Below are 57,671 nucleotides of genomic sequence, written 5' to 3'. Positions count from 1 at the left end.
CGGTGAAAACCTATCCCACTTGGTTGTGCGGACTCCTCATCATCCTTGGACTGGGCGTTCTCGTCTTCGGCTCTCACCTCTTTGTGGAAGGGGCGGTTTCCCTCGCCAGGCGATTCGGAGTCTCGGAGGCGATCATCGGCCTAACGATCGTCGCCGCTGGAACCAGTTTACCCGAACTGGCCACCAGCGTCCTCGCCGCTCTCAAAAAAGAATCCGATGTCGCAATTGGCAACATCATCGGATCCTGCATCTTCAATATCCTCTGTATCCTCGGACTAACGGCGAGCATCCTCCCCATCGAAGTCACGGATATCGGAAGACTCGACGTAGCCCTGATGCTCGGGCTCAGTATCGTCCTCCTCCCATTCGCCTTTAGCCAACGGAAGATCTCCCGACTCGAAGGCGCGTGCTTTCTCGCTGCGTACGGGATCTATCTCTATTGCCTCTGGCCGACCTCAGTGGGGTGATTGAATACTGCTTGGAGCCTGCTCCGTCGCGGGAAGAGAAACTAGCGAGAGCATCTTGCTCTCGATTTGCGTCAGAAAGGAGAGAGCTGGAAGCTCTCACTACTTTGGCTTGGTTGCCTGAGTAGACCTATTGCAGTGGGGAAGAGAAAGTAGCGAGAGCATCTTGCTCTCGATTCGCGTCGGAAGGGAGAGAGCTAGAAGCTCTCGCTACTTTGGCTGGGTTGCCTGGGTAGAACTCTTGCGGTGGGTGAAGAGAAAGTAGCGAGAGCATCTTGCTCTCGATTTGCGTCGGAAGGGAGAGAGCTGGAAGCTCTCACTACTTTGCTGGGTTGCCTGAGTAGGACTTTTGCGGTGGGAAGAGAAAGTAGCGAGAGCATCTTGCTCTCGATTCGCGTCGGAAGAGAGAGAGAGCTGGAAGCTCTCACTACTTTGGTGAGTCTGCCTGAGTAGGACTTTTGCGGTGGGTAAAGAGAAGGTAGCGAGAGCATCTTGCTCTCGATTTGCGTCAGAAAGGAGAGAGCTGGAAGCTCTCCCTACTTTGCTGCGCCGCTTTTTTTTAATTTTAGCTAGGGAAGCGGTCTTGCCCTTACGGCCTATTCTTTCTCCGGATTCGCTCCAAAAACTCCCACACCCAATTCGCCTGCGATGTAACGAATGGCCTTCATCGCTTTGACCGAATTTCCCGAAGCGTTGACCCGCGGGGAGAAGGCGGCGATTGACATCTCGCCGGGAACCACAGCCACGATTCCGCCTCCGACTCCCGTCTTGGCCGGAATTCCGGCCGTGTACATCCATTCTCCCGATTCATCGTAAAACCCGGCGATCGCCATCAGTGCCAAAAGTTCGGGGACATGGTCGGCATCAAGAACTTCCTCCTGCGTTGCCGGATTGGTTCCTCCATTGGCCAATGTCGCTCCCATCATTCCGAGATCCAGAGCGCTGACTCCGACCGAACATTCGCGGGTGTAGACCCGCAAAGCTTCTTCAGGTTCGCAGTAGAGACGACCATAGTTGAAAAGCAGATTGGCGATCGCCCGGTTACTCCAGCAATTCTCGTATTCAGATTGGTAAACCTCTTCGAGCACGGTGAGATCATCCCCCGCAAACGCTTCCAAGTTGTCCATGATCTTCTCCCACCGCTCGTCTTCGTTCTCGGCAGGCACCATACTGACCACGGCAATGGCTCCGGCGTTGACCATCGGGTTCACCGAGCGCTCTTCATGCACCTCGAGGGCCAGCTTCGAGTTAAAGGGAAGCCCGGTCGGCTCGACGCCGATGTCCTCCTGGACCTTCTCTGGGCCGTGCTCCTGCATCACCAGAGCCGCAGTGAAAGGCTTCGCCACCGACTGAATCGAAAACTGGTAATCGACATCCCCAACTGTGAAGACCTCTCCCTCTTTCGTGGTAATGACAATGCCAAATAGATCGCTCGGTACCGTCGCGAGAATAGGAATGTAGTCCGCATTCGCCCCCTCATCGAGGTCCTTATAGCGATCATACGCGGATTCGATGACGGATTGCAGTTTCTCGGCGCTCAGACCCTCGGCTTTCGATTCCGTGGACTCAACGGTTTCTGCCCATCCTTGGTGAGAAAATCCGAGGACCAGCAGCAAAGCTACCCCTGAAAATCTTGAGAAAGAAATGAAGTGAGAAAAGTTCAGTTTCGATCGCATCATAGACGAAGCGAATCAGGAGATCTTCCGAAGAGCAAAAAAGAATGACGCGTTCGTTACCGCGAAGACGGTTGATGTTGGGCAGAAACACCGATCCAAGTCGGTTCGACTCCCACCTCCTTCGATCGTCTGGATCACCATGATGAACCATTGCTTCTACGAATCGGTTGACTTTTGCTCGGAATCCAACTCCCTCAGAAATTCGCTCTCTTCTTCTCCTCTGCAGACTTTTTCGTATGCTGATTTCTCTCTTTCGCTCAGCTTTTCTCGCTCTCGGCGGGGCATCCCTATTGGTTTCTCCCCTCCTTTCTCAATCGGCAACCCCAGTAGCGGTGGCAGAGGTCAACCGATCCAGCATTTCTCCCTCCTATCGATTCACCGGGAGCATCACGGTTCGGCGACAAGCATTGCTTTCTCCCCGCATTCCCGGATTAGTCGAGACTGCCGACCTCGAAGCCGGCGACCGGGTCGAGGCGGGCGATATCGTCGTGGAACTCGACCCAACCCTGGCAGAAATCGAATTGGGACTGCGCGAATCCGATCTGTCGTTGTCGCAAGCCGAGCAGGCAGAGGCCCAACGTTTGGTCGATGAGGCGAATCGTCTGGGAGATTCCGGATTTCCCCGATCCGATCGCCTTGCCCGGGAGACCGACTTGGAACAATCGAAGTTGGCCGTAATTCGGGCGGAGGCCGAGGTGCAAGCGCAGGAGGAACGGATTCAGCGCCATCACGTGATCGCCCCATTTCCGGGCATCATCGCCCGCAAACTAACGGAGATCGGCGAATGGGTGGAAACCGGCACTCCGGTAGTTGAACTCGTCGGGGATAGAGATTTTCGACTCGAGGTGCGAGTGCCACAGGAACGCATCCGCGAAGCTTTGCAAACGGAGTCCGTTGAGATTCTTCTCCCCGGTCTCCCGGAAGCCGAGGTCTTCGGCCATGTGGAGGCACTCGGACCCCTGGTCGAACCGGGAACGCGGACGTTCCTGGTCCGCATCGTCGTCGATGATCCCCCATCAATCCTCAAGCCGGGAATGTCGGCTGTGGCCGTGTTCCGCCCGAGTTCGGACGATTCGGTCCTTCTCCTCCCCCGCGATGCGATCATCCGCACGGAAGAGGGCGAGACCCGTGTCTGGCAGATTCGAGAATCCGGAGAATCCATGACAGTGGAAGCGACAGTGGTCGAGCTCGGGGCTCCCCGAGGAAAGAACATGATCGTCGAATCTGGAATCGAATCGGGTGCCCGAGTCGTTGTCCGTGGCAACGAAGCATTGCGACAAGGGCAGAGCGTCAGAATTGTTGATGCCTCCGATTCCGACACCCATGAAGACTGATGTTTGACTGGTGCATCAAACACGGCGTACAAGTTGCCGTCTTCACGCTGCTGATCTGCGTTCTCGGGATCGCCGCCGCTTTGCGGATTCCCGTGCAGATGATACCGGATCTCGAGGTGCGCACGATCTCCGTCGTCACTGAGTGGCCGGGAGCGACGCCTCAGGATGTGGAGCAGGAGATCCTGATCCAGCAGGAAGACTATCTGAGCACCGTGACAGGCGTGAGTCGGATGATCTCGAACGCGTCGACCGGAGAAGCCTCGATTGAGTTGGAATTCCCCTCCTCCGTCGATGTCAACGACGCCCTCATACGAGTGATCAACGCGCTGAGCCAAGTTCCCTCCTATCCCGAGAACGTCGACGAACCGAGGGTCTATGCTTCCTCGTTTTCGGAAAATGCCTTCATGTATTACGGAGTTTATGACACCTCGGGCTCAAGAACGCCAGAGGAGGTCCTTCAACTTCGTGATTTTATCGATAATCGCGTTCGCCCCCGCATGGAAAGGGTTCCGGGCGTTTCCCAGGTTTCGGTGAGCGGAGCCCCCGAGCGTCAGATCCAGATCAGGATCGACCTCGCTCGACTTTCCTCGGCGGGTCTGACTTTGGAGGATGTCCGCTCGGCCCTTCGTGACCGGAACAACGACATCTCGGCTGGTGACATTGATGAGGGGAAACGGCGCTACCTGGTGCGAACGGTGGGTCGTTCGGAGGATCCAACCGATCTCGCGAAAACCGTTCTCAAGCGCGAAGGAGACGCCGTCACCACCTTGGGAGATGTCGCTACGATTCGACTGGGTCTCTACGAAGCACGCGGGCGGTCCTATCAGGATGGCCGCCCGACCATCCGACTCAGTGTTTCCCGCGAAGTGGGTTCCAATGTGATCGAGATCAAAGAGGCGATGACCGAGGCGGTAGAGAGTATCAATCAACAAGTCTTGGCCCCTGTAGATCTGGAGTTGATCAAAACGACCGACGATGTCCGATACGTCGAGGCGTCAGTCGCCAACGTCTGGCGAAACCTGATTGTCGGAGCGATCGCGGCAACCGTGGTTCTGTTTCTCTTCCTGCGCTCTTTCTCAGCCACCGCCATCTGCGTCATCGGGATTCCGGCTTGTACCATCGCTGCCTTCATCGGGCTTCTTGCCGCGGGGAGAACCATTAATGTCATTTCACTTGCCGGTGTCGCCTTCGCCATCGGAATGACTCTCGACAATGCGATTGTGGTGCTGGAGTCCATCGAAAAACAGAGGCGTGCCGGGCACAACCCTCTCGAATCTGCCCTCCGGGGAGTGCGGGAGGTATGGAGTTCCGTTCTCGCATCGACGATGACCACCGTGATTGTCTTCGCGCCGGTTTGGCTCATCGAGGAGGAAGCTGGGCAACTTTTCTCCGACATATCCATCGCAATTTCCGCCTCAATCATCGCTTCCATGCTGGTAGCGATCTCAGTGATTCCGACCGCAAGTGTGCATCTAAAGAAATTGGGGGTCGGCACCAAGAACAAGAACTCAAAGGGAGTCTACCGCTACTTTACCGTCATGGTTCGTCGGCTGAGTTACTCGCGAGGCTGGGCAGCCGGAGGAATCGGGATCGTGGCAATCGTCAGCGGCTCGATTCTCTATTGGCTGACTCCCCCTGCGGAGTATCTTCCCGAAGGGGAAGAGGCAAAAATCTTCGCCCGCGTCATCGCTCCACCTGGCTATAATCTGGAGACGATGGATGCCTTGGCTCAAGAGGTCCACGATCAGTTTCTTCCCTATTTGAAATCGAACTCGAATCCCGGCGACCGTCCGGATGAATCGATCCCCGAAATCGAATGGTTCCTTGTCAATGTCAGTGGTGAGTCTCTTTTCATCATTGGAGAGACGGTCGACCCGGCACGGATCGACGATCTGAGTGAGGCCCTATCCGATTTCTTTAAAGATTATCCCGGTATCCGGAATTTCAATTCGCGGGGATCAATCATCAGCAGCAACGACGGTGGATCACGAAGTGTAAATCTCGATATATCCGGTCCCGGATTGGCCGAAATCTACGCGGTCGCGGAAGCAGCCTATCGCAGAGCGCAAGAAATTTTTGAAGGCCCCGAAGTCAATTCGGAGCCCTCTGCCCTTACCCTTCAGCAGCCGATGGTTGAGGTCATTCCGGACTGGGAACACATCGCTGAGTTAGGTTTCTCCAATGAGGCTTTCGGATACTCCGTTGCCGCCCTCACTGATGGAGCGTTCGTCGATGAATTCATCCTCGATGGAGAACGGATCGATGTCTTCCTCTCGGGACAGGGGCGTGAGGCGGAGTCGCTCGATGAACTTAGCGGCATGCCGCTTTACGCTCCGGTCGGTGGAGTCACGACGGTCGGCGCAGTCGCCGATTTGGTTGAACGGGTCGATACCGCCTCGATCCGGCGGCTCAATGGCGATCGCACCGTTACGCTCAACATAATTCCTCCGCCCGATGTTGCACTCGAGACCGCAGTCAATCGCGTTCAGTCAGATCTCGTCGAGGCGCTACGCGAGGAAGGCATTGTGCCGGAAGGAGTCACCATCGACGTCACGGGGGCTGGAGACCAATTGCAGGAAACCCGTGAATCGTTGACCGGGAATTTTCTCATCGCGCTCATCCTTTCCTATCTTTTGCTAACCGCCGTATTCTCTCACTGGGGTTATCCCCTCATCATCCTCGCTACGGTCCCAATCGGGATCGCCGGAGGAATTGGAGGACTCTGGATCCTCAATTTGGCGGGAACTGGCTTGTCCTGGTTCGGATTCGGTTCGATATATCAGCCATTCGACATGATCACCATGCTCGGGTTCCTCATCCTTCTTGGGACCGTAGTGAATAATCCGATTCTTATCGTCACCCGTACCATTGATGCGCTGAAGGAAGGAGCGGATCTTTCCGCCGCCATTGAAGACGCCACCCTCTCGCGTTTGCGTCCAATCCTAATGTCGACGACGACCACGGTGGTCGGGATTCTCCCGTTGGTTCTCTTTCCCGGAGCCGGAACCGAGCTCTATCGGGGTGTAGGCGCAATTGTTCTCTTCGGATTGCTCTTCTCGACCGTGGTCACTCTCGTATTCCTCCCCTCCTTGCTACATCTTCTACTCACTTTGGTCCAGAAGATTACGGGACGGCCCGCTGGCGGATAAAGGTGTGCCCGGTCGTTCGGCGAGGAAATCCCGAGGAGAGCGATGAGCCTTCACGGGACAGGTGAACGGCTTCATGCGCGCTATCTCCACAATGAGCCTTTCGGAGGTGCCACAAGTCAAACGGCCAAGGGATTGAGGTTGTCCTAGCGAAGTTACTCCTTTTCGGGTGAGAACCATCACCGCGTTCCGGAAGGGGTCGAACGCGAATCGACTCCGTCAATTCGGTATAAAAGCCGCAATAAAGCGGAATTTAAAAAATGGGAAATTCAAATAATCGTTTGATTATTAAAATATAGTCCCTAGTACTTAGATCATGTCTCGCCTCCATCACCGCCAAACGGCTCAACTTTGTCAGGCTCTGGCCAGCCCGCCCCGTCTTCACCTCCTCAATCTCCTGGCGCAATGCCCTTGGACGGTGGGAGAACTCGCTTCCGAGACAGGCGGATCTATCGCCAGTGTCAGCGCTCACTTGAAGCCACTTCGGACATCAGGGCTGATCGAAAGCGAGAAAGTCGGGAGGGAGGTTTTTTGCCAAGTAAAAGCACCCGAGGTCTTCGAACTCCTCTCAACCGCATCGCGGGTGGCAGAAACTCTCGATCCCTCGCTCCGGGAAGCTGGCCGTATCGCCGATGAGGATCCCTACCTCTATCGCGAGACGGACATGGATCGATTGATTCGGGATGTCCGGGATGCACAAATCCACCTTCTCGATTTTCGAACCGAGAGAGAGTTCCACCATGGGCACGTGCCGGGAGCCCAGTCATTACCGTTTACCCAACTTTCCAAAAATTCCATCGACCGCTTTGACCCGCAAAGGCCGGCTGTCGGATACTGTCGGGGCCCTTGGTGCGCAAAGGCGCTAGAGAGCGTCGAAACCCTCAACGACTTCGGCCTACCGACGCAACGCCTGAGATTGGGCGTCCTGGAATGGCGGGCCAGCGTTGGTGATTTAACTCCGGGAGACTCGTACCCGGATCCTTCCCTTTCCTAAAACCTCACACCCGCTGACGCATCGGCAACAGTCGGATTCAATTCAACCCATCTCCTCTCATGAAAGAACGCATCGCTCAACCCACCTCGAAAAAGAAACGGCTTCCTCTGTTTCTTCTCGTCATCCTGCCAACGATTGCCGCTGCCACTTGGCTCATTGCCGATCGTATTCAATCTGAACATACAGCTGCCAACGACCCCGATCCCATTGCCTGGGAAACCGGTCTTGCCAGCGCTATCGAAAAAGCAAACTCCGAAGATCAGCGAGTTCTCGTACGCGTTTCGGCCGATTGGTGCCCACCCTGCAATCTCATGGACATCAAGGTCTGGCCCGACGATGAAGTAAAAGCGGTATTGCGGGAAAATTACATTCCCGTTGAACTCGACGTCGATGTTCCCGAAAACGGCCCGATTCTCGAAAGCTTCGGCATCCGTGGCATCCCCACCCTTATCGTCCTCGACGCCAACGGCCAAGAACTGAAAAGGGCTCACTACCTAAACCGGTCGCAAACCATCGACTTCCTCGAAACTTCGGAGAGCTGAGACGGTTCCAACGATTGACTGTCTCGTCGTAAATGCATCGAGCTCAGTCGTTGGCAGGAACCGAACTTTGAGAGGTTGTGGCATTATGCAACGTTTCGGGACTTAGTGGACGATTCATGCCGCGAAATCGCACGACTGCATTCGACGAGCTCATGCCAGAAAAGTCATGCGCTAACGGAAGACGGACGGTTACGATTCTTCTTCCGCGGCATGAACAAAAAGCAAAACAGGAGTCCTACGCCCGCATTGACCGCCAAACTAAATCCGACTTTCTCCTGATCGTAGACAAGAAATGCGGGGAGGAAGGTAAGACTGATTGCAAAAATCATCATTTGGGATCGCGGATAAATGATCGTGCGGATGGTCCGCCAGAAAACCTCAGCCCGCATTTCGCCGGGCGGTGGCAAGACGGGTCGCAGCGTTTCCAGCCAAATCGCAAAAATGGGGCTAATTCCCAAAACCCATTGCGTCCACTCTCGCAGAGACGCCCCAAAGGAATCATCCCCTTTCACTCCCCAGAACCATTGGGGCAGAGAGTTCACGACGAACACGAAGAGAAGTAGGAAGAAAAGCCAAGGACGTCCCAACTGCCGCTCTTTAAAGAGATAGGTGCCGAGAACGACCATCCCCGCCAACGAGGCGACAACAGCTGGAAGTCCCCACAGTATTCGTGTGGCAAGATTGATGAAGAACTGCAAATCCACAGGAAAGAGTCGTCTTCAGGGGGCTTCAGTTAGCGAGGCATGCCTCCTGAACCCGTCTAATCCGATTGAGGCATGATGCCGTAAGAGCGAATCTCGGCAATCTTCCCTTTGGCGATCGTGTACGAGTCGCAGTAGAAAACCCCATTTTCTTTCTGTTCGGATCCCTCCACCACGATTTGCGAAACACTCACGGTCGTATGGGTATTGTGAAATTCCGGGCACCCTGCTTCCGCCATTTCCTCGCAAAATTGAAGCAAATCCTCCAGCCCGGTGATGGTCTTCTCTCCAACGATGTTCCATTCAACCTCCGGCGAGATAAAATCGACCATGGTTTCAACATTTCCTTCGGAGAAGGATTCGCAGGCTCGAACGAGTTTCTTGTTCATAAAGGGGAAACTATAGCATGGAGAGGCTCCTCGGTGCCAATGCTCGATTTCTGTCGGGATTCTTGGAGTTGGACATCGAATAGACGGCTGAAGTCATCTCCGACCAAATCTTTCGAGGGTTGATCTTTCCGCGTGACAGTTGCTCCTTCTTTGGGCTGACTAGTGATCATGCTAGCAGTAGTTCAGTCTGGGGCGCTTTCGGGAATTGATGGGCTGCCCGTCCAAGTCGAGGTCAACACCGGCGAAGTTGGGGACCCGAAGCTCGTGCTAGTCGGCCTTCCGGATGCCGCCGTTAAAGAATCACAGGACCGGGTCACCTCCGCCCTGGCCAACAGCGGCTTCGACATTCCCCGGACCCGGACGACGATCAATCTGGCTCCGGGGCACCTCCGGAAAGAGGGGCCGATTTTCGATCTGCCCATCGCCCTGGGCATCCTTTCGGCGACCAGCCAATTGCGAACCGACATCATGGAGCGGTTTCTCATCGCCGGAGAGCTGAGGCTATCCGGACGGACCTGCCCGATTCGCGGAGGCCTATCTCTCGCCATTCTCGCGCGCAACGAGGGCAAAGACGGAATCCTTCTCCCACGCAAGACCGCCCAGGAAGCCGCTTTGGTCGCGGACATCCCGGTCTACCCCGTCGACTCTCTCGAGCAAGCTGCCTCCTTTCTCGACGGGCGGATCCAGATCGAGCCCGCCCGTCCCGAACAAAGTCCTTTTACACAGCGACGCCCCACAGGCGAGAGCGTTGATTTTTCAGAGATCAAGGGTCAGCAGGCGCTCCGACGAGCAGTTGAAATCGCGGTGGCAGGAGGACACAATCTTTTGATTATCGGCCCTCCAGGCTCCGGGAAGTCTATGATCGCCAAGCGGATTCCAACTATCATGCCGGAGCCGACACTCGAGGAATATTTGGAAATTCTCCGAATTCATTCGGCAGCGGGAATCACCCGCAACGAAAATTCCGGGCAGTGGTTCGAGCGGCCTTTCCGCTCTCCGCACCACACAATCAGTGACGTCGGGCTCCTTGGCGGAGGTTCTATTCCGGGACCTGGGGAGATCTCTCTCGCCCACAACGGTGTTCTCTTTCTCGACGAGTTACCCGAATTCCGCCGCTCGACGCTGGAGGTCCTGCGCCAACCTCTCGAGGACGGTCAGGTGACGATTTCCCGTAGCGCCGGAAAGATCACCCTGCCCTCCTCCATCATGCTGGTAGCGGCAATGAATCCCACGCCGGATGGATACACCGGAGCCGAAGGCCGTGAGTCCCGCAGCACCCCGGCTCAGATTCAACGCTATCGGTCCAAAATCAGCGGACCGCTCCTGGACCGAATCGATATCCACGTTGAAGCCCCGGCTCTCTCCATCGACGAACTGCGGACCGAAAAAGAAGGGGAAAAATCGGCAACCATCCGGGAGCGCATCGTCGAAGCACGAGGACTCCAACTGGATCGCTTCCAAGGCACCCGGGCGACAGCGAATGCTCTAATGTCTCATCGGCAGATTCGCGAATATTGCCGTCTCGACAAGAGCCTCGGTGACCTCCTGCAAAACGCCATGGAGGAGCTCTCGCTCTCGGCCCGCGCCTATGACCGAATTCTCAAAGTGTCGCGCACCATTGCCGATCTCGCAAAGTCGGAGAAAATCGAAGGAAATCATCTTCTCGAGGCGATCCAATACCGCAGTCTCGACCGGAATCTGTTCTATTGAATGGAGGCCATTGACGGATTGCTGGCCTTCGGCATCGACCTTCGAGAGGTCGTGACAACGCGGCAAATTTCCGGACCTCGGTTTCGATTCCATGCGCGGAAATCGCACGACTGAAGTCATGCGAGAACGAAAGCCGTTCCCGATTGACTTTAGTCATTCGGTCGAACTGGCCTTCGGCATCGACCTGCGAGAGGTCGTGACAACGCGGCAGATTTCCGGATCTCGGTTTCGATTCCATGCGCGGAAATCGCACGGCTAAAGTCATGCGAGAACGAAAGCCGTTCCCGATTGACTTTAGTCATTCGGCCGAACTGGCCATCGGCGTCGACCTTCGAGAGGTCGTGACAACGCGGCAGATTTCCAGACCTCGGTTTCGATTCCATGCGCGGAAATCGCACGACTGAAGTCATGCGAGAACGAAAGCCGTTCCCGATTGACTTTAGTCATTCGGTCGAACTGGCCTTCGGCATCGACCTGCGAGAGGTCGTGACAACGCGGCAGATTTCCGGACCTCGGATTTCGATTCAATGCACAGCAATCGCACGACTGCATTCGACAAGCTCATGCCGGAAAAGTCATGCGAGAACGGGATTTCCTCCAGATTTCGATGAATCCGGTATCGCCGACAGCCGGGGATTGATTTTGACTCACTTTCTTCATGGACCCGATTTACGTGATACTGCTCCTTCTCGTGATGGCCGGATTGGCGATCGCTCTCTTTTTTGTCGGAAAGTCTTCCTCCGCGAACGCGACGGATCCGGACTCCGAGGAGGAATTGGCCCGCTGGAAAGAAGAAGCGGTGCGCAAACAGACCCAACTGGAAGACCGGGAACAGCGGCTCGCCGAGCTGGAAAAACAGCGGGAGCGGGATCAGAGTCGAATCTTGGCCCTGAGTGAAAACCTTTCTTCCATGGAGGCTGATCTGGAAAATTCACGCTCCCGGCTCGATGAATACAAGGCCCAGCGGGAAGAGGAAGCGGTGAGGCTGACGAAGGAGTTTGAGAATCTCTCCAATCGAATCCTCGACCAAAATTCGAAAAAAGTCACCGCTCTCCAAGAGGAAAAGATCGGACTCATCCTCAAACCGGTTAGCGAGAAGCTGGTCGATTTCCAGAAGTCGGTCCTCGAACTCAAGGAGCAAGGCATCAGCCACCAGACCGAGTTCAAAACCCAGCTGGAAAACCTCCGCCAGACCAGTGTCAGCATGAGCGAGGAGGCTCGCAACCTGACCCGCGCCCTCCAGGGGCAGAAAACTCAGGGGATGTGGGGTGAATTTATTTTAGAGAAAGTGCTCGAAACCTCCGGCCTGCAAAAGGGGGAAGAATATCGCGTTCAGGAGAGTCATACTCAGGACGGCCGACGCCTACAACCGGATGTCATTGTCTATCTCCCCGAAGAGAAACACATCATCATTGATGCCAAGGTATCGTTGACCGCCTACCTTCGGGTGACCGAAGCGGCAACCGACGGCGAGCGGAAAGCTGCCCTCAAAGACCACCTCGCCTCCCTGCGATCGCACATTGATGGACTTTCGGGCAAACGCTACGACGCCATCGAAGGTCTGAGCTCACCGGAAATCGTCCTTCTTTTTATTCCGATCGAGCCAGCCTTTATCGAAGCTCTGCGGGAGGATTCCTCCCTCTTTGACTACGCATTTTCGAAAAAGGTGGTTCTCGTCACCCCAACAACCCTCCTCGCCACCTTGAAGACAGTCGCCTCTATCTGGCGCCAGGAAAAACAAAACCGCAACGCGCTGGAGATCGCCCGTCTCGGGGGAGAACTCTACGACAAGTTTGTCGGGTTCACCAACGATCTGGATGAAGTAGGCCAACGCCTCGACCAAGCTCGCAACGCCCATGAAAAGGCCGTGAACAAGTTGGTCTCCGGTCGTGGAAACGCCGTCCGCACCATCGAGCGTATGCGTGACCTTGGACTCAAAACCAAGAAGGAACTCGATTCAGATCGGATTGATAAGTCGCTGGAGTCCGAAGAGTAAGGTCTTCAGCAGAACAGCCGAAAACCAGTTACGGCCTCGCCGGGATGTTTCGGATCTCAGGGGAACGTTTCCCGCCGTAGGAGTCGCACTACTAAAGTCATGCGAGAACGAAAACCGTTCCCGATTGACTTCAGTCATTCGGCGAACCCGCCCTCGGCGACCGAGACTCGGGAGATTACCGCCATTCTTATTGCTTCGAGACGATTCACGAGGGTTCTTGTTGCATGGGGACCAGAGCTGACACCAACCAGAAGAGCAGGAACTTCACTGGCAATCGCAGCCATCTTGAGAGGACACCCCGGAGAGATTGAGTGAGCGCGGTGCTTTAGCCCGCGATTGCGATTTGCTATGGCGCATTTCTCGGACTGAGCCTACTGGGAAGACCTTCCGTGATCGCGAGACCGCGCCGCTAAAGCTGAGCGGCTACTTTTCGTAGGGGAGTAGCTTCAGCTGCCCCCATCGCGTCTGCTCGGTCGGAACCTTGGAGGGCCTTTCGTAAACGCGGGACCGCGCAGCTAAAGCTGAGCGGCTACTTTTCGTAGGGGAGTAGCTTCAGCTGCCCCATCACGTCTGTTCGGTCGGAACCCTGAAGGGCCTTTCGTAACCGCGGGACCGCACAGCTAAAGCTGAGCGGCTACTTTTCGTAGGGGAGTAGCTTCAGCTGCCCCATCACGTCTGTTCGGTCGGAACCTTGGAGGGCCTTTCGTAACCGCGGGACCGCACAGCTAAAGCTGAGCGGCTACTTTTCGTAGGGGAGTAGCTTCAGCTGCCCCCATCGCGTCTGTTCGGTCGGAACACTGAAGGGCCTTTCGTAACCGCTAGACCGCACAGCTAAAGCTGAGCGGCTACTTTTTGTTGGTCGAAGCTTTAAGCCTGCGTGCGTGCGCAGAAGAACGCTCCGAAAACGCAGACTGAAGCACTGCGCTCCGGGAAAGGCCGTGTAAAATGAGATCATTTCGTGACGAAACTTCTGCACTTGTCGTGCCTCTCGCTTGGAGACGCCCCCTCTACACAGAGATGCTGAGCTCAGTTACCTGCGATCCGGGGAGGTTGCGGCCTCGCCGCGATGTTTCGGATCTCTGGGGAACGTTTCCCGACGTGGGAGTCGCACGACTAAAGTCATCCGAGAACAAAAATCGTTCCCGATTGACTTTAGTCATTCGGCATACTTGCCCACGGCGACCGAGATCCGAGAGGTTGCGGCCTCGCAATAAGGTTTCGGTTCTCTAGGGAACGTTTCCTGCCCCAGGAGTCGCACGACTGAAGTCACGCGAGAACGCTCTATACACAAAAGCGCCCCACCAACGTGGTGGGGCGCTTGAGCACAAAACAAACTAAACTGAAACGATGAACAACTCGGTTAAAAGTTGGTTTCATAGGGTAAGACCCGTGGAGACGGGATTTCGTTCAAATAAACTCAGATTAATGAGGGGTATTCGGAATTTTTATGGGAAAACCTGGCGATTTTACTTTCTTCTAACGGATCAGCGGCCCGATTTCTTCATCCTCTCCCAATAAACGTCCCGAAAACGGGTGATTCTGGAAGATCGAGCGGTCTCCATTGCGAATTACTTCGAAATAAAGGGGTTCCGCGGACCCGTCCCGTCCAAATTGGACCGCAAAAAATGGTTCTCTGCGCAATTCCCCCAGTCCTCTTCCTAAGGACGCGCCCCCCACACGCCGGATACTCTCTACCCCGTTGAGGGAGGTTGTTTCGATCTGATTTCCAGTTTCGGCGTCCTCGAGGATCATGAGTTGCTCCTCCGGGTCGAACCGCAGGCGAATCCTTCGATTTTCGGTCTCGGCGAGAAAATGAGCCCGACGAAAGGACTCCTCCATCGACTGCTTCCAGCCGCGGCGCCCAAAGGAATCGGCAACATTTCCCCAATCCATGAGAAGGAATCCGCTCAAGAGACCGATGAGAGCGATCACGAGGAGAATCTCGATGAGGGTAAATCCTCCCTTTGCTGGATGCGGTTTCCTCTGCACAGTCCTCTTCTAGGTGAATTCCCCTGAAAAGGAAATCCCTTTCCGCGCTGATTTCGAGGCCGCAACCTCCTACGAAACGGCTTCAATTTTGGTGAATCCCACTTGCCAAACCGAGAGTTCGCCCCCACCCTCTAAAAGCGATGAGCGGATCGATTCAAGGCCGGCAGTTTGAGTTTCCGGCTTCCGCGTCGAGGGTGTCCTCGGAAGACCACCTCCTCATTCCGGATATCTGGCAACAGGACGCCATCCGGTTTTTACAATCGGGGTCGGATGTCGTCGTCGATGCTCCGACCGGTGCTGGCAAGACGTTTGTCTTTGAGCAATTGGTCCAGAAGGGCGCGATTCGGAAGGCGGTTTACACCGTTCCCACCCGGGCCTTGGCCAACGATAAGTTAATGGAGTGGCGGACGCGTGGGTGGAATGTCGGGATCGCCACAGGAGACCTCGCCGACAATCTCGCCGCCCCGGTGGTCGTAGCGACTCTCGAGACCCAGCGACACGCTTTGCTCCGTGGCGAAGGACCGGAGCTGCTGGTCATCGACGAATATCAAATGCTCAACGACCCTCTCCGAGGGCTTCACTACGAGTTGGCGATCGCCAGCGCTCCTCCCGAAACGCAGCTCCTCCTCCTGAGCGGAAGCACGTCGAACCCTGGTCTGATTGCCGATTGGCTCCGGCGCCTCGGCCGCAAGGTGGAGCTCGTACAGTGTGCCGAACGTCCCGTTCCTCAGGAGGAGGTAAATCTCGATGCCCTGCGGCAAAAAGTTCCCCAAGGGGTGCGTGGATACTGGCCCCGTCGCATCGCCAAGGCCCTCGCGGCTGGACTCGGCCCGATTCTCATTTTCGCCCCCCAGCGCCAAGTCGCGGAGGAAATCGCCAAACGTCTTGCCGTAACGCTTCCTCCTTGTGAACCCCTCGAGTTGACTTCCGAGCAAAATTCTCTGGTTCGGGGCCCTTTCCGCAAACTTCTCTCTCGGCGAATCGCTTACCACCACAGCGGTTTGGACTACGCGCTGAGGGCCGGAATCATCGAGCCACTGGCCAAGCTGGGGCAGCTCCGGGTGATTGTGGCGACCACTGGTCTCGCCGCCGGAATCAATTTTTCCATGCGCTCGGTGCTGGTCACTGAAACCCACTATCGCTTCGGGGAGGAAGTTCGACGTATTCGTTCGGATGAACTTCTGCAAATGTTTGGCCGCGCAGGCCGTCGGGGAATCGACCCAGTCGGCTATATTCTCACCGGCGCGGACAAACCCCGCCTGCGCGATGGCCGCAGCGTCGATCTCGCCCCCAATCGGAGGATCGATTGGCAGGCTTGCTTAACGACCCTGCAGGCCAGTTCCGCGATGGGGATCGACCCCCGCCGGGAATTGGAGGATTTGAACCGACGTTTTCTCAGCGCCGGTAAACTGAATCTCGGGCTCAGGGAAGAACTCCCTCTGCGCTTCGGCCATCCAAAGGAGCAACTTACCTCAGGAGGTGCCACTCGGCGGGTGGAAATGAAAAACCTGGACGGCGAATGGGAGCGGCTGGGCAAGAAACGCCAGATCGCTCTCGGAGAAGCGTATTTCTTCAACGGCCGCAAGTGGATCCCCGCCATTTCCTCTCCAGAGGTTCTCAAAGCCGTCCGCTTCGGCACCCTCTGTCGGATCCCTCAAAGCCAACCTTTGAAATACGGGCGGATGATGGTCGTGGCTCTGTTTCCCCGCGAAGAGGGACATCGTAATCTCGACTTGACCAAGAGCTTCCGGAAATTGTTGCAAAAGGATTGGGCAGAGCATCAGGACTATCCGAAACCGGCGTCACACTGCCCTCTCGATGTTCTGGAATCCACATACCTCCCCCGTATGGCGAGAATGACCAGTGGCGGAGTGCCAATCCGCTGGGAAGAGCATCGAGACGAGGTGCGCGTTTATCTCGACTATTCCGAAGCGGTAGCCTTCTGCCGGATCGATTCCTCTCAGCGCGCCCTGATCAATCCGCCGATGGAAGAAAAGCTAGTCGACGACCAGCCCGACATGAAGATGGCGCTCGGAGGGAAGATGGATGACAAGCCCCGGCGCCCCGCCCGGAACTGGCTCGATCTCGGCCTGATCGACTCCCGCTTCCGTCCGACTCGGCGAGGAGTCATTTTCAGCTTTTTCAGCCAAGGAGAGGGCCTCGCAATCGCCGCCGGGCTCGAGGATCCCTCCTTTGAAATTTCCGAGCTCATCTTCCAACTCGCGAACTTGCGGGCCGGACATCGGTTTGAAGAATTGCCTCATGCCAATGGGCGCCTGGGAGATCTGAGTCGACTGCTCTACGGGTGGCGCACGATTCCGGGATACCTCAAACGGGGGGTTCCCACCGAGTATGGTGAAGGGGCCGCGGAGGTGGTCGCCGCCATCGTTCTCGACCATCGCAAGGCCCATGAGTTTGAAACGGACCAAGTGCGGGCTGGGGACATGCAGCGGGCTGTTCTCGAGTGGAGGGCGATTCTGCGCCAAATTGTCCACTCTCCCGACTTTGCCTGGGATCGGTGGATTGAACTGAGGGACGAAGCCTGGCGACACCTGCAAAAGACCCCTCCCTCCACCAATCTCGACTCCCTACCCCCGATCCCGATCCACCAGATGCGTCGTTTGGAGTTTCGCTGAGGAAACTAAAACGAACTGCAGTAGGGCCCGATTGTCGAAAGAGTCCGTCTCGGAAAACATTGTCTGATCCGGAGAATTAGGGGCTGGGGCAAATTCGCGAGCGAATCGACGGTATATGGGTTGAAAACAAAGCCAAAAACCGCTTTGATAGAGTTTTTTACGATTTAAATATGAGAGTTCTCGTTACTGGAGGAGCCGGATTTCTCGGCAGTCATTTGTGTGAACGGCTGCTAGAGCGCGGCGATGAAGTAATCTGCTTGGATAACTATTTCACAGGCAGAAAGCGCAATATCGGTCACCTCCGGAGCCATCCTCTCTTCGAGATGGTGCGCCACGATGTTGTCGACCCGTTTAAGTTTGAGGTTGATCGGATTTTCAATCTCGCCTGTCCAGCCTCGCCGGTCCACTACCAGCACAACCCGATCAAGACCGTTAAAACATCGGTCATGGGAGCGATCAATTCGCTGGGTCTGGCCAAACGGGTCAATGCGCGGATTTTTCAGGCTTCGACCTCGGAAGTTTACGGCGACCCAACGGTCCATCCGCAACCGGAAAGCTATCGTGGGAACGTCAACCCGATCGGTCCCCGCGCCTGTTACGATGAGGGCAAGCGCTGCGCCGAGACCCTGTTCTTTGACTACCACCGTCAGAACGGCGTCGAAATCCGCGTCGTACGGATTTTCAACACCTACGGACCTCGGATGCTCCCGAACGACGGTCGGGTGGTCTCCAACTTCATTGTCCAAGCTCTACAGGGCCAAGACATCACCATTTACGGTGACGGACAACAGACTCGTTCTTTCTGCTACGTAGACGACCTGATCGAAGGATTCCTCCGCCTGATGGATCAGGACGAGATCACCGGGCCGGTCAACATCGGCAATCCCAATGAGTTTACCATTCGGGAACTGGCGGAACTGGTTATCGAATTGACCGGATGCCAGTCGAAATTGATCCAGCAACCCCTTCCCGCCGACGACCCGATGCAACGCCAGCCGATCATCGATGTCGCCCGTGAGAAATTGGGCTGGGAGCCCAAAGTTCAACTTCGCGAAGGTCTGGAAAAGACTATCGCCTACTTCCGGGACCTTCTTTCCGAAGAGTCCTAAGGAAGCGATCCAATCAAAAAAACCTTTTTATGATTTCACTCGTATTCAAATCATTGGCGGGTCGCCATTATCGAAAATTTAGAAGAAAGAGCCAGGTCCTCATCAACCGGATCAACTCTCTGGAGACCGAATATCAGTCGCTCACCGACGAGCAACTGCAGGCCAAGACCGCAGAACTAAAACAACGCCACCAGGACGGTGAATCCTTGGACGACCTCCTTCCCGAAGCCTTTGCGACGGTGAAGAATGGCGCCCGGCGCCTCTGTGGGAATGTTGTCGATGTGTGCGGCCACGAGCAGAAATGGGAAATGGTCCATTTCGATGTCCAGCTGATGGGCGGCATTGCCATGCACCGCGGCTACATCTGCGAAATGGCCACGGGGGAAGGAAAGACGCTCACCGCTACCCTCCCCCTCTACCTGAACGCCATCAGCGGCAAGAATTGTCAGCTGGCTACCGTCAATGATTACCTCGCCCGTCGTGACTCCGAGTGGATGGGGCATCTCTACAACTTCCTCGGCCTCACCTGCGGATGCCTCCAAAACGGGATGGACCCGACGACCCGTCGCGCAGCTTACGGCAGCGATATTACCTACGGAACCGCTTCCGAGTTTGGATTCGATTATCTCCGCGACAATGGCATGGCCACCCGCAAAGAGGATCAGGTCCAGCGGGAACACTTCTTCTGCATTATCGATGAAGCGGACTCCATTCTCATCGATGAGGCCCGTACTCCGTTGATCATTTCAGGTCCTTCGCAGGAAGACCGACAAATGCCCTTCAACGAGCTCAAACCCGGAATTCAGCAGCTCGCCCGCGCCCAACAACGACTCTGCAATGAGCTCGTCTCGGACGCAAAGAAGCGGATCGATGCCGGAGACACCTCCGATGAAACCATTTCCAAGCTTTTCCTCGTCCACGAAGGTGCGCCGAAGAACAAGCAGTTCATGCGCTTGATGGAAAATCCGGCTATTCGTAAGCGTTTCGAGAAGTTCGATCTCGAAATGAACAACGACATGAACAAGACCCGCCGGTATCACCTGAAGGAGGAGTTGTTCTTCGTTATCGACGAGAAACAACACCAAGCGGATCTGACCGAAAAAGGACGCAACCTTCTTCACCCGGATGAACCGGATGCCTTTGTCCTGCCCGACCTGCCCATGATGTTCATGGAGATCGAGGCGAATAAGGAACTCGACGACAATGGTAAGCGCGAGGCCAAGGAGGCTGCGCAGAAGAAGTTTGAGAAAGCCAGCGAAGAGATGCACTGCATCAGTCAACTTTTGCGGGCCTATTGTCTTTACGAAAAGGATACTGAGTACGTCGTTCAAGACGGAAAGGTAATGATCGTTGACGAGAACACCGGACGTTTGATGGCTGGCCGTCGTTGGAGCGATGGGCTTCACGCCGCTGTCGAGGCGAAAGAAGGAGTGAAGATTGAGAAGGAAACGAAGACCTACGCTTCGGTTACCCTCCAGAACTACTTCCGTCTCTACAACAAGTTGAGCGGCATGACGGGGACGGCCGAGACCGAAGCCAGTGAGTTTCACGAAATCTATCGGGCCGACGTCATGGTCATCCCGACTCACCTCCCCTGCCAGCGCAGCGACATCAACGACGTCGTCTACAAGTCGCGGCGCGCCAAATACAATGCGGTCATCAAGGAAGTCGAAGCCGCGCACAAGAAGGGACAGCCGGTCCTCGTGGGAACGGCCTCGGTGGAAGCTTCCGAAGTTCTCAGCCGGATGCTCAAGAGAGCAGCGATCCCGCACAGCGTGTTGAATGCGAAATTCCACGAACAAGAAGCGGAGATCGTCTCTCAGGCAGGGCGTCCCGGCGCCGTAACCATCGCCACAAACATGGCGGGTCGCGGTACGGACATCAAGCTCGGCGAAGGGGTAAAGGAGAAAGGCGGCCTCTATGTGATCGGCACCGAACGGCACGAATCGCGCCGGATCGACCGCCAGCTCCGTGGACGTTGCGCCCGTCAGGGAGATCCCGGCTCCAGCAAGTTCTTTGTTTCGCTGGAGGATGACCTCATGCGATTGTTCGCCAATCAAGGTCCTCTCTCCCGCATTCTGGAGAAGTCTCTCAGCGATGAAGAAGAACTTTCCCACTCGACCCTTAACTGGTCGATTGAGAATGCCCAGAAAAAGATCGAGCAACGCAACTACTCGATCCGGAAACGCCGACTCCAGTTCGACGATGTTCTCAACCACCAGCGCGAGATCATTTACGAACTGCGCAATGGTGCGATCCATTCCGACAATCCCTCCGAGATCGCCTTCGAGATGGTCGAGGAAGAGATTGTCGAGCGCCTCGACACCGTCGTCACCCCTGAGAGCAGCAAAGGAGATGCGGACGCAGGTGAAGCAGAGACCTTTATCAATTGGGTCAATTACCACTTCCCCGTCGGGCTCAAATCCGAGGAATTGGATTTCAGCAACACCGACGAACTCGGTAAAGAGATTGTCCGTCGCATCCGGGAAGCATTTGAGCAGCGTGCCGGCCTCGAAGGTGAAGACGAACTCAAGCGTCTGGCACGTTACGTGGTCATCCGCTCGATCGACCGTCTCTGGCAAGATCACTTGACCGAGATGGAAGAATTGAACCGGAGCGTCAGCCTTCGGAGCTATGGGCAAAAGGACCCGCTCAACGAGTACAAGAGTGAAGCCTTCGTCTACTTCCAAGAGATGATGGAAAATCTCCGCAACGAGATTTGTACCGGCCTATTCCGAACCGCAACCAACATGCAGGCCTTCCAGCAAATGCTGGCACGGCTCCAGAAAACGGCCACCGTGCAAGGTCCCTCCGATACTGACGAGTCCACTTTGGCGCAAGCAGCCCGGGCAGCCCAGGCCGGGCAACCAAGACCTACTGCTCGGAAAGCAGCTCCGGCTCTTCCTAAGGTCACGATCCGTCGCGAGATCCCGAAGATCGGCCGGAACGAAACCGTGAAAATCCGTAAGAACGGGGAAGAGCGGGAAATGAAGTTCAAGAAAGCCGAACCCCTCCTCGAGCACGAGGGCTGGGAACTCGTTCAGGAAGCCAAACGATAAGTAGCCATTGAATGGGGCGCAAGAAACAGAAGATTTCGACGGAATCCGAAGGATTTCTCGCCGATGAGAATCCCTTCGGAAGCTTAGACTCCTCCGGCCTGCCGGAGGTCGAGCCGCAAGCACCCTCCCCGTCTCCCGCTGAGCCCAAAAAGAAGAAAAAGCCGGGCATGCGGGTGGAAATCCGGAGGGAGAAATCCGGGAAAGGGGGAAAGACCGTGACCACCTTGCGGGGCTTGCGCACCTTGGATCGGTATTCGCGGGAAGATCTTCTCCATACGCTGAAAAAGAAACTGGGCACCGGTGGAGTTCCCATCGATGACGGTTTCCAACTTCAGGGAGATTGCCGCGACAAAGCCGAAGAAATCCTGACCGACAAAGGTTTCCGCCCAGTCCGGGCGGGAGGATGATGTTTCGGAAAATCGCCTAGCGCCGCTGGTAAAGCTCAAGCTGCGAACTCTTCCGTTCTCGCATGACTTCCCGCCGCCACGATCCGAACGACTAAAGTCGATCGGGAACGGGCTCTTCGGTTCCGCCTCGCAAATAAGGAAACACTACGACGCCGAATTCTCGGGCACCAACCAATCCGCTTCTTCCTCGGAGAGGATGCGGCACTGGCGGTAACCGCTTCCTTTAAAGGGAAGATCCTCGCAAAATCGGGAACGGTGAGCATCCGTACCGAATTCGAGCGCAATCAGAGCTCTACCGATCCGCTCGCCGGAATAGCGGTAGTTAAAGTAGCAAAGGTTGGCTTCTCCTCGGACAACGTCATCCAAGAACCCCCGCAGAGCTCCCGGGCGTTCGTAGAAGTCAATTTCAAGAAAGGCGGGATGGGAAAGAAAACGCGGCTCGCAGGGAATCGCCCGAAACCGAACAGAAGCACTTTCATCGGCCATCGCAGCCTCGTAACCCCGTGTTTTCAGACGGGAGAGAAGCGCCTCCAATTCCTGGTCCGTGAGTCCGAAGCCGAAAACGGGCCAGGCCTGTTCCGGATCCGTCTTTCCATATTGAAAGTCGATCACACTCAAGTCCTCAAAGGCATCCCGAAAAAGACCGAGCATCGTTCCGCTCTTTTCGGGGATGTTGATTCTCACGTGCCTTCTCCGGCGGCCTCCGATCCCTGCCAAATCGGCAATCCGGGAAAGCTGGCCAAAGTCAATGTTCGCTCCGCAGGCCACAACCAGGGCTCGCGAGAACCCATGCTGGGCCCCGTGCTTGCGAAGACCTGCGAGTCCCATCGCTCCCGACGGCTCCTGTAGGCAGCGAAGACTTTCCCAATAGAGGCGAATGGCGTCACTCACCTCTTCATTGGACACGGTGACAAATTCATCGATAACCTCGGAGCAAATCTGGTGGGTCAATTCGCCAGCCTGCCGAACGGCGGTTCCGTCACAGAAAATATCCAATTCATCCAGCCGCACCGGTTTTCCCGCGTTCACGGCGGCCGCCATCGAGGCCTGGCCCTCGCCTTCCACGCCGATGATCCGGATCCCTGGATAGAACTTTCTCATCCAAGTCGCGACGCCCGCTGCCATCCCTCCACCGCCAATCTGAAGGTAGGCGACATCGAAGGGCCCCTTCCCAGAGAGAACAACCTCGTCCGCGATGGTCGCTTGGCCGGCGATCACGTGAAGGTCGTCATAAGCATGAACGAAAACCCCACCTTTCTTGGCCGACTCTTTCGCTGCGGCCAGAGCGTCGTCGTAGCCGTCGCCGATGAGGACGATCTCGACACTGTCTCCTCCTTTTTCGAGGACCGCCGACCTCTTGACTGCGGGGGTGGTGGTCGGCATGTAGATCCGCGCCTTCAAGCCCAGAATCTTCGCGGCGAGAGCTACACCCTGGGCGTGATTCCCCGCCGAAGCGGCAATCACGGGAAGTTTGCGATCCTCTCCCTCGATCAGGGCCATGCGATTGAAGGATCCCCGCCACTTGTAAGCCTTGATCGGCGAAATATCTTCCCGCTTCACATAAATTTCGCCCAAACCATCCAGTTCCAACGTCTCGAGAGGGGTTGGAGTTCCGGCGCGGTAGACGCGCTGTCGGGCGAGGAGAATTTCATTCTCCAGTTCGGCTTTGTCCCATGTCATTCCGACACCATGGGAAAGAATTCGCTCCGACGAAACGAAAAAGCGAAACCAGCTCATTCCCCCTCATTTTATCCGCAGGCTGAGCGGCCATTCCCGTAGGGGCGCAGCTTCAGCTGCCCCCATTGCGTATTTCTCAGACAGATCCTACCGGGGAAGACCTTCCGTGATCGCAGGACCGCGCAGCTAAAGCTGAGCGGCTACTCCCGTAGGGGTGCAGCTTCAGCTGCCCCCATTGCGTATTTCTCAGACAGATCCTACCGGGGAAGACCTTCCGTGATCGCAGGACCGCGCAGCTAATGCTGAGCGTCTGCTCCCGTAGGGGTGCAGCTTCAGCTGCCCCCATTGCGTATTTCTCAGACGGATCCTACTGGGGAAGACCTTCCGTTACCGCAGGACCGCGCAGCTAATGCTGAGCGTCTGCTCCCGTAGGGGTTCAACTTCAGCTGCCCCCATTGCGATTTCTCGGACGGATCCTACTGGGGAAGACCTTCCGTGATCGCAGGACCGCGCAGCTAAAGCTGAGCGGCTACTTCTAGGGCGAATCTGTAAGCCTGCGTGCGTGCGCGAAAGAACGCTCCGAAAACGCGGACGGAAGCACCGCGCTCCCCTGAACCTTTCCGTGGTTTTTTCACAATTTGGCAGCAATCGCCAGGCGAAGTCCCCGCACTTCTAGTTTCACCCGGTTCGGGAAGAGTTCCAGTAGCAGACTTGACTCCCGCGGGGGAGCTGATCAATCTCTTCCTTTTTCACTTTACACCAACTAGGAAAAAGTGGGTTTCGGCCCGCTTTTTTTATTCTCCAGACATGAGCAGCGAACTTCTTTCCGTATTAGAATACATGGAAAAGGAAAAGGGAATCGGTCGTGCCGACATGATTTCCGCGATTACCAATTCCATTCACAACGCGGCACAAAAAGGCGTACACGCCGGACAGGAACTCCGAATCGAGATTGATCCTCGCTCGGGGAACATGAAAGCGTGGTCGCTTCTCATGGTGACGGACTCGGTCGGCGACCCAGAGAAGGAAATCCACATCGAGAACGCTCGCAAGATCAACCCCGACATCCAGCTGGGAGAGATTCTGGAGAAGCCCATCGACCCTTCCTATTTGGGACGAATCGCCGCGCAGACCGCAAAGCAAGCGATCTTGCAGAAGATTCGTGAGTTTGAACGCGAACGCGTTTTCGACGACTTTAAAGACCAGATTGGAGACATCGTCAGTGGAGTGATCCACCGTCGGGACCGGAGTGATTTGATTGTCGACCTCGGCAAGACCGAAGCCCTCCTCCCCCGCCGCGAGCGCATTCCCCGCGAGAATTTCAACCCGGGCGACCGCATCCGCGCCTTGCTCCTGAAGATCGAAACCGGCAACCGGGGCCCGAGCCTCGTCTTGAGCCGTTCGAGCCTGAGCTTTGTGCGCCGACTCCTCGACCTGGAAGTAACCGAGATCTCAGACGGAACAGTCGTCATCGAGCGGATGTCCCGCGAGCCAGGATACCGCACGAAGATCTGCGTCAACACCACCGACCCGAAGGTCGATCCAGTTGGCGCCTGTGTCGGCGCTCGCGGATCCCGCGTCAAGAGCATCGTCCGTGAACTCGGCGGCGAAAAGATCGATATCATTCGCTACTATCCGGACATCAAGGATCAGCTCGTCGAAGCCCTGAGTCCCGCGGTCCCACGCAACATTGAGATCGACGAGAAGAATCACCGGATCGGCTTCGAAATCGCCGAAGACGACCTTTCGGTCACCATTGGTAAAGGCGGCATGAACGCCAAGCTCACCTCCCAATTGCTGGGTTGGAAACTCGACATTCGTCGTGAAGAGAGTGCCAATGTTACAATTGATCAGCAAAAACAAACCGCCGCGAAGAACCTCGTGGAATCGATTGGTGTCAAACCCCAGACCGCCATGCGCTTGGTCGAAATGGGCTTCACCACTCCGGCCGCCTTTGAAGGAGCCCGGATCGAGGATCTTATGGATATGGGATTCAGCGAAGAAGAGTCCCAAACAATTATCTCCCGCATTGAAACGGAATAATCCGTCTCGTAAACCGTTTAGTCAGAAGAGTAAGGAGCTTCGAATTACAGAATGAGTGTCAGAATCCACCAGATCGCCAAACAGATCGGAATGGAAAACAAGGACCTGTTGAAGCTGCTGCAGGAGCGAGGTTTTGCCGTAAAGAGTGTGTCGAGCACCATCGACAATATCAGTGCTGATTCCCTGATCGAGGAATACTCGAAACCGGAATCAGAAGAGAGTGCCGCCGAAGAAGTGAAAGAAACCGCTTCAGAGGAGAAAAAGGAGGAAGAGGAAAAATCGACCTTCAAGCGCCCCACTGGTCCCATCGTTCGCACAGCCGAAGAGGTCAAACGTGAGAAGGAAGCTGCGAAGGAGGCCGCCAAAGCTGCGGCCGCCCCGACGCCTCCTCCCACTCCATCTCCAGCCGCGGAGCCCAAAGTGGCCCCGAAGTCGGCCCCCAAGCCACCGGAAATGCCGGCCTCCACGCCAAAGGCGCAGCCCAAGACTCCGAGAGCACCGGCTCCGCCTCCTCCCGTGAAGGCTCCAACTCCTCCGGTGAAACGGCCTGCGGCATCGAGTGCACCTACGCCTCCGGTATCGGCTCCGAAGCCTCCTTCGGCTCCCGCCGCACCGGCAGCCACGGCTTCTTCCTCGGCTCCGACGCCACCGAAAGCACCGACGCCTCCCCCTTCTAACCGCCCGCCTTCGGCGCCGCGTCCTCCGTCACCTCCTCCTGGAAAGGGCGCACCGCGTCCTCCCGCTCCGTCTTCTGGAGCCGAGGATCGTGCAAACGCAGCCGAGGGTGAATCCGGAGAAGAAGCACAAGCTCCGCAACCTGTTGAGAGAAAGAAGATTCATGCGAAGCCCCCGATCATTGTCCGGGATTTCGCAAATCTGCTCGAACTGAAGCCGTTCCAGCTCCTCTCAGATCTGATGGAGCGCGGAATCTTCGCCTCGATGAATCAAACCATCGAGGAAGATATCGCGGCCAAGGTTGCCGAAGCCCATGGATTTGAACTGGAGATCCGCCACCGTGGCGGTTCAGCCGACTCGGGCGACTCGAAGAAGAAGAAGGAACAGGAAGACGAATCCGCTCTTCTCGAGCCGCGTCCTCCGGTTGTTTGTATTCTCGGTCACGTCGACCACGGGAAAACCACCCTGCTCGACACCATCCGCAAGGCTAAGGTCGTCGATGATGAGTTTGGTGGAATCACCCAGCACATCGGCGCCTACCAAGTCGAAGCCAGTGGCGAGCCTCTCTCCTTCCTTGATACTCCCGGTCACGCAGCCTTTTCACGGATGCGGGAACGCGGTGCATCGACTACGGATATTGCGGTTCTCGTCGTTGCCGCGGATGACGGCTTCAAGCCTCAAACCGATGAAGCGCTGAAGTTCGCCAAGAAAGCGGGCGTCTCCCTGATCGTCGCAATCAATAAGATTGACGCAAAAGGAGCCAACATCGACCGCGTGAAAACGCAGATGCAAGAGCGTGGAATCGCCCCCGAAGATTGGGGTGGCGAAGTGATTACGGTTCCCGTATCGGCTCTGAAGGGTGAAGGCATTGACCAGCTCCTGGAAATGATTCGTCTTCAGTCCGAGATCATGGAATTGAAGGCCGTTCCCAAGGGGAAGAGCTCTGGCGTGATCATTGAGTCCCAGATCGAACAAGGACGCGGCCCAACGGCTACGATCCTCGTCAAAAAGGGTAAGCTCAAGGTCGGTGACGCTCTCGTCTGCGGAACCGCCTCCTGCAAGGTAAAGGCGATGCATGACGACCTTGGCAAAGCCGTCAAGGAAGCAGGCCCCTCCACTCCGGTGAAGGTCATTGGCTGGAGCGACGCTCCCGAATCGGGCTCGACCTATGAAACGGTCAAGAACGAGCGGGAAGCCAAACGCGTTGCCGAAGAGACACTCGAAAGTCGCAAGAAGAAGGAAGAAGAAGATCGGCTCGCCGCCAAGTCAGCGGGCTCGAATCTGGACGACCTCTTCTCGGCCATCGAGAGCACCCGGAAGACCAACTTCAACGTCATCCTCAAGGCGGACGTTCATGGCTCCCTCGAAGCCCTCACGGGCATGCTGCAAGAGCTTCCCTCCGATCAGGTGGAGCTCAAGGTAGTCGGTAAGGGAGTCGGGATGATCACCAAGAAGGATGTCGAACTTGCCGGTGCCTCTGACGCGACCATCGTCGGTTTCAACGTCCGGATGGAAAACGGAGTTCAGGGTCATGCCAAGCACCTCGACGTCCGCATCCTCCAGGACAACATCATCTACCAGTTGATCGACATCATCCGTGAGTCGATGGCCGAGCTGCTCGAGCCGGAACTTCGCGAGAAGAAGCTCGGTGTGGCCGAGGTACGCGTGGTCTTCCCGCTCGGGAAGAGTTTCGTGGCCGGGTGTATGGTTACCGAAGGCAAGATCCAGCGCAACGCGACGACCCGTCTCCTCCGCAAGGGCGAACTGGTGCACGAGGGCAAGGTCGGCACCTTGAAGCGATTCAAGGACGACGCCACCGAGGTTCGGGCTGGTTTCGAGTGCGGTATCGCCATTGCAGGTTTCAACGGCTACGAAGAAGGCGATCTCATTGAGTGCTACGAGGTGGAGAAAATCCGCCCCACTCTCTAAGAGTTGGCTCAATACGTGCAGGATCCTATAAACGGTGCCGAAACGCAAAGTTAGAGTCGACGAGCTCCTCCGTCGCGAAATCAGTACGCTCCTCCACACGGACTATCAGTCCGAGGGGGTGTATACCACGATTAGTGAGGTGGATGTCTCGCCCGACCTGAGGCAGGCGCAGGTCTATTACTCAGTGCTCGGTGGCGAACAACGCGAGAAGGAAGCTCAGCGATTCTTCCGTGTAAAAGCCTCGGAGATTCGTTTCAAGGTCGGCAAACGGGTCGTTTTGAAATACCTTCCGTTTTTCACCTTCGTGCGGGACGACTCGCTCAAGCGTGGATTTGGCCTCATCGAAAAACTGGACGACCTAGACGAAAAACCATGACCGAACTTCCACTCAGCCCCCTTCTGAAACGCGAGAACTTCCAAAAGTTGGTTGATTCCTGGAAGGGCAAGAAGCTGGCGGTCTGCGGCCACCTCCGCCCGGATGGTGATTGCATTGGCTCCCAAGTCGCCTTCTGTCGTTTCCTTCTTGCAAAGGGGATTGAAGCGGCCGCCATCAAGACAGACCCGATTCCCCGAAATCTGGAAAGCTTTGTCGGCGATACGCCCTACATCGATGTGAAGGATTTTGATCCCGCAGGTTGGGAAATGGTCGCCGTCGATTGTGCCGATGAGATCCGGGTCGGGAAAGCCCTTCGCGAGAAGCTTCCGACGACTCTCTTCAATGTGGACCACCACATCTCCAATCCCGGATATGCGGAGCACAATCTGATCATGGCGCACTCCTGTGCCACTGCAGAAATCCTCTCGGAGTTGTTTCTTTCCTTGGGCCACCATCCCGATGAGGTAACGGCCAACGCTCTCTACGTCGGCATCGCGACGGACACCGGGCAGTTCCGGTTCCCCTCCACCAGCACCCGGACTTTCGAAATTTGCTGCAACCTCTGCGAGTTTGGCGCAAATCCGGCAAAAGTTGCGACGTTCCTCTACGAGCAGGAAACCATGGGGCGGATGCAACTCCTCCAATCTTTCCTCTCTACCCTGAAACTTTCCCTCGACGGTAAGGTCTGCACTGGCTGCATCCTCGACGGGGAGTACGAGCGCACGGGAACCAGCAACGAGGACTCCGAGGGGTTCGTCGACTACGCCCGGGCCATCGAGGGGGTACGCGTTGGGGTTTTCCTCGAAGAAAACAAAGGCAAGATCAAGGGAAGCCTTCGTTGCAAGGATCCCATTTTCCGGGTCGATACCATCGCCAAGCAATTCGACGGCGGCGGTCATGCCTGCGCGGCTGGATTCCGAGTCGAATCGACTATTGAGGAATTTTACCCCAAACTGGTTCGCATCCTCGAAGACCACCTGCAAAACTCGCAAGTCGCAGGTTGACCCAAGCTTTTCCATTTCCATGCCAGCTGATTCCAACCGATTAGAGGGACTCCTTTTCGTCGACAAACCATCCGGGATGACCTCCCACGATGTCGTCGCTCGAGTCCGTAGAATTTACCACATTAAGAAAGTCGGTCACGCCGGCACTCTTGACCCGATGGCGACCGGCCTCCTCATCATTTTAGTCGGAAGAGCGACCAAAGCTTCCAATTTCCTGATGAGTCAGCCCAAGACTTACGAAGGTGAATTTCGCCTCGGGAAAGTCACCGACTCTCAAGATGCCGACGGTGAAGTCGTCGAAGAAAAAGAGGTGCCGCCCGTTTCCGAAGAGCAGATGAAGGAGCTCTTTGACGGCTTTCTTGGAGACCAATACCAGACGCCTCCCATGTTCTCCGCGAAGAAGATCAAGGGCGTCCCCCTCTACAAATTGGCCCGCAAGGGGCAAGAGGTAGAGCGCGAGCCCCGGTTCGTGCACATCAAATCTTTCGACCTGCTCGACATGAATGTTCCGGACGTCAAATTCCGGATCGCTGTCAGCAAGGGTACCTACGTACGAACGGTTGCCCACGACCTCGGCCAAAAGCTAGGTTGCGGAGCCTACCTCACGAGCTTGCGAAGGACCGCCATTAACGACATCGACATAAAGCGGGCGGTTCCCCTGGAAACACTGCAGGAAGCACCTCCTTCCCAGTTGGGCCGTTTCCTGATCCCAGTACACCAACACGTTCCAAGCCACGTCATTTAAGGAATCCTATGGGAGCCGGCCACGAGCACCATCACGGGGAAGAAGGTCACCAGCATGGCCACGGACACTCCCATCGAGGCCACCATCATCATCACGACCACGGCACTTCGGAGGTAAATGACCGGACTCTGTTCTGGGCGATCGTCCTGAACTTAGGCCTTTCGGTTTTCGAATTTCTCGCCGGATTGTTCGCAGGCAGCGTCGCCTTGATGGCGGACGCTCTCCACAACACAAATGATGCGGCCGCCCTCATCGTGGCCTACGTCGCGCGCAAGATCGGTCGCAAAGGAGCGGACGAACGGTATACGTTCGGTTACCGCCGGGCGGAGTTGATCGGTGCAGTCATCCAACTCACGGCCCTTATCGTCGTCGGTATTTATCTGGTCAGCGAGGCTATCGAGAAATTCTTCGATCCCGAACCGATTAAGGGAGGCTGGGTCATGATCGCCTCTTCCGTGGCGATCGTGGTCGACGTCGGAACCGCATGGCTTCTCTGGGCCCTTTCCAAGGGTAGCCTGAATCTCAAGGCAGCCTTCCTCCACAACCTGACCGACGCCGCCGCTTCGGTCGCGGTTCTCTTGGGCGGTGCCGCGATTTTCTGGCTCGGCTGGGAATGGGTCGACCCCTGCCTCACCCTCATCATCGCCGGGTACATTCTCTACATGTCGTTCGGCTTGCTGAAGCAGACGGCCAAGATTCTCATGGAGGGAACTCCGGATGATCTCGACCTCAATCAACTGACAACAGCCGTCTGTGCCGTAAAAGGCGTCGAAGGCCTCCACCATCTGCACGCATGGGAGCTTGATGAGACTCATCGTGCTCTCGAGGCGCATATCACCATTCCCGAGGAGACGACGGCCGAGGAACGCCATCAAATCCGCTCCTCCATCAAGAAGGTCCTCGCAGATGATTTTTCGATCGAGCACTCCACCCTCGAACTCGAAACCTCAAACCACGGTTGTGGAGATGAGGGTTCGGAAATGATTCCCAGCCACTGAGCTCGCGAACGAGACGAGGTCGGCGATGATCCCCGCATCGACGCATCATGGTTGTCGCTTCAACGATACGGCTGTAATTTCTCCTTAGCCTCTCCACAGGGAAAACTCCCTTGCCCCTGGCGTCCGAGGCTTCAAGTCTCTTGCTGTGTCTTCTGAGCCTTCGCCTCCCCAGTTAACATTCCGTGCCATTATCACGGGGTTTGTCATTGGTGCAATTCTGACCCCGTGCAACATCTACAGCGGGCTCAAGATTGGGTGGTCTTTCAACATGTCAATTGCGGCGGCTCTCCTCAGCTATGGTCTTTGGAATGGTCTCCACAGGATGGGCATCGGTCGCCGCTGGGATCTGTTGGAGAACAACATCAACCAAACGACCGCATCCTCCGCCGCCTCCATCATTTCGGCCGGTCTCGTAGCCCCCATCCCCGCTCTCACCATCCTGACCGGAAAAGAGTTCACCTATTGGATTCTCGCCATCTGGGTCTTCACCGTCAGCTTTACCGGAATCATCATCGCCCTCGGACTGCGGCGCCAGATGCTGGTCGAGGAAAAGCTTCCATTCCCCAATGGGGTCGCCACCGCCGAAACGATTCGGGAGATGTATGGGCACGGGCGGGACGCTGTTTACCGAATCTTCCTTCTTGGAACGGCAGCGGGTGTCTCTGCACTCGTTAAAGCCTTCGGAACCTTCTTTGTGAAGATCCCTTCCCTGAGCCTTCCGCTTTCCTGGGGGGTCGCGACCTCTTCCTCAGTTGCGGCCAAAGGCGTTTCCCTCATGTCACTCCGCAACTTGGGTTTTCAGCTCGATCCATCTCTGCTTATGGTCGGCTTCGGAGCCATTGTTGGAATGCGGGTAGGAGCGTCGCTCCTCGGGGGGGGGATTCTCGCCTGGTTGATCCTTGGGCCTTGGGCTGTCAATCAGGGGTGGATCGCACCGGGAACTTCTGACCCGACAGTTCTTTGGTACGGTGAGCTTCTGGAGTGGCTACTCTGGCCCGGTGTCAGTCTCATGCTCCTCTCTTCTCTGACCTCTTTCGCATTCTCGCTTCGGCGAATCGTCGGCGGCTGGTGGGAACAAGGGAAAGCGTCTGCGGAAGGACGAAAGGCTCGAAATCTGGATCCAGAAGAGCAACCCGGTGGGCGGCTTTACATTCCTTGGTCTTGGTTCTGGATCGGATTGGGAATTGCTCTCACCGCATCCACAATTGCTCAGAATACCATTTTTGCGATCCCGATCTGGCTCGGGATTCTCGCGGTCCTATTGACCTTCGTCCTCGCGATTGTCGCCGCCCGCGTTTCCGGAGAGACGGGGATCCCTCCCATTGGCGCGCTCGGCAAGATTACTCAGCTCACCTTCGGCGCCCTCGCTCCGACCAACACAACCGTCAATTTAATGGCGGCTAATGTGACTGGCGGGGCCGCTGGGCAGTGTTCGGACCTGCTCCACGACCTTAAAACCGGGATGCTTGTTGGAGCTCGCCTAAAACTTCAGGCGATCGCCCAGGTCTTCGGGATACTTTCTGGTGCCCTTGCCGGGACAGCAGCCTATCTCATCCTCATCCCGGATCCCAAGGAGATGCTACTCACCGAAGAGTGGCCCGCGCCCGCAGTCGCCACTTGGAAAGCCGTGGCAGAGGTGCTCGCGGACGGTTTCGACACCATTCCCACCGGGTGTGTAACGGCAATGATCATTGCCGGTCTCGTGGGCATTGCCCTCGCTTGTTTGGAAAAATGGGTTCGCGAAGATAAACGGCATTGGGTCCCAAGCGGTGCGAGTATCGGCCTCGCCTTCGTCATCCCGGCCTCCATCAGCATTTCTCTCTTTCTCGGAGCTCTCATCTCCCTCCTAATCGGGAGTTTTGCTCCTAGCTGGAAGAAGAAATACGTGATCGTCGTCGCTGCCGGGCTCGTCGCTGGGGAGAGTTTAATGGGAGTGCTTGAGTCTCTGATTAGTCTCCTGAGCTGAGACAGCGTATTATCGCCTACCCTGCTTGCCGCATTCCGCACTCAAACGACTGGCCAATCAAAAATTCGATGACGATCAGTCAGAATCTTGCTGGACATAAGTAGATCTTCACCTATGTTTACATGAAATGAAAAGCGGTAATCCTAACCCCACCTCCGATCTGTTTATGATTCTGGAAACGAAGCGCAACTCGGCTTCGGACTCCTGCCAAATCGTATCCGATGCTTCTTCCTGGTTAAAATCCGAACTCAAGGGAGCCGACGTAAAGTTCCAGTACGGGGCCTGTGAAAACGATCTGTGGACCTTTTCTTCGTTCACTTTTCTCCGGGATGGCGACGATGAAAAACTGGCTTTTGAACTAAAAATCGCCGAGATTTCCCGCGTTCCCTATGCCTTCATCGATGTTCATGCATTCGGCAAGCCACAGGAACGACGATTCCCATTTTTCGGAGAAATCGAATCCGAAGATGGCAAAAATAAGGTGCTCCATTACATCGCCGATTTTCTGTTGAGCACTGAGACTTCCGAATAATCTTCCACCACATTGCGGGTGAATTGCCATTTACCCCGTTCAGCCTGTGTCCGTTCTTGATGTCTAAGGTGGAGGCTGCCTTATCTATTCTATGAAGCCTATGAAGCTGCAACCTTGGATATTGGCATCCCGTCCCCGAACCCTTCCGGCCGCAGTCATTCCGGTCTTGGTGGGTTCGGGCGTAGCCGCGTCCGTAGATGCCTTTCACTGGCTTCCCGCGATGATTTGCGGACTATTCGCGATCATTATTCAAGTGGGGACCAACTTCGCCAACGATTACTACGACTGGAAGCAGGGAGCGGACACGGAAGAGAGAATCGGCCCCACTCGAGCCGTCGCCAGTGGATTGATCGCCCCGCAGCAGATGAGAACGGCGGCCTTTCTTACACTGGGGATCGGTTTCCTCGTCGGCCTTTCCCTGATTTACTGGGGCGGTTGGTGGCTTCTTGCGGTGGGGCTCGGCAGTGTTTTATCCGCGGTGGCCTACACCGCTCAACCGATTGCACTGGGCTACCGGGGACTCGGGGATGTATTCGTGATCGCCTTTTTCGGTTTTGTCGCTGTGGGCTTTACTGCCTACGTCCAGGTCGGCAGTTTTCCCTGCTCGGTTTGGCCCGCCGGATTGGCGATCGGGCTTCTCGCCAACAATCTTCTCGTTATCAACAACTACCGCGATCGCGAATCAGACCTCGTCGCCGGAAAGCGAACGTTAATCGTCCGTCTGGGACCAGCGTTCGGAGAAGCTCTGGTGCTCACCAGCATTTGCGTCTCGATCTTCCTTTGTTTTGGCTTTGGCCTGATCCAGGAGCGCTGGACAACCTTGATCGCCCTGCCTGGAATGATCCCCATCTTCATCGTCTGGCGCAAGATGCCCAGAGCATTGCGGCGGGATGGATTCGGCGGACTCCTTCAAAAATCGGCCTCCGGATTGATTCTGTACGGCGTCTTGTTGACGGTCGGACTTTTCCTTTCCTGAGGAATCTCGCCACCCTCAACTTGAAAAATCGGCCATTTTCTGTCCTTGGAGCGTGAAAACCAAGGGAATGTGTTTGAGGTTCAGAGACTCTCCCCTATAACGTCCACAATGCTCACTGATAAACGTCCAGAGTGGTTGAAAGGAAAACTTCCATCAGGCCCGTGGTTTGATGAAGTTCAAGAAAACGTCGAAAAGAACAATCTCCACACGGTCTGCAGCAGTGCCCAGTGCCCCAATATGGGAGAGTGCTGGTCCCGCGGAACTGCGACGTTGATGATCCTTGGGAACATTTGCACCCGTGCTTGTTCGTTCTGCGCCATCCAGACGGGTCGTCCTACTGAACTGGACATTGGTGAGCCAGCCCGCGTTGCCGAATCGGTCCGACGCATGAATCTGAAACACTGCGTCATCACCTCGGTAGCCCGCGACGATTTGAAAGATGGCGGGGCTTCGGTATGGGCTGCAACCGTTCGCGCCATCCGCAACAAGAACCCCAATACTGCGGTCGAAATCCTGACAGCAGATTTCCGGGGCCGCCAGGAGCACTTGGACATTGTTCTCGATGCCGAGCCCGACATTTTTAACCACAATTTGGAAACGGTGAAGCGCCTTCAGCGCCCGATCCGTAGAACGGCTCGCTACGACCGTTCCCTCTGGTGCCTTCGTCACGCAGGCTCCCGCGGGTTCGTTACCAAGTCGGGTTTGATGCTGGGAATCGGTGAGGAAAAGGAAGAGATCAAGGAAGTCATGCAGGACATCCTTGATGCCGGAGTCAAAATTCTGACGATTGGACAATACCTGTCCCCGACTCCCAAACACGCTCCGATTGACCGTTGGGTCACTCCCGAAGAGTTTGACGAGTGGAAGGAGTATGGACTCGAAATCGGGTTTGATTTTGTCGAATCCGGACCTCTGGTAAGGTCCTCTTACCACGCCGATGAGCAATCCGCCAAGTTCAGCGCTCGACGCAAAGAACTGGCTCGGAGCGCTTAATCTGGGGAGAGAAAATTCAGACCGAGATCCCTAGGAAGTCCCTAGCCTCGGAAGGGTCCTAGGGATCGAATTACCGCGGCGAGACTTGGTTTGATGGCTGGCCTCCTACTCCGAAGTTACTAGCTCGCCCCTGTAGGAGGTCACAGGGAGAAAGACAAACCTAGCTCGAGGGAAAACTCGCTTGGAAGGCCTTCCTCAACTTTTCCGGAGGGCGGCAAGGGCGATTTTCCAGATCCATAAATCCGTGCAGCGTCGAGGCCTCGCAAAGAAGCTGTCCGTCATCACGCTGAACTTGATAGTAGATCTTGATCCGTGCGCGGGGCATTTCCCTAATTTCCGCGGTGACTGTGACCCGATCATCGAAACGAGCGGGATACCGATACCGACAATTTACCTCAACGACCGGGAGCCGGACGCCCATTTTTTCCATTTCTACATACGGGCATCCAAGATCGTCCAGAAGTTGAATCCGGGAACATTCCAGCCAAGGGAGGTACCGACTGTGATAGACGATCCCCATCATATCGGTTTCCGCGTAGCGGACCCGAATCGACGTCTTCGATTGAACCATAGGGTTTCAATTGTCCCGCAATCGGGACGGTCCTCTCAACTCCTATTTCGGATTCTCAATAAAAAATTCCTCGAAAATCGGCCAAACCACAAACCAAGTGTAAATTAAGCCAATAATCAGCAGGACGAATCCAATATTTTGAGTAAAACGCCGATACTTCTTCTTCCGTCGGCCATGAAAATACTTTTCATACATCCGGTCCAGATTCCATCCGTCGGGATTGTAAAACAAGTAGCGTAGCCCAAGCACTAATAGAAGAAAAGCGGGCGCTAATTTGATACAAAGCAGAGCGATGGAAATGATTTCGCCGATCGACATAGGAAGGAAGCTGAAAATAGAAAATAGAGAAAGCGTTGAATAGGAGAATCACCCATTCAATCGGAACCGCCAATTAAAAAAGAATAAATCATGCAGGCATACTTCAGAGAATTCACAAAAGTGCAGTTCTCTCGAAGCGAAATGAGGAACTGATCCTCTGGATCAATGCGAGCGATCGATTCCGAAGAGTTGTTCCTCAATGATCTCCAGCCAAGTGTGCAGGATGAAGGTGTGGACTTCCTGAATCCGGGCACTTTCCCGCGACGGTATGACGATGGCGTGATCAGCGAGTTCAACCGCGGGTCCCCCGCCCTTGCCCGACAGCACGATGCTCAGCATATGGTGCTCCTTCGCGGTCTCCAGGGCTCGAATTACATTGGCCGAGCAACCGCTCGTGGAAAAGACCACGAGAACATCTTTTTCGGTGCCAAGAGCCTCAACCTGACGGGAAAAGACCTCTTCGAATCCAAAATCGTTCGCAATGCAGGTCAACGCCGTGCCGTCTGCATTCAGGCTAATCGCGGGAAGTGCTTGGCGGTTGTTTCGATAGCGTCCGGTCAACTCCTCACAAAGGTGCATTGAATCGGAGGCGCTACCACCATTCCCACAAGCGAGAACCTTTCCTCCGTTCTGGAGGCACTCTCCCAATGCCGCACCCGTCGTTTCGACAAGAGGCATCGACGAACGAAACTCCTGCAGAACAGAAATTAAAGAATCCAGCATATCTTCAAGAATCCGGCTCTAGAGATGCCTACCTCAGGGAAGTCGCAGAATCACCCTTACCGATACTGTGGAGACTGAATCCAATCTTCTTCAGTTTTTTCGGTTTGAGGAGATTGCGTCCATCGAAGATGTGAGCGGGCTTCCGCATCGCATCGAAGATCCGCTCATAATCCAGCTCGGCAAACTCATCCCACTCCGTAAGCACAGCAATCGCATCGCAGGCTTGGACAGCTTGGTACGGATCACTCATGATCTGGACTCGCGGATCTTCTATTGATGGATCCAAACCGAGATCCCGGTAAATCTGTGCTTTTTTCACCCGAGGGTCATAAATCCGGAGAACGGCCTGCTCATCGAGCAGATCGCGGCAAACGGAGATCGCGGGGGATTCCCGGGTATCGTTGGTGTCCTTCTTGAAAGCAAAACCGAAGATGGCCAGATTCCGTCCGCTGACCGTGTTGAACATAGCACTCATGATCCGCCGGACGAAACGCCTCTTTTGGTAGTTGTTCATCTCAACCACCTTTCTCCAATAATCGGCCACCTCAGGAAGCCCGAAGAAATCGCAAAGATAGACCAAATTCAGAATATCCTTCTGGAAGCAGGACCCCCCAAAGCCGACTGAACTGCGCAAGAATTTCGAACCGATCCGCGAGTCCATGCCGATCGCCCGGCCAACTTCTTCGACATCGGCATCCGTGCGTTCGCAGAGGGCTGAAATCGAGTTGATGCTGGAAATACGCTGGGCCAAAAAGGCATTGGCCGTGAGCTTGGACAGTTCGGATGACCAAAGGTTTGTCGTCAAAATTCGGTCTTTGGGAACCCAAGCTTCGTAAAGCGAGGAAACGGAAGCGACGGCCGCCTTCCCTTCGGAGGTTTGATCGCCACCAATCAGCACGCGGTCTGGATTATTCAGGTCGACGATCGCAGTTCCTTCCGCGAGAAACTCGGGATTTGAAACGATCTCGAACTGATGCTTGGAACCCTCGGCATGGAGGATTTGTTTCAAGAATTCGGCCGTCCGGACGGGGACAGTCGATTTCTCCACGATGATCTTGTTGGATTGGGCGACTCGAGCGATGGTGCGAGCGCACTTCTCGACGTACATGAGGTTGGCGGCACTCCCCTTACCGACTCCGAATTCCTTCGTCGGAGTGTTCACCGAGACGAAAATAATGTCGGCCTCCGCGATCGTAGCCTCCACCGCCGTCGTGAAGAAGAGATTCCTCCCGCGGGCTTCCTTGACCACCTCAAGGAGGCCCGGTTCGAAAACGGGAAGTTCCTCTGAGTTCCAGCCTTGGATTCGGTCCTCGTTAATATCGACGACAGTTACCTTAACGTCGGGGTTCTTTTGGGCGATAACCGCCATCGTTGGTCCCCCAACGTAGCCGGCTCCGATACAACAAACTTTCTTTGGCATTGCTAAATTTTCCCCACCTTGCACGGTATTGCTTTGCTCTGCAATCCTCGATCTGCACATGCCGTCTCGTTCATTACTTTTGCTTCTTCTGATTGGCCTGGCGGTTTCCTACATCGGCCTGAATTTTTTGGTGCGATGGATCTATCCTCGACAGCTTTTTCCCTACCGCGGAAGCAGTTACGAAAGCCTTCCAGGATTGATCACCGTAAAATCCGGCGATGGGAATGAGGTCGCTTTTATCGTCCAACCAAGCACAGAATCCGGGGCTTCTGTTCTTTTTTATCTCCATGGAAATGGAGAAGATATCGGCACAAATGCCGACCGTTTTGCTTGGTTCAACGACCAGGGATATACCGTCATCGCACTGGACTATCCCGGCTATGGTCTCACGACCGGCACACCGACGGGGGAGAGCGTGCGTACCGCTACGCTGGCCGTGTGGGAATATGCTCGGGATGAGATGCAAGTTGCCGCCGAAGATACCGTGGTATGGGGTCGGTCACTCGGGGGCGCTCCCGCCACGTTTCTCGCGACCCAGGAAAAGTTCCGGGGGCTGGTTCTGGAATCGACGTTTCGGTCAGTTTTCGCCGTCGCCAATCTGCCAGTTCCCCTGCTGATTGCGGAACCTTTTCCGACCGAATCCATCATCGCAGAGGTTCCCTGTCCGATTTTTCTTTTTCACGGTGCCCTTGACCGAACCATTCCCGCCTCTCATTCCCAAAAACTGGCTGAAGAAGCGGGCGATTCTGCCGAACTATTTCTTTTCCCCGAAGGCGAGCACAACAACCTCCGCTTTGTCGGAGAAAATGAGATGATTCAGGTTTTAAATACCTTGCGGAGACGCGACGCCACATCGGAGGTCAAACAACCCCACTAGGCAATACCGAATTCGCATTGAACTCGGCTCGAGCGAGATGTCCTGCTGAATCGCATCGGGACCGCTAGGGAGAGAAATCCGCTCATCTCTTAGATGCGATTTTTCTTAGGTAATAGTCTTCCGCCCTTCCCCTTGGGATGCGTTGAGAGAGCTGGAAGCTCTCACTACTTTGGTTTCTTCGGTAGAAGCTATTCTTCCGCTTGTCTCACGGCTTGAAACAGAGCTCTCAATCGGGAGGCATCCTTGTTGCCCGGCGATGACTCGACCCCGCTGCTCACGTCGATTTGAGCCGCTTCGCTGGATCTCAGAACCTCTCCGACGTTCTCAGGGGTGATCCCACCGGCGATCGAGAACCGTTGTTCAGGATGACGGTTTTGGAGTTTTGCAAAGGATTCGCCTTCGACCCGGTGCCCCGTTCCGCCCATTCGATCCTTGGAGAAACCGTCGATCAGAATTACCTTCGCGAGGCCGACCCAGTCCTCATTGAAGTCGAGAAGATTGGCCAGTCGGGGCACCAGCCACAGTCGAGAGGCACCAAACCGTGTGGAGACAGAAACGGGATCAAAATCTCCAGAAGGATCAAAGTGAATCTGCACCCAATCAAAACCTCGGGCAAATGCGGCTTCAATAGCCTCCAGATCCGGTTCTACGGCGACCCAGACCCGTTTTCCTTTCGGAATTTCAGCCAATAAAGCCTCCTCCGTTCCCGGGGCGACATATCGGGGCGAGGCAGGATGCGCAATCACTCCTCCGAAGTCCGCGCCTAGCGACATCGCTTCCCGGGCATCCTCTGGCCGACGGAGCCCGCAAACCTTTACCGATACGTCCATCTACGAATTCAAATGAGTCGCAACGACATCCACCAATGCTTCCAAGCTGGCTTCTGGAGCCTCGGCTTGGAGAGGAATCCCAGCTCCCGCCAATGCTTCGGAGGTCATAGGACCGATGCTAAACGCTTTCGGGAACCGAGCCCCTTTTTCCAGCTGCAACGTGGAGGCTTGCTCAGCAAAGGCCTCGACTGTGCTCGCACTGGTGAAAAGAATCGCATCCGCGCCGTTCGTCCGGAAATCCACGGCTTCGGCGGCTCCCGCCAAATCTGCCAATTTGGTTTCATACACTTCGGCAATGTCTACGATCGCGTGGCCTTCCTCCTCCAGCGTTCTGGAGAGGGTATCCCGATTGCGGTTGCCAGCGACAATGAGCACCCGCGCACTATCGAGACTTTTCGTTTCCAGAAGCGCGACAGCGAGACTCTCTGCATTCGATTCCTCCGGCAAGAGATCGACCCTCAGTCGATGTTTGCGCACCGCATCTGCAGTGGCTTTGCCCACACAGGCAATGCGGGCAAACCCGATGGCCCGAAGATCCTCACACTTGGCGACCAGATCGGCAAAAAAGTGGCGAACCCCGTTTGCGCTGGTGAAAATGATCCAATCGTAGACCCCCGGCTGTTCCAGAACCTCTTCGAGTACTTTCCGGTTCTTGGTCGGGACCACCTCAATTAGAGGCAGCTCGACCACTTCGGCCCCGCGACTCTCAAGGAGCGAGGCCAAACCGCCCGATTGAGTGCGGGCGCGGGTGACACAAATACGTTTATTCGCCAAATCCAATGACATCCCCACAACGTAGCCCATCGGCCGAACCTCTTGCCAGTCCAAATCGAGGTGGGCGGACGGTTCGGCGCTCGTCTTTGACAAGATGTTATACTGAATTTAGTCAGCGATTCGTGCCCACCTTAAATTTCAGAGAGGATTCGATCTTTCTGCTCTTCGAAGTCATCCGCGTTAATCAACCCAGATTCCCGCATCGCCTCCAGCTTCCGGATCCGTTCTTCGATCGATCCAATCTGCCGGCGCGACCGTCCCGTATAAATGGCTTCGGAAATATCCGCCATCCCTTCCTGAGTTTCATGAGCTAAGTAGTTGAAGGTATCCTTGCCCACTGGAGCCAGTTCACCCGACGTGTACCGGGCCACTTTTCCCATAAAGGCAAAATTGCAGAGAACCAGGCCCACAAAGGAAACCGGTAAGCCAACGAAGACACACCAGAACCGTTCGGGAGCCCCAACCCCGCTATGCCCAAACCCGGGACCCAAGCTGTGGCTTCCAATATCACCCACTTTTGAAAAGAAGCTCACCATCCCAACCACCGTGAAGGCGATACCGACAAGAAGAATGAGGGGACCGAGAATCCGAAGAAAGGTCCTCTGACGGCTATGATGGGAATTGATCCGGTTCATGGGTGGGCGCTTTGGATGCAAATCTTAGGGAATAACCAAAATCGTAGCAGCAGTTTTCGCAATCGGGCAAGCGAAGAGAGCCTCAAAGTTTGACGGCCTTCTCTTTAAACGGCTTACTTTTGCTGAGACATTTTTACCGATAGGAATACCCTTGGACGCCGGGATTCAGCGATCACTGACCATTGGACGGGTCAACGATAGGAGTTACACCGTGAGGACCAATTCAGCGGGCAGCCCCTCTCCCGTCCAATCCTGAGAGCTCTTACGATCCTAGGAATCGGATTGATCGATCCAATCGACGAACTCTTCGGCGAAAAAGTCTTGGAGGTCGGCTTCCTCCAACGTCGGAACTTGAATTTCACGACGCTCGTGAGCCTCGTGGAAAGCATGGAAAATGGTTCCGTCGTAGTATCCGGCAAATGCAGTGTGGCATCCTCCGCCGAGCGCTCGCAAAAAGGCTCGCTCACAAACCACTGCTTTTTTGGTTTTCTCACAGCCCAACACCGAGAATTTCTCCAGATCTTCGACGCGCGTCTGGAGCGCGATAGCGGCCTGCCCGACAGCCGGAATCATTTCGCTGACTTCCAGACGACGAAAAACCAATCCCTCGGGCGGGCGAATGCCCAGACGGTGAAGCCCTGCTGAAGCGAGCACTGTCGCCTCCGCCTCCCCTTCCTTGATCTTTTGGAGACGTGTCTCCACGTTCCCCCGAATCTCGGAGAACTCAGCCTTCGGGAACAATCGCTGCAATTGAGCCCTTCGTCTCGGACTACTCGTCGCAATCCGATTCGGCTCCGTCACTCCCTCGCGGAGGATCAAAATATCCCGGGGATCTTCCCGCGGAAGAAAGGCCGCAAGCCCTAATCCCTCCGGCATCTCTGTCGGGAGGTCTTTGGCGCTGTGAACCGCTAGGTCCGCCTCTCCGGAGAGGACTGCATCCTCAATTTCCTTCGTGAACAGTCCCTTGCCCCCCTCCTTTTCGAGAGACCAAGTCGTTTGGCGATCACCGGTCGTAGTGAGCCAAAGCAGACCCGTCACCCAGGACGGATCGTATTCGATCGCGGCACGTTCCGCGAGCAATGCCTGGGCACGAGCGAGACGACTGCGCCGACTGGCGAAGATGACCGTCTCTGCGCTCATGCCCAAGAAAGCCGCGACCCTACAGGCCGAACGGGGTTACCCGTTGTAGCTAGCCTGTGAACCCTTGAGGTTGCGCTTAGCAACCCAAGGCATCAAGCTGCGAAGGTGCTGACCGGTCGTTTCGATCGGGTGCTTCTCGCCGTCCTCCAGCATCTTGTTGTAGTTCGGGAGGCCTTCTTCGTACTCTTTCACCCACTCACGGGTAAACTGTCCGCTTTGAATTTCTTCGAGGATCTTGGCCATCGACTTCTTGGTCTCTTCCGTGATGACACGAGGTCCACGGGTGATGTCCCCGTACTTCGCGGTTTCCGAGATCGAGAAACGCATTCCGGCGATACCGGACTCAACCATCAGGTCGACGATGAGCTTCAACTCGTGGAGACATTCGAAATAAGCCATTTCCGGCTGATAACCGGCTTCGACCAAAGTTTCGAATCCAGCCTGAACGAGAGCACTGGCACCGCCACAGAGGACAGCTTGCTCACCGAAGAGGTCGGTTTCGGTTTCTTCCTTGAAAGAGGTTTGGATGACGCCGGCACGAGTGCCGCCTACGCCGTCGGCCCAAGCGAGAGCCACATCCTTGGCCTTGCCGGAAGCGTCCTGGTGAACCGCGATCAATGCGGGAACGCCCTTCCCTTCGACAAACTGCGCACGGACGATGTGACCTGGACCCTTTGGAGCAACCATGATCACGTCAACGTCGGACTGGACGTCGATCAGGCCGTAGTGGATCGCCAGACCGTGGGAGAAGACGATCGTCTTGCCAGCGGTCAGGTTTGGAGCCACATCGTTTTCAAAAACCTTCTTCTGAACCATGTCCGGAACACCGAGCATGATGACGTCAGCCTTTTGAACCGCTTCTGCGGTGTCGAATACCTTGAAGCCTTGCTTTTCTGCGACTTCGCGCGACTTACTGGTGGGGTACAGGCCGATGATGACCTCGTAACCACTGTCTTTCAGGTTTTGCGCGTGTGCGTGTCCCTGGGACCCGTAACCAATTACGGCGAGGGTCTTATCTTTCAGGATCTCGCGATCCGCATCCTTCTCGGTATAGACTGTAGCTGACATAGTATTTATTTTGAAAGGTTGAGAGTTGTTTGAGCTAGGAGTTTAGGAGTTGGCGCCACGCTCGAGGGCGACGACTCCGGTACGGGCCATTTTCTGAACGCCGAATGGATCGACGAGATCGAGGAACGCTTTAATTTTACTGTCATTCCCGGTGATTTCGAGAACGACCGACTCAGCGCTGACATCGATCACCTTGGCACGGAAAATGTCGCAAATTTGCATGATTTCCGGACGAGTCTTGGAATCGGCCGAGACTTTCAGGAGAATCAGTTCGCGGGCGACGGCAGCGCCTTCGGTGAAGTGCTCTACTTCGACGACATTGACCAGCTTGTTGAGCTGCTTGAGAGCTTGGTCCAGAGCCTGATCGTCCCCGAGAATGGTTGCGGTGATCCGGGAAAGCCCTTCCAAATGCACCGGACCGACATTCAAAGTCTCGATATTAAAGCCGCGGCCGCTGAACATTCCAGCAACCCGGGCGAGGACCCCGAATTTGTTCTCCACGAGAACTGAGATTGTGTGCTTTTGGTCGGATGACATGGGAATGGTGAAAAACCGCGAAGAATGAATCGCTTAAAAAAGGGTGTCAAGGCGGTATCCGTTCGGCCAGAGGGCTACGAACTTCACCTCAAACAGAGAATCGCCGCAATGCGGCCGAACTTAGAATGCGTAGCGTAGAGAGGCACCCAGAAAGATCGTGTCTGTATCGACCTTGGTGTCCGAGTTTTTCAGGTCGGCCGTATCGTTGAAGCGATAGTTTGCCGAGAGATCGAGGTAGAAACTGGCAAACAGTTCGAAATCAAATCCCATGCGGAGGGCGTAGAAAGGCTTATCCTGCCAATCGCCATCTTCATTGATCCAGCCGATCCCAGCGGCTACATAAATTCCTTCACCGAAAAGGATATAAGCCTCCGGAGCCCAAGCCGATTCACCGAAACGGTCAGGCAGAAATTCTACATCGGCCTCAAATCCGACCAGATTCTTCCAATATTGGTAAGAAATGAGGTAGGAGAACCCGTTGTCATCGACATCGTCGACATCAATATCGGAAAGAGACACCCAGTAATTGGCCCCCACCCCGAGGCGATGCGTACCGTAGTTTTGGGTGATCACCGCTTGCTGCGCTTGCAGAGAAGCAGAGGCAGCGAAAATTCCGAGGAGAAAAACTGAAGGGAAAAGGTGGAAACGTTTCATTTCATGGAGATAGCAGAAGTTTTTGCCAAAAACCAAGTGGAATCTTCACAAAGTCGGTTCTCGGGTATAGCCCGAAGTGCGGCGACTTAACAGGACAACTGAAGCCATTCTGCGAGAAAGCCATGAACAAGATGAAGGAAGCGCGGTACTTCTAAGTCCGCAGAAGCGTACCACAGGCTGCCGGCCTGTGCCCTAAATCGAGAGCTAGACGGGTCCTGCGAAGCGAACGAACGAAGCTTGGAAACTCTCGCTACCTTCCTCGCATTCCCGTTCTCGCATGACTTGAGTCGGGCGATTCTCCCCACTGCCAACGACGAGAAAACGCCCGAACCCAACAGTGACACCGCACCGCGTCGGCAATCGATAGCTCTCCCCAGGAACCCCAAACGACTAAAGTCGATCGGGAACGCCCTTCCCTGTCCGTGCACAAGCTCATTTGTGCGATTCTCCCGCAATTCGTTGACAGGAGTCCGAACCCCCTTCTCCTTCGGGTCATTGTGAGAGTTGAGTTCCCCGACGGCCGTGAAGCCGAAATTAATTTCTGGAAGTATATCTGGATCCCCATCGTCCTCTTGATCGGCTTGGTCCTCGCCACGAGCTTCCATCAGGTCGATGCCGACGAAGAAGGAGTCCTTTTGCGTTTCGGCAAGCAGGTAAAGACCGTGGGACCCGGCCTCCAGTTCCACCTGCCTTACCCGATCGACAAAATGGTCAAGGTCAAGACTCGGCGGGTCGATGTCCAAGAGTTCGGCTATCGTAGCGGACCTGGGGGGCGAATCACCGAGTCGGGCTACGACGATGAATCCTCCATGCTGACGGGTGACCTCAACATCGTCCTCGCCGGTTGGGATGTACAGTTCAGCCGAGAAAACCCCGAGCAGTTCCTCTTTAACGTCAAAGACCCCATCGCGACGCTCCGGGACATTTCGCAGTCAGTGATGCGAGAGATCATGGGCGACCGCGCCAGTATTCCCATCCTCACCATTGGGCGGGCCGAGATTCAGGAGCGGGTGAGAAAATTGATTCAAGCTCAAGCCGACCAGTTCAAGATGGGGCTGCGAATCAACGAGGTGAATCTGATCTTCGTCAGTCCTCCCGCCCAAGTCCAAGCCGCTTTCAACGATTTGAATAAAGCCGAGCAGGATGCCGTGCGGTTCTATGAAGAAGCCTCCCGTGAATACCAGGAGAACGTCCCACGGGCGCAAGGGCAGGCCGAGCGTATCGTCCTCGAATCCGAAGGGTTTCTCGAGAGCCGGGTCAACCGGGCCGAGGGGGACGCGGACCGCTTTCTCGAAATGCTGCGCGCTTACGAAGAGTCACCGGAAGTGACCCGCCAGCGCCTCTACCTCGAAACTTTGGAAAAACGACTGCCCGAGGTCGGCGAAGTCTGGATTGTCGATGAGGACATGAAAGGGGTTCTACCCCTGCTCAATTTAAATGAAGGAGGACTGAAACAATGACCGCCGCCCGCAAACGAAATCCCGCCGTCCTCTGGATCCTCGGACTCATCGCCGCCATCGTATTGGTCGCCGCAGCCTGGACCAGCCTCTACACCATCAGTGAATGGGAACAAGCCGTGATCACCGAATTTGGTGAAGTCGTGGGCGATCCGGTTACCCAAGCTGGCCTTCACGTCAAAAGGCCGTGGCAGCAGGTGCGCCGTTTCGATTCACGTCTCCAGCGTTGGGACGGACGCCAAACCACGACCATCACCCGCGACCGCAAAACGGTAAACGTCGACGTCACCGCCCGCTGGCGCATCGACGATGCGAAACAATTTCTCGAAGCGGTCAATTCCATCAACCAAGCAGACACTCGCCTCAACGGAATCATCGCCGGGGCCGTGAAGGATGAAATTGCCAAATACGATCTCTACGAGGTGATCCGGAGCAGCAACGGCATCCTCGACATCAAAACCGAGGAGCTCTCCATCAAGCTCGATTCGGGCGATCTCGAAGAAATCTCCGTAGAAGAGGTCGCCACTCTCGGAAGCGATCTCCCCGAGTTGCACCAGTCCACCGATGGGGCCTATCTTGCCGGACGCCCGATTGTCCTCCAAGGCATCCTCCAGGAAGCTCGCAAAAGACTCGCTCAAATCGGTCTCGGAATCGCGCTCGAGGACATTCTCATCAAACAGCTGAACTACACGCAGGAAATCGAGTCGAACGTCTACGCCCAGATGAACGCTGAATTGCAGAAAATCTCAGCTGGCTTCCGTTCGAACGGAAAAAAGCGCGCCGAGCAACGCCTCGGGGAGATGGAACGCGAATTGGCCCGGATCAGCAGTGAGGCAGAGCAGAGGGCGCAAGTCATTCGTGGACAGGCCGAAGCCAAGGCCATTCGGATCTACGCGGAAGCTTACAATCAGGATCCGGGGTTCTATCGCTTCCTGCGAACCCTCCAAGCCTACGACAAAGGCCTCGGGGGAAATAGCCGTATCCTGATCGGCTCTGGGAGTCCGTTTTTCGACCTGTTGAATAGCATCGATTCCACCGATTCCGCAGCCGAGGGAAATCCCTAATTTACTTGAAACAGAGCGAATTCGGGTCTACGTTTCAAATATGACCCCGGTTAAAGAGGCCCCGTCCCTCGACCTCACTTTCTCTCATATCACGGATGGACTCCGAATCCTTCTCGTTGAAGACAATTCCGACCAGCACTACCTGGTCGAGCGATTTTTGCGTGGCTCATATGCCAGCCTATTCTGGGCTAAATCTTCCGAAGAAGCTTTGGAGATGATTGAACAGGAAGAGTTCGACCTATTTGTGCTCGATGTCATGCTTCCGAAAATGGATGGCTGGGAACTTTTCTCCGAAATACGGAAGATCCCCGGGCATCTGCGTACTCCTGTTCTTTTCCTGACCTGCGTCGTCCCCCCTTCCGAGGAAAACCTCGCTTCTGATGATCATGGATACTGCCGAACACTGGCAAAGCCCTCCTCAAAGGAAGGATTCCGCAATGCGATCATCAATCTCCTCCGCGGCTGACGATCCAGGATCGTAATGCCGAGGAACCAGGAGAGTTCACCGAGCTCACGACCGCTCCAAAATCGGGTCTCGACCTCTTTCTTTTTCGGTTTTCTCTCCACCCCACTTCTTTTCTTCCTCGGCTGCACCCAGGATGAATCTCTCGAAGGTCCGCCCGATCGTCCCGCTGAAATCCTGTTTGTCGGCGACCCATTTGCCTATGTTTTAGAGCAAAACTGGGAGAAGATTGAAGACTCCTTCGGGGATCCGGTTAACCTGAAGATTGAACGCTATTCAAACACCCGACGCTCAATCATTCGAAACGCTCAGGATTCCGAGTCGTTCTACAATTTAGTATCCTTTGATATTCTCTGGCTTCCGCATCTGGCCCAGAACCATATCCTCGATCCGATATCTGAAAAAGATTTGGAGGAGATCGGGATCGATCCGAAAACCTTTTACCCTCAAACAATCGAGAGTAGCCGTTATGAGGGAGAGCTCCTGGGGATCCCGATTCAACCCCATTTCGAGCTGATGTTTTACCGAAAAGATTGGTTAGAGGCCGAAGGACTGGCTCCCCCGAGGAGCTTTGAAGAATTGCTGGAGCAGGCCCGATTGTTCCACTCTCCGGAGGATAATCGTTTTGGCATATGCTGGAATGGTCTTCGCGGTCAGGCCTTCGGGCAGACCATAGCCCACCTCTACGCTTCTTTTGGCAGCTCTATCGTCAATGATGAGGGTGAGCCGCAGATAGACACTGAAACTGGGGAAAAAGTACTCGTTTTCCTCCAAGAACTCCTTGCAGTGTCTCCTCCCGACGTTCTGACCATGGCTTGGGATCAACGAATCGAACGGTTTCAAAACGGACAATCCGCATTCACCTACGGTTGGGGAGCCCGGGCGATGACCCTCGAGCACGATCCAGCTTCCCAAGTCGCAGGACGTGTCGGCTACTCCATTCCTCCGGGAGAGAATGGTTTCTCCGAGAAGGTCCCTCTGGGCCAATGGAACCTAGGCCTTCCGGCGAACTTAACTCCTGATGAACGCCAACGTTCGCTTCGACTTCTTAAAGTGCTCCTTTCCTCCGATGTCTACGAGATGTTCGCAGATTCCGGTCTTGAAAATCTCTACCGAAAACCTCCCGCAGGAGTTGCTCAGTCCTCAGAATATCTCCGCACGAGCCGGGAAATTTTTGCCAATGACCGAACTTCCGAGGAAGCTCGCCCTCGCCTGGAAAATTGGACACAGCTCGCAGACATTTTAGGAACCACTTTTCACGACGCCCTACTCGGGCGAATGACGAATGAAGAAGCGCTGAGGCTCGCCCAAGCCCGTGCCGATGAGGCCATGGGCCTTCCACTGGAACCCGTCCTATGAGACTACCAAACCGGGTCGTTCTACGCCTATTACTGGCGTTCTTTTCAGTTCTCTCTCTAGCCGCGATCCTCCTCGTCATCCAGACGCGCTCCATCGTTCGCACCGAGATCTTGAATCGGGCCATCGCCTACCATCAGGAGATCGTGAATGTTGAATCCGCCCACCTTTCCGCCCGCACCCAGCAAGCCGCCCTACAAGCTCTCCGTTTATCTCATCGTGGCGAACTGCGCGACTATCTCAAGGACCTGAAATCTCCCGACAAGGTGGATCGTGCACAAAGGCGGATGCAGAGTTTCCTCGAACGAAATCCGGAATTCTCCTCCGCCGCCATTATCGGTCTCGATTTCCGCATCCGCATGATCATGAGCCAAGGATCGGAGGCCCCTTATCGAGAAGAGGTCAGCAGTGACTTGTTCGAGAAAGGCCTCGATCCTCTCAACGCCATGGCTAAAATCCCGGTTTTTGTCGAATCCAGCACCGCCTTGGGATCGAGTCAGGAGTCAGTCCTCCGACTCACTGCACCGATCTTCGATGAGAACGACCTCACAATCGGTATCCTCGCCTTGGACCTGGATCTCGACGACATCCTGAGAACCCTGAATCCAGACACAAAGGAGGCTCATTTCTTCGTCATCGACGAGGAGGCAGACATCCTACTCGAGCATCTTCCGGAAACCGAGGGCAGGAAAAGTCGCACTGCAGTCGAGATTCTTTCCTCCGCCGAATTGCGCGAACTTTCCCGATCCCGTCAGGGCAATATGATCACCTCCCGAAATGGAGGATACCTCGTTTCCCATTCCCGCCTGGATCCCCACCTCGCTACCGGGGTCGATGCCACCCTCGTCCAGGTCATTCCCCTGGATTCCATTTTCCGGCCGATTCACCTCCTCCTCGGAGCCATCTCGGTTACGGTCATCGCCATCCTCGGATTTGCCATGTGCATCGTTGCAGTATTAGCCTACCGCATCATCCGGCCCATCGGACGCCTGTCTCACGAGATGATCGCTTACAACCCAGGCGAAATTCCAACGCTCCGAAAACGAGACGTAACGCGTAAGGACGAGATCGGCCGCCTCTTCAGCTCTTTCGAATTCATGGCTCAGGAACTCAACGAGAGCTTCAACCAAATTCAGGAACAGATGACGGCTCTCCAGGAGAAAAATGAAGAGCTCAAAAAGAAGACCCGCGAGGCAGAAGAATTGGCACGGGCCAAGAGCGATTTTCTCGCCGTCATGAGTCACGAAATCCGCACTCCGATCAACGCGATTGTCGGATTTTCTCAACTACTCGAGGAAGATGCCGATCCGGATGAACGTGACCACTGCACGAAGAGGATCATGGAGAATAGCGAGAGACTCCTCTTCTTGGTGGAGAACATCCTCGATTTCACCCGGATTCAAGGAGGCCGGGTGAAGATCGCCGAAGAAGAGTTCAACCCCGCCCTCGAACTCGAAGCCCTTTCCGATAATTTCCGCACCCGCATCGATTCCAACAAAGTCTCGATCACCCTCGAAATGGGTCTTGAACTCGATCAACTGGTGATAGGAGATTCCGACCGGATTCGACAGATCCTCTCCAATCTCATGGAGAATGCCCTCAAGTTTACCTTAGTCGGAGAAATTCGGATTCGCGGAGAGCTGTTCCCTCTCGGGGGCGGAGATCATCGACTTGAGGTCCAGGTCGCCGACACCGGTCTCGGGATTCCTCCCGAAAACCTGAAATCTATTTTCCTCCCCTTTGAGCAAGTCGATCATGGCCTCCGCAGGAAGTTTGAGGGCTCCGGATTGGGGCTTGCGATCTGCAAGCGGCTTGCAGAACTCATGGGCGGATCTCTCGAGGTAGAGAGCACGGTCGGGAAAGGTAGCACCTTTACCTTGAGCCTGCCTCTCCGGGAATCTTCCGAACCGTCAGTCCTCCCTGCCGAACTGCAAAATCGGTTTTCCATTCAGAATAAGATCCCTTCCCTGCCGATCGATTTCCTGATCGTTGAAGATGATTCGAACAACGCCGAGGTGCTGCAGAAATTTCTCAAAAAAGCCGGAGCAAAGTCCGTAAACATTGCCCATGACCGACGCGAGGCAGAGGAAAAACTGCGCATGAAATCGTATGGGATGATCCTCATGGATTTACACCTCGGGGAAGAGAGCGGGCTCGATATTATCCGTTCTGTCCGGGCCGACACATTTTCCTCTCAGAACAGGAATGACGTTCCGATCGTAGCCATCACCGCCTACGCTCTGGACGAAATCCGCGATAGTTGCCTCACCGAAAAGGTCAACGCCTTCATCACCAAGCCGTTTTCGACAACCGAACTCTCGGAAACCCTAGTCACTCTCGCGAAATCTTCCCCCTCGACCTGACGCCAACGAAAGGTTCTCCCAGGTCCAGTTTTTGGGATTTGCAGCCGCGACTCGATCTGCCCTAAGTTCATCTCTTTTCGATGATTGTTCGCTGGGGCTGTTTTCTTCTCTTGGTATCGCTGTTTCTCGCCGCGATTGCCTTTGGCTCCGTCACCATCCCGCTCCACGACGTTTTCCTCTTCCTCACCGGGCGACTGGGTCCAGATACCGCAGAGGGCTACATTCTCCAAAATATCCGCCTCCCTCGTGCTCTGACCGCTTCCGTCGCTGGGGCGGGGTTGGCCTTTGCCGGTCTGCAGATGCAGACCGTCTTTCGCAACCCTCTCGCGGATCCCTACATTCTCGGAGTAAACTCCGGGGCCAGCCTCGGTGTTGCCATCGTCATGCTCGTCGCCGCACCGGTTGGACCTGGCCTTCTGGGCACCCTGGCCGGAGGCGGAGCCTTCTCTACGGTCATCGCTGCCTCCATCGGATCCGGAGCCGTTCTCGCCCTCATTCTGGCCCTCACCTCACGAATTGGGGTCATGACCCTCCTCATCATCGGCCTAATGCTGGCCTACCTGATCAACGCCATCGTCAGCATCCTTATCTATTTTGCCATGCCCGAACGGCTTCAGGCCTTCATCTCATGGAGCTTTGGTCAGTTTGGAACCGTTTCCTGGAACCAGTTTTGGGTCTTTCTCACCGCAGCCGGTCTCGCCGTCATCTTCGGATCCCTACAGTTCAAATCGATGGACGTCCTTCTTCTCGGTGAGGAGCAGGCTACGGCTCTCGGAGAAAATACCCGACGCACTCGGATCCGCATTCTTTCGAGCGCCGCCATAATTGCTGGAGCCGTGACCGCTTTCTGCGGTCCAATCGGATTCCTCGGAGTGGCCGTTCCCCACCTCGCCCGAGGTCTCCTGCGCACCCAATCCCATCGCAAGCTCATCCCCGTCACCTTGACCCTCGGAGCTTCCCTCGCGCTCCTCTCCGATCTCATCGCCAGGCTTCCGGGAACCTCGACGACGCTACCGGTCAATGCCATCACCGCCCTCATCGGTGCCCCCGTCATCATTTGGGTCCTCCTCAAAAGTCGCACCACAAGATCCCTGTCGTGAGTAATTTGACTTCAGATCTCATCCTCCAAACCCAAAACCTCGCGTTTGGGCACGACCTCGGTACCAAGCATGAGCGCAAACTCGGGGGCCCCCTCAATCTCACCCTCTCCCGTGGAGAACTCGTTTGCCTCCTCGGTCCAAATGGAGCCGGAAAGAGCACCCTCCTCCGATCTCTTTGCGGATTTCTCCCGCCGATCAGCGGTTCCGTGTCGATCGCTGGACGTGACCTCTCTGATTATTCTCCCCGAGAACTCGCCCGTGTTCGCGGCGTTCTCCCGACTCGCGAATCTTCCCCCGAAGGCATGACGGCGGGGGAGTTGGTCTCCCTCGGGCGCCATCCGCATTCGAACTGGGCCGGCAAGCTGACACCGAATGACCAGGCTGCGATTGATTCCGCTTTTCGTGACACGGCCAGCCAACAATTTCGCGATCGGCCCATTGGTGAATTGAGTGACGGAGAACGGCAACGTGTTTCGATCGCCCGCCTTCTTGCCCAAGAACCCGCTCTGGCCTTCCTCGACGAACCTGCAGCCTTCCTCGACCTTCCTTCACGGATCGAAATACTTGGAAAACTCGCCGCAATCGCCCGGACCAGAAAGATCGCCATCCTCCTGACCACTCACGATCTCGAGAGCGCCCTCCGCCACGCCGATCGGATTTGGCTCCTCAGCGCCGATGGGAAATGGACCGGCGGCGCGCCCGAAGATTTGGTTCTCGAAGGTGCCTTCGCTAAAACCTTCCCCTCCCCTGCTCTCGAGTTCGACATTTCCCAAGGAAATTTTCGTCCCAAGACGCGTTCCGGCCCTCCGGTCCACCTAGCCGGCCCCGATCCCCACCGACTCTGGACCGAACGGGCTCTCGAACGCTACGGCTGGACGGCGACCACAACTTCCGGCCCCACAATCCAGATTGAGGTCACGACCGACTCACAGCCGACTCAGTGGAGGCTTTCGCCCCCCGATCGCCCCACTCAGACTCTATATTCCATCGAAGATTGCTTACAGACCCTGGGCTTCGCCCCCACCGAAGGAACCTGAAGACACTTCGGTCGAGAATGTCCTCCTCTGAAAAGTTATCAACCCCGGGTGCGGAATTCGGCAAAGATGATTGCCATTCCGGTCAGGAGTACAATCGGTTCATCCTCCTTCAACAGAGTCACATCCCACCCGGACATCCGTTTGTCGACCTTTGCCCAAGGACCTGCCTTGTCGCTTAACGTCAGCGATCGCTTCATTCCCCATCCAAACGAAATCTTAGCTCGTGGGCTTCTCCCCATCTCGATGAAACCTGACGAGCTAGTCACTGAAACTCCCGCGGCGCCAATTAGCCGCTCGCCCCGACGGATCGAGTAGAAAACCTCGGCAACTCGGTGCTCTTGTTTGGCTGAGAGAATCTTGGTCCCCGCTGAATTGAGGACGTCATATTTTTGCCCAAAAACAACAAACCACCTGCCCCTGACGATCCAAGCAAGTTGACCTGCCGAATCCTCAATGAGGACGTGCGGACTCGCACCAAATGCTTTCGCACGGATGCGATAGGCCCGATCTGTAGCCACAGATGTCACCTTCTTAAGATATATCACCTCGGAATTTCCGGGCGACAAAAATGAGTTCAATGACCACACCCACCATCTTGCAAAATTTCCAAAATCCTTAGCCGAGACTTCTGCGAACAAGCAACTCCTCGCCCTTCGAGTGGCCCCAGGTTCGATCCAAGCAAGAATATCGGGGTACCCCTTCGACAAGTCGGCCCAGGGATCAGAGCCAGCGGGTCAGGAGCTCCTTAGGCCCAGTGGCCGGAGCCCTTAAACGAACTCCATCCATCCTGTAGTCTCCGACTCAGGATCCTTCAACCTCATTGGGCGGTGGATTCTTGGCGAGTTTGACGATCCCCCAGATGGAAACCCCGACACCTAGTATAGACAAGAGAATCGATGCGCCAACGCCTCCAAAAATCAGTCCGAAGAACATAAACAAACGGGATCGGCTAAAGGAGAAGATACGCGGTTCGAAGTTACCGGAAACAGATATCAAAAGAGTCCCGGGATCCGCAACCGAGACATATCCAACGCTCCTCTGTTGTCGGTCTCCAAAGTCCAACGTAACGGACGAATTCCTGTGAAAAACGACTTCCTTTCCATCTTCCCCCTGAACACCAATCGCCAAACCATCGGGAATTTCCTCGGAACGGCGATAGCTCTTCCCTTCAAAAAAAGTTACATAGTCGTTCCAAAGATAGTAGTTTCCCGGTTCCTCCACCGAAATCTCGACCTGACCAGGCACTTGAAAGGAAAGGTCCTCGTGGTCCGGCAGAAAGATCGCCAAGAGAATGACCGCGGGGATAACAAAGAGCCCGAGCAATACGAGAACGATCCCCGCAATTAGTGTTTTCAGCCCTTTTCTCACAACAATTTCGATAAAGTTACTTTCTTTATCAACCGAGACTGCAGTCTTTTAAAGCAATTAGATGCACGACTCTGCCAGTCGAAGGGGCTCTCAAGTATTGACCGAGACTTCACCCCTGCATGCAGGCATATCCTTACACACAACTTCCTAGACTAACGTTTTCCTGCAATAACTTTGAGTTATCTTGTAGGAGTATGCCCCAAATGGAGCGCGGAATTCATTCCGCCCCGTCAGATTCGCTGCGAATGAAAAGTTTCCCTCAGAATCTAAGGCGAAAGGCCTGAGTGGCATGCGGCGCGGAATGAATGCCGCGCTCCCCTGTTCTTGCGTTTTCGAGACCGTCCAGAGCTATAGGCTTGTGTATAAGGATATTCTCGCACGGGAGGGGGACCCCCGACGATGTCGGGGGTGGAGGGGTGGATGAGTCCCTAAACGAGTCCCATTCGGACTATCGTCCGTGTATCCCGCATTGATCTAAACATGGAAAAATTCTTCTTTCACCTCCGGCCTCAGTGAGAGGAAACTCCCTCTCCTCCCCCGCTCTCACTGGAGCTCGATTTCAATTCAGCGGTGATTTCCAACGACAAAATGAGATCTTCCCCGTCGTTATCACCATACCCCCGAAACTTCAGTAACTCTGCTTGATTCTCAGAGATCCATCGCAGATTCGGATCGGAAGAAAAGGCCAATGCTGGCCGCGCGGATCTCACTTTCTGATAAGTCTCGGATCGCAATCGGAAGTACTGCGAAACGACATTTCCCCGGGATGGCTTATTGGTCACTTCAATAATCGTGTCACCATTCAAGGGGTTTATGTAATAATATATTTCAAAACTCCCGGAAATGGGAGAACTCCCGTCATTACGGGCGGTAATGACATCTTCCCGACTAGAATCTTTATCCAAATAATCAATCAATTCGACAGCGAACTCCAGCTCATGATGGGGCTCCACCGAATATTGGTAGGTCATCGTTGTAAGTCCCAAGATCTCATACGCCTTAGTCTGTTGAGGATCGTAGTCTTTCCCGACCGAAGAGAAGTCTCCTTCAATGAAACGTTCGGAAGAACAAGAGACCGAGGCCATTGCCAATACGACTCCAAAGAGTTTCAGGATAGCGTTCATGATTCGCGATTCGATACAATTCACCGGAGCTCCCTCTGGAGCCTACCCAGCTTGATCAAAAACCTAATTCTAGCGACCGCCCATGATGGTTCCCTACGCCACTTTTCCAAATCATCGGAACCTGGCGAAACGAAATCGATCAAATTGACGGAAGGGATACACATGAATAAGGCGAAGAGAAGACGGGTTATTAACTCGCTTGACAAATAGATCATAATCGAGCGATCTTTACTGATGGAAAATCGAGATGCCCGCACGCTGAGTCAGGATGCCCAGCAAGAGATGCGCCGTCAGGCGATCCGTGCCTTGAAAAAGGGCCGAACACAAACACAGGTTGCCAAGGATTTTGGTGTGGCCCAGCCCACGGTGAATCGGTGGTGGAAACGCTTTGAGGTTGGGGGTTGGGCGGCTATCGGTAAGGGCAAGCGGGGTCGGCAAGATGGAAGTGGACGCAAGATGACTGCGGATCAAGAGAAAGAGATTCAAAAGCTTATCACCGACAAGACCCCGGATCAATTGAAGCTGCGTTTCGCTCTCTGGACGCGGGAAGCCGTGAGAGAGCTGATCAAAAACCGGTTTAAAATCGAGTATGGACTTCAATCGATGAGTGTAGTCTTGGCTCGCTGGGGTTTCACTCCCCAGCGACCACTGAAGAAGGCTTACGAGCAACGCCCGGCTGAGGTGAAGCAGTGGATGGGAGAGGTCTATCCGGAAGTGAAAAAAAAG

49 protein-coding genes (1 of these 49 running past the window's edge) are annotated in these 57,671 nt (G+C 55.3%); 30 read left to right on the top strand and 19 right to left on the bottom strand.

Annotated features, from left to right (window positions below):
- A protein-coding gene (locus tag H5P30_RS11290) for a calcium/sodium antiporter (RefSeq protein ID WP_185693049.1) crosses the window boundary here: on the top strand, window positions 1–467 show its 3' portion. The gene continues 466 nt to the left of window position 1, outside the view; the window shows 467 of its 933 coding nt (coding positions 467–933); its start codon lies beyond the left edge, outside the window; it ends in the stop codon at window positions 465–467.
- A 593-nt stretch (window positions 468–1,060) separates the two neighbouring features.
- Here H5P30_RS11290 and glsA read toward each other — a convergent pair.
- Complete coding sequence (glsA, locus tag H5P30_RS11285) at window positions 1,061–2,143, bottom strand: glutaminase A (RefSeq protein ID WP_246459648.1); 1,083 nt, start codon at window positions 2,141–2,143, stop codon at window positions 1,061–1,063.
- A gap of 233 nt (window positions 2,144–2,376) precedes the next feature.
- On the opposite strand from glsA, the gene H5P30_RS11280 reads away from it, so the two are divergent.
- The 4 genes from H5P30_RS11280 (at window position 2,377) to H5P30_RS11265 (ending at window position 8,156) form a co-directional block, all read left to right on the top strand.
- Window positions 2,377–3,474, top strand: a complete 1,098-nt coding sequence (locus H5P30_RS11280; protein ID WP_185693048.1) for an efflux RND transporter periplasmic adaptor subunit — start codon at window positions 2,377–2,379, stop codon at window positions 3,472–3,474.
- Entirely contained in the window at window positions 3,474–6,623 is a 3,150-nt protein-coding gene (locus H5P30_RS11275) for an efflux RND transporter permease subunit (protein WP_185693047.1), read from the top strand. Before H5P30_RS11280 ends, H5P30_RS11275 begins: the two co-directional genes overlap by 1 nt.
- Window positions 6,624–6,936: 313 nt before the next feature.
- The gene (locus tag H5P30_RS11270) at window positions 6,937–7,614 is read left to right on the top strand and encodes an ArsR/SmtB family transcription factor (RefSeq protein WP_185693046.1); all 678 of its coding nucleotides are present in this window, start codon (window positions 6,937–6,939) and stop codon (window positions 7,612–7,614) included.
- A gap of 59 nt (window positions 7,615–7,673) precedes the next feature.
- On the top strand, window positions 7,674–8,156 hold the full coding sequence (locus tag H5P30_RS11265) for a thioredoxin family protein (protein ID WP_185693045.1): 483 nt from the start codon (window positions 7,674–7,676) through the stop codon (window positions 8,154–8,156).
- Window positions 8,157–8,320: 164 nt separating this feature from the next.
- Here H5P30_RS11265 and H5P30_RS11260 read toward each other — a convergent pair whose 3' ends face one another.
- On the bottom strand, window positions 8,321–8,860 hold the full coding sequence (locus H5P30_RS11260) for a hypothetical protein (RefSeq protein ID WP_185693044.1): 540 nt from the start codon (window positions 8,858–8,860) through the stop codon (window positions 8,321–8,323).
- Between the two features lie 56 nt (window positions 8,861–8,916).
- Entirely contained in the window at window positions 8,917–9,246 is a 330-nt protein-coding gene (locus tag H5P30_RS11255; protein ID WP_185693043.1) for a nuclear transport factor 2 family protein, read from the bottom strand.
- A gap of 168 nt (window positions 9,247–9,414) precedes the next feature.
- Between H5P30_RS11255 and H5P30_RS11250 the strand changes: the two genes are divergently transcribed.
- Window positions 9,415–10,956, top strand: coding sequence for a YifB family Mg chelatase-like AAA ATPase (locus tag H5P30_RS11250; RefSeq protein WP_185693042.1), 1,542 nt, complete (start codon window positions 9,415–9,417; stop codon window positions 10,954–10,956).
- A gap of 658 nt (window positions 10,957–11,614) precedes the next feature.
- Window positions 11,615–12,952 carry a DNA recombination protein RmuC gene (locus H5P30_RS11245; protein ID WP_185693041.1) on the top strand — a complete coding sequence of 446 codons (1,338 nt, stop codon included), beginning with the start codon at window positions 11,615–11,617 and terminating at the stop codon, window positions 12,950–12,952.
- A gap of 1,476 nt (window positions 12,953–14,428) precedes the next feature.
- On the opposite strand, the gene H5P30_RS11240 is transcribed toward H5P30_RS11245, so the two are convergent.
- Window positions 14,429–14,941 carry a prepilin-type N-terminal cleavage/methylation domain-containing protein gene (locus tag H5P30_RS11240; protein WP_185693040.1) on the bottom strand — a complete coding sequence of 171 codons (513 nt, stop codon included), beginning with the start codon at window positions 14,939–14,941 and terminating at the stop codon, window positions 14,429–14,431.
- A gap of 140 nt (window positions 14,942–15,081) precedes the next feature.
- Between H5P30_RS11240 and H5P30_RS11235 the strand changes: the two genes are divergently transcribed.
- The 4 genes from H5P30_RS11235 to H5P30_RS11220 all read left to right on the top strand — a co-directional run bounded on the left by H5P30_RS11235 (window position 15,082) and on the right by H5P30_RS11220 (window position 22,152).
- The gene (locus tag H5P30_RS11235) at window positions 15,082–17,577 is read left to right on the top strand and encodes a DEAD/DEAH box helicase (protein WP_185693039.1); all 2,496 of its coding nucleotides are present in this window, start codon (window positions 15,082–15,084) and stop codon (window positions 17,575–17,577) included.
- A gap of 170 nt (window positions 17,578–17,747) precedes the next feature.
- Complete coding sequence (locus tag H5P30_RS11230; protein WP_185693038.1) at window positions 17,748–18,686, top strand: UDP-glucuronic acid decarboxylase family protein; 939 nt, start codon at window positions 17,748–17,750, stop codon at window positions 18,684–18,686.
- A 29-nt stretch (window positions 18,687–18,715) separates the two neighbouring features.
- Complete coding sequence (gene secA, locus H5P30_RS11225) at window positions 18,716–21,745, top strand: preprotein translocase subunit SecA (RefSeq protein ID WP_185693037.1); 3,030 nt, start codon at window positions 18,716–18,718, stop codon at window positions 21,743–21,745.
- An 11-nt stretch (window positions 21,746–21,756) separates the two neighbouring features.
- A complete protein-coding gene (locus H5P30_RS11220; RefSeq protein ID WP_185693036.1) occupies window positions 21,757–22,152 on the top strand; it encodes a translation initiation factor in 396 nt (131 codons plus the stop codon).
- A gap of 144 nt (window positions 22,153–22,296) precedes the next feature.
- Here the strand turns inward: H5P30_RS11220 and H5P30_RS11215 are convergent, their stop codons facing one another.
- Window positions 22,297–23,889: a pyridoxal-phosphate dependent enzyme gene (locus H5P30_RS11215; RefSeq protein ID WP_185693035.1), complete on the bottom strand. Its 1,593-nt coding sequence runs from the start codon at window positions 23,887–23,889 to the stop codon at window positions 22,297–22,299.
- A gap of 747 nt (window positions 23,890–24,636) precedes the next feature.
- On the opposite strand from H5P30_RS11215, the gene nusA reads away from it, so the two are divergent.
- From nusA to lipA, 10 genes are all read left to right on the top strand, one after another.
- Window positions 24,637–25,872: a transcription termination factor NusA gene (gene nusA, locus H5P30_RS11210; RefSeq protein WP_185693034.1), complete on the top strand. Its 1,236-nt coding sequence runs from the start codon at window positions 24,637–24,639 to the stop codon at window positions 25,870–25,872.
- A gap of 51 nt (window positions 25,873–25,923) precedes the next feature.
- Window positions 25,924–28,476, top strand: coding sequence for a translation initiation factor IF-2 (gene infB / locus H5P30_RS11205; RefSeq protein ID WP_185693033.1), 2,553 nt, complete (start codon window positions 25,924–25,926; stop codon window positions 28,474–28,476).
- A gap of 34 nt (window positions 28,477–28,510) precedes the next feature.
- Window positions 28,511–28,852, top strand: a complete 342-nt coding sequence (rbfA, locus tag H5P30_RS11200; protein WP_185693032.1) for a 30S ribosome-binding factor RbfA — start codon at window positions 28,511–28,513, stop codon at window positions 28,850–28,852.
- On the top strand, window positions 28,849–29,856 hold the full coding sequence (locus tag H5P30_RS11195; protein ID WP_185693031.1) for a DHH family phosphoesterase: 1,008 nt from the start codon (window positions 28,849–28,851) through the stop codon (window positions 29,854–29,856). Before rbfA ends, H5P30_RS11195 begins: the two co-directional genes overlap by 4 nt.
- Window positions 29,857–29,875: 19 nt before the next feature.
- Window positions 29,876–30,601 carry a tRNA pseudouridine(55) synthase TruB gene (truB, locus tag H5P30_RS11190; RefSeq protein ID WP_185693030.1) on the top strand — a complete coding sequence of 242 codons (726 nt, stop codon included), beginning with the start codon at window positions 29,876–29,878 and terminating at the stop codon, window positions 30,599–30,601.
- 8 nt (window positions 30,602–30,609) lie between these two features.
- A complete protein-coding gene (locus tag H5P30_RS11185; RefSeq protein WP_185693029.1) occupies window positions 30,610–31,599 on the top strand; it encodes a cation diffusion facilitator family transporter in 990 nt (329 codons plus the stop codon).
- A gap of 145 nt (window positions 31,600–31,744) precedes the next feature.
- Window positions 31,745–33,565: an OPT/YSL family transporter gene (locus H5P30_RS11180; RefSeq protein WP_185693028.1), complete on the top strand. Its 1,821-nt coding sequence runs from the start codon at window positions 31,745–31,747 to the stop codon at window positions 33,563–33,565.
- A gap of 127 nt (window positions 33,566–33,692) precedes the next feature.
- Entirely contained in the window at window positions 33,693–34,097 is a 405-nt protein-coding gene (locus H5P30_RS11175; RefSeq protein WP_185693027.1) for a hypothetical protein, read from the top strand.
- A gap of 100 nt (window positions 34,098–34,197) precedes the next feature.
- Window positions 34,198–35,073: a 1,4-dihydroxy-2-naphthoate polyprenyltransferase gene (locus H5P30_RS11170; RefSeq protein ID WP_185693026.1), complete on the top strand. Its 876-nt coding sequence runs from the start codon at window positions 34,198–34,200 to the stop codon at window positions 35,071–35,073.
- 108 nt (window positions 35,074–35,181) lie between these two features.
- Window positions 35,182–36,066, top strand: a complete 885-nt coding sequence (gene lipA, locus H5P30_RS11165) for a lipoyl synthase (protein ID WP_185693025.1) — start codon at window positions 35,182–35,184, stop codon at window positions 36,064–36,066.
- A 160-nt stretch (window positions 36,067–36,226) separates the two neighbouring features.
- On the opposite strand, the gene H5P30_RS11160 is transcribed toward lipA, so the two are convergent.
- The 4 genes from H5P30_RS11160 to H5P30_RS11145 all read right to left on the bottom strand — a co-directional run bounded on the left by H5P30_RS11160 (window position 36,227) and on the right by H5P30_RS11145 (window position 39,098).
- Window positions 36,227–36,637, bottom strand: a complete 411-nt coding sequence (locus H5P30_RS11160; RefSeq protein WP_185693024.1) for an acyl-CoA thioesterase — start codon at window positions 36,635–36,637, stop codon at window positions 36,227–36,229.
- Window positions 36,638–36,679: 42 nt separating this feature from the next.
- Entirely contained in the window at window positions 36,680–36,955 is a 276-nt protein-coding gene (locus H5P30_RS11155) for a hypothetical protein (protein ID WP_185693023.1), read from the bottom strand.
- 162 nt (window positions 36,956–37,117) lie between these two features.
- Window positions 37,118–37,678 carry a D-sedoheptulose-7-phosphate isomerase gene (locus H5P30_RS11150; RefSeq protein ID WP_185693022.1) on the bottom strand — a complete coding sequence of 187 codons (561 nt, stop codon included), beginning with the start codon at window positions 37,676–37,678 and terminating at the stop codon, window positions 37,118–37,120.
- Window positions 37,679–37,706: 28 nt separating this feature from the next.
- Entirely contained in the window at window positions 37,707–39,098 is a 1,392-nt protein-coding gene (locus H5P30_RS11145; RefSeq protein WP_185693021.1) for a nucleotide sugar dehydrogenase, read from the bottom strand.
- A gap of 58 nt (window positions 39,099–39,156) precedes the next feature.
- Here H5P30_RS11145 and H5P30_RS11140 point away from each other — a divergent pair, with 58 nt between their 5' ends.
- Entirely contained in the window at window positions 39,157–39,975 is an 819-nt protein-coding gene (locus H5P30_RS11140) for an alpha/beta hydrolase (RefSeq protein ID WP_185693020.1), read from the top strand.
- A gap of 188 nt (window positions 39,976–40,163) precedes the next feature.
- Here H5P30_RS11140 and H5P30_RS11135 read toward each other — a convergent pair whose 3' ends face one another.
- From H5P30_RS11135 to H5P30_RS11105, 7 genes are all read right to left on the bottom strand, one after another.
- Complete coding sequence (locus H5P30_RS11135) at window positions 40,164–40,805, bottom strand: phosphoribosylanthranilate isomerase (protein WP_185693019.1); 642 nt, start codon at window positions 40,803–40,805, stop codon at window positions 40,164–40,166.
- Window positions 40,806–41,672: a uroporphyrinogen-III synthase gene (locus tag H5P30_RS11130; protein WP_185693018.1), complete on the bottom strand. Its 867-nt coding sequence runs from the start codon at window positions 41,670–41,672 to the stop codon at window positions 40,806–40,808.
- Window positions 41,673–41,710: 38 nt separating this feature from the next.
- On the bottom strand, window positions 41,711–42,214 hold the full coding sequence (locus tag H5P30_RS11125) for an SHOCT domain-containing protein (protein ID WP_185693017.1): 504 nt from the start codon (window positions 42,212–42,214) through the stop codon (window positions 41,711–41,713).
- A gap of 270 nt (window positions 42,215–42,484) precedes the next feature.
- Complete coding sequence (gene hemC, locus H5P30_RS11120) at window positions 42,485–43,354, bottom strand: hydroxymethylbilane synthase (RefSeq protein WP_185693016.1); 870 nt, start codon at window positions 43,352–43,354, stop codon at window positions 42,485–42,487.
- Window positions 43,355–43,390: 36 nt separating this feature from the next.
- Window positions 43,391–44,422: a ketol-acid reductoisomerase gene (gene ilvC / locus H5P30_RS11115; protein WP_185693015.1), complete on the bottom strand. Its 1,032-nt coding sequence runs from the start codon at window positions 44,420–44,422 to the stop codon at window positions 43,391–43,393.
- Window positions 44,423–44,464: 42 nt separating this feature from the next.
- The gene (gene ilvN / locus H5P30_RS11110) at window positions 44,465–44,959 is read right to left on the bottom strand and encodes an acetolactate synthase small subunit (RefSeq protein WP_185693014.1); all 495 of its coding nucleotides are present in this window, start codon (window positions 44,957–44,959) and stop codon (window positions 44,465–44,467) included.
- Between the two features lie 120 nt (window positions 44,960–45,079).
- The gene (locus H5P30_RS11105; RefSeq protein WP_221774346.1) at window positions 45,080–45,613 is read right to left on the bottom strand and encodes a hypothetical protein; all 534 of its coding nucleotides are present in this window, start codon (window positions 45,611–45,613) and stop codon (window positions 45,080–45,082) included.
- A 422-nt stretch (window positions 45,614–46,035) separates the two neighbouring features.
- Here H5P30_RS11105 and hflK point away from each other — a divergent pair, with 422 nt between their 5' ends.
- From hflK to H5P30_RS11070, 7 genes are all read left to right on the top strand, one after another.
- On the top strand, window positions 46,036–47,073 hold the full coding sequence (hflK, locus tag H5P30_RS11100; RefSeq protein ID WP_185693013.1) for an FtsH protease activity modulator HflK: 1,038 nt from the start codon (window positions 46,036–46,038) through the stop codon (window positions 47,071–47,073).
- Window positions 47,070–48,134 carry a protease modulator HflC gene (gene hflC, locus H5P30_RS11095; RefSeq protein WP_185693012.1) on the top strand — a complete coding sequence of 355 codons (1,065 nt, stop codon included), beginning with the start codon at window positions 47,070–47,072 and terminating at the stop codon, window positions 48,132–48,134. The genes hflK and hflC overlap by 4 nt, the downstream gene beginning before the upstream one ends.
- 40 nt (window positions 48,135–48,174) lie before the next feature.
- On the top strand, window positions 48,175–48,600 hold the full coding sequence (locus tag H5P30_RS11090; RefSeq protein WP_185693011.1) for a response regulator: 426 nt from the start codon (window positions 48,175–48,177) through the stop codon (window positions 48,598–48,600).
- A gap of 15 nt (window positions 48,601–48,615) precedes the next feature.
- Entirely contained in the window at window positions 48,616–49,956 is a 1,341-nt protein-coding gene (locus H5P30_RS11085; RefSeq protein WP_185693010.1) for an extracellular solute-binding protein, read from the top strand.
- A complete protein-coding gene (locus H5P30_RS11080; protein WP_185693009.1) occupies window positions 49,953–52,316 on the top strand; it encodes an ATP-binding protein in 2,364 nt (787 codons plus the stop codon). Before H5P30_RS11085 ends, H5P30_RS11080 begins: the two co-directional genes overlap by 4 nt.
- A gap of 80 nt (window positions 52,317–52,396) precedes the next feature.
- Window positions 52,397–53,416 carry a FecCD family ABC transporter permease gene (locus H5P30_RS11075; protein WP_185693008.1) on the top strand — a complete coding sequence of 340 codons (1,020 nt, stop codon included), beginning with the start codon at window positions 52,397–52,399 and terminating at the stop codon, window positions 53,414–53,416.
- On the top strand, window positions 53,413–54,453 hold the full coding sequence (locus H5P30_RS11070; protein WP_185693007.1) for an ATP-binding cassette domain-containing protein: 1,041 nt from the start codon (window positions 53,413–53,415) through the stop codon (window positions 54,451–54,453). Before H5P30_RS11075 ends, H5P30_RS11070 begins: the two co-directional genes overlap by 4 nt.
- 38 nt (window positions 54,454–54,491) lie before the next feature.
- Here H5P30_RS11070 and H5P30_RS11065 read toward each other — a convergent pair whose 3' ends face one another.
- From H5P30_RS11065 to H5P30_RS11055, 3 genes are all read right to left on the bottom strand, one after another.
- Entirely contained in the window at window positions 54,492–54,971 is a 480-nt protein-coding gene (locus H5P30_RS11065) for a hypothetical protein (RefSeq protein WP_185693006.1), read from the bottom strand.
- Window positions 54,972–55,254: 283 nt separating this feature from the next.
- Window positions 55,255–55,821, bottom strand: a complete 567-nt coding sequence (locus H5P30_RS11060; RefSeq protein ID WP_185693005.1) for a hypothetical protein — start codon at window positions 55,819–55,821, stop codon at window positions 55,255–55,257.
- 509 nt (window positions 55,822–56,330) lie between these two features.
- Window positions 56,331–56,945: a hypothetical protein gene (locus tag H5P30_RS11055; RefSeq protein WP_185693004.1), complete on the bottom strand. Its 615-nt coding sequence runs from the start codon at window positions 56,943–56,945 to the stop codon at window positions 56,331–56,333.
- A gap of 234 nt (window positions 56,946–57,179) precedes the next feature.
- Between H5P30_RS11055 and H5P30_RS11050 the strand changes: the two genes are divergently transcribed.
- A partial coding sequence (locus H5P30_RS11050) for a winged helix-turn-helix domain-containing protein (RefSeq protein WP_185691585.1) occupies window positions 57,180–57,671 on the top strand: 492 nt, incomplete at its 3' end.

It is taken from the genome of Puniceicoccus vermicola (assembly GCF_014230055.1).
GTDB lineage: Bacteria > Verrucomicrobiota > Verrucomicrobiia > Opitutales > Puniceicoccaceae > Puniceicoccus > Puniceicoccus vermicola.
This window is presented reverse-complemented; position numbering and strand designations above follow the sequence as displayed.

Excerpts from the sequence above, each read along its gene's own strand:
- glsA (WP_246459648.1), bottom strand. The coding sequence starts at position 2,143 with ATGATGCGATCGAAACTGAACTTTTCTCACTTCATTTCTTTCTCAAGA.
- H5P30_RS11280 (WP_185693048.1), top strand. The coding sequence starts at position 2,377 with ATGCTGATTTCTCTCTTTCGCTCAGCTTTTCTCGCTCTCGGCGGGGCA.
- H5P30_RS11275 (WP_185693047.1), top strand. The coding sequence starts at position 3,474 with ATGTTTGACTGGTGCATCAAACACGGCGTACAAGTTGCCGTCTTCACG.
- H5P30_RS11270 (WP_185693046.1), top strand. The coding sequence starts at position 6,937 with ATGTCTCGCCTCCATCACCGCCAAACGGCTCAACTTTGTCAGGCTCTG.
- H5P30_RS11265 (WP_185693045.1), top strand. The coding sequence starts at position 7,674 with ATGAAAGAACGCATCGCTCAACCCACCTCGAAAAAGAAACGGCTTCCT.
- H5P30_RS11255 (WP_185693043.1), bottom strand. The coding sequence starts at position 9,246 with ATGAACAAGAAACTCGTTCGAGCCTGCGAATCCTTCTCCGAAGGAAAT.
- H5P30_RS11250 (WP_185693042.1), top strand. The coding sequence starts at position 9,415 with ATGCTAGCAGTAGTTCAGTCTGGGGCGCTTTCGGGAATTGATGGGCTG.
- H5P30_RS11245 (WP_185693041.1), top strand. The coding sequence starts at position 11,615 with ATGGACCCGATTTACGTGATACTGCTCCTTCTCGTGATGGCCGGATTG.
- H5P30_RS11235 (WP_185693039.1), top strand. The coding sequence starts at position 15,082 with ATGAGCGGATCGATTCAAGGCCGGCAGTTTGAGTTTCCGGCTTCCGCG.
- H5P30_RS11230 (WP_185693038.1), top strand. The coding sequence starts at position 17,748 with ATGAGAGTTCTCGTTACTGGAGGAGCCGGATTTCTCGGCAGTCATTTG.
- secA (WP_185693037.1), top strand. The coding sequence starts at position 18,716 with ATGATTTCACTCGTATTCAAATCATTGGCGGGTCGCCATTATCGAAAA.
- H5P30_RS11220 (WP_185693036.1), top strand. The coding sequence starts at position 21,757 with ATGGGGCGCAAGAAACAGAAGATTTCGACGGAATCCGAAGGATTTCTC.
- H5P30_RS11215 (WP_185693035.1), bottom strand. The coding sequence starts at position 23,889 with ATGAGCTGGTTTCGCTTTTTCGTTTCGTCGGAGCGAATTCTTTCCCAT.
- nusA (WP_185693034.1), top strand. The coding sequence starts at position 24,637 with ATGAGCAGCGAACTTCTTTCCGTATTAGAATACATGGAAAAGGAAAAG.
- infB (WP_185693033.1), top strand. The coding sequence starts at position 25,924 with ATGAGTGTCAGAATCCACCAGATCGCCAAACAGATCGGAATGGAAAAC.
- H5P30_RS11195 (WP_185693031.1), top strand. The coding sequence starts at position 28,849 with ATGACCGAACTTCCACTCAGCCCCCTTCTGAAACGCGAGAACTTCCAA.
- truB (WP_185693030.1), top strand. The coding sequence starts at position 29,876 with ATGCCAGCTGATTCCAACCGATTAGAGGGACTCCTTTTCGTCGACAAA.
- H5P30_RS11185 (WP_185693029.1), top strand. The coding sequence starts at position 30,610 with ATGGGAGCCGGCCACGAGCACCATCACGGGGAAGAAGGTCACCAGCAT.
- H5P30_RS11175 (WP_185693027.1), top strand. The coding sequence starts at position 33,693 with ATGAAAAGCGGTAATCCTAACCCCACCTCCGATCTGTTTATGATTCTG.
- H5P30_RS11170 (WP_185693026.1), top strand. The coding sequence starts at position 34,198 with ATGAAGCTGCAACCTTGGATATTGGCATCCCGTCCCCGAACCCTTCCG.
- lipA (WP_185693025.1), top strand. The coding sequence starts at position 35,182 with ATGCTCACTGATAAACGTCCAGAGTGGTTGAAAGGAAAACTTCCATCA.
- H5P30_RS11160 (WP_185693024.1), bottom strand. The coding sequence starts at position 36,637 with ATGGTTCAATCGAAGACGTCGATTCGGGTCCGCTACGCGGAAACCGAT.
- H5P30_RS11155 (WP_185693023.1), bottom strand. The coding sequence starts at position 36,955 with ATGTCGATCGGCGAAATCATTTCCATCGCTCTGCTTTGTATCAAATTA.
- H5P30_RS11150 (WP_185693022.1), bottom strand. The coding sequence starts at position 37,678 with ATGCTGGATTCTTTAATTTCTGTTCTGCAGGAGTTTCGTTCGTCGATG.
- H5P30_RS11145 (WP_185693021.1), bottom strand. The coding sequence starts at position 39,098 with ATGCCAAAGAAAGTTTGTTGTATCGGAGCCGGCTACGTTGGGGGACCA.
- H5P30_RS11140 (WP_185693020.1), top strand. The coding sequence starts at position 39,157 with ATGCCGTCTCGTTCATTACTTTTGCTTCTTCTGATTGGCCTGGCGGTT.
- H5P30_RS11135 (WP_185693019.1), bottom strand. The coding sequence starts at position 40,805 with ATGGACGTATCGGTAAAGGTTTGCGGGCTCCGTCGGCCAGAGGATGCC.
- H5P30_RS11125 (WP_185693017.1), bottom strand. The coding sequence starts at position 42,214 with ATGAACCGGATCAATTCCCATCATAGCCGTCAGAGGACCTTTCTTCGG.
- hemC (WP_185693016.1), bottom strand. The coding sequence starts at position 43,354 with ATGAGCGCAGAGACGGTCATCTTCGCCAGTCGGCGCAGTCGTCTCGCT.
- ilvC (WP_185693015.1), bottom strand. The coding sequence starts at position 44,422 with ATGTCAGCTACAGTCTATACCGAGAAGGATGCGGATCGCGAGATCCTG.
- ilvN (WP_185693014.1), bottom strand. The coding sequence starts at position 44,959 with ATGTCATCCGACCAAAAGCACACAATCTCAGTTCTCGTGGAGAACAAA.
- H5P30_RS11105 (WP_221774346.1), bottom strand. The coding sequence starts at position 45,613 with ATGAAACGTTTCCACCTTTTCCCTTCAGTTTTTCTCCTCGGAATTTTC.
- hflC (WP_185693012.1), top strand. The coding sequence starts at position 47,070 with ATGACCGCCGCCCGCAAACGAAATCCCGCCGTCCTCTGGATCCTCGGA.
- H5P30_RS11090 (WP_185693011.1), top strand. The coding sequence starts at position 48,175 with ATGACCCCGGTTAAAGAGGCCCCGTCCCTCGACCTCACTTTCTCTCAT.
- H5P30_RS11085 (WP_185693010.1), top strand. The coding sequence starts at position 48,616 with ATGCCGAGGAACCAGGAGAGTTCACCGAGCTCACGACCGCTCCAAAAT.
- H5P30_RS11080 (WP_185693009.1), top strand. The coding sequence starts at position 49,953 with ATGAGACTACCAAACCGGGTCGTTCTACGCCTATTACTGGCGTTCTTT.
- H5P30_RS11075 (WP_185693008.1), top strand. The coding sequence starts at position 52,397 with ATGATTGTTCGCTGGGGCTGTTTTCTTCTCTTGGTATCGCTGTTTCTC.
- H5P30_RS11055 (WP_185693004.1), bottom strand. The coding sequence starts at position 56,945 with ATGAACGCTATCCTGAAACTCTTTGGAGTCGTATTGGCAATGGCCTCG.